Here is a 57,671-nt window from a genome sequence, read left to right as displayed (position 1 = left end):
CGATGTAATGAAAAACATCCAAGAAATGCCTCCATTCGAACTAAAGGCTGAGGCAGTTGAACTGGCAGCTGACTTTAAAGGCTGGATGGCAGCGCACTTTGAACTGACTGCTAAACAGTTAGTATTCTTGAATGGTATCGATGAGACCACTACAACCCTTACTGCGCAGGCATGTAGTTTTGCTTTGGCGAATGGGCTTCCCATTTACCTTGAAAAAGGTGTGAAATCGATGATCGAAGAAGAGAAGCCACAGATGAAGATCATTAGGGCATTGAGTAACCTTAACGCGAACTCAGGAAGCGATGGCAACTTTTCTGTCGGTGGTTATGTAACTATCCAGATTAGCTACGTTTCACAGTAAAATTTAATCGGTTGCGGAAGTCACATCCGTAACCGGTATTTCTATCGGCTATGTTGGAACAGGAAGCAGCTCATCTTTGCTGTTTTTTTTGTAATTTTCCATATTAAATTACTTCCCACCAAATTTAGACCGGCATGAAGACGTATCCCCTCCCAAATAATGAGCAAGCGCGTTTAGCTGCACTTAAAGATTACGAGATACTGGATTCAGAAACTGAAGCTAAATTTGATCGCATTACAGAATTGGCTTCAATAATTTGCGAAGTACCCATTTCCATGATAACACTCATTGATGGAAATCGCCAATGGTTTAAGTCGAAATTTGGTCTTGATATAAAGGAAACACCTAGAGCGATATCTTTTTGTCAGTATGCTATTATGGATGACAAATATTTCGAAGTAGCGGATGCGACTAAGGACAATCGTTTCGAAGACAATGAATTGGTAACGGCTGATCCAAACATTCGTTTTTATGGGGGATATCCATTGATTGACCCAAGTGGTTATGCGCTAGGAACATTGTGTGTAATTGATCGTACCGCAAACCAATTGAACGCAAAGCAAAAACGGGCACTTGAATTGCTGGCTCAGGAGGCTACAGCATTGATTGTGGATCACAGACATAAGAAAGAGCTGGACAACTTCGACAAACTTTTTGACATTTCTAATGATGTGATATGCATTGTAGGCACTGATGGTTTTTTCAAAAAAGTAAACCCCATGTTTGGGCAACTACTGGGTTGGAACGCAAAGGACTTAGAAACGAAATCACTTTATGACTTGGTTCACCCGGATGACCTGAAGCGATCTAAACGTGAGATCTCAAAACTCGGCAGAGGTGCCAATACGATTGCTCTAGACCATAGAATTGAGACCAAAGAAGGTGATTATCGCATTTTGCAATGGGTTGCTACCCAGGAGCCGAACACGCAAAATGTTTTCGGAATAGCCAGGGATATTACGGAGGAGCGGCAAAACGAGATCGAACTTGCCGAAAAAGAAGAACGGCTTAGAATATTTTTTGAGAATTCCCAAGGATTGATGTGCACACATGATCTGGATGGTAAATTTCTTTCTGTAAACTATGCAGGGGCTGCTTTGCTCGGGTATTCGACAAAAGAAGTGCTAGAATTTAGCTTGTACGACATTACTCCGGAACCACGTCATCCCCATGTGACTGCCTATTTAAAGCAAATTAGAGAAACGGGTGCTGCTGAAGGTCAGATGCTAACTTGTCATAAAGATGGCTCTCCCCGGATATGGATGTTTAAGAATGTTGTAGAGATTGCCAAAGATGGCGTTCCATATGTTATCGGCAATGCCATCGATATTTCTGAAAGACATCGTTTGGAACGTGATCTAGACCACACAAAGCAATTTTTAGATGATGTTTTATGCGCTGCCAGTGAAGTGAGCATCATTGCCACGGATGAATATGGCTTAATCACAGTGTTTAATACGGGTGCGGAGAAAATGCTTGGCTACGAAGCGGAAGAAATGATTGGTAAAGAAACTCCTTTAAAAATTCATCGCCCCGAGGAAGTGGCCGAGCGGGGTAGGCAATTATCCGCAGAATTTGGGAAAGAGGTTTCTGATTTACAAACATTGATAAAAAAAGCCGTCAAATATGGTTCGGAACAAAGCGAATGGGATTATGTTGGAAAAGATGGATTTATTAAGCATACCTCTGTAGCGGTAACGCCAATTAAGAATAAAGCTGAAAAAGTAACGGGCTATCTTGAAATTGCCTTGGATATCACCGCTCAGAATAAACAGCGTGAAGAGTTAGAAATCGCCAAAGTTAAAGCGGAGGAAGCAAATGTTGCTAAATCGGAGTTTCTTGCAAACATGAGTCACGAGATTCGTACGCCGCTTAATGGCGTGATAGGATTCACTGATCTTGTGTTGAAGACCCATTTGAACGAAACACAACAACAGTATTTATCAATAGTAAACCAGTCTGCAAATGCGCTATTAAGCATTATCAACGACATTCTAGACTTTTCGAAGATTGAAGCGGGTAAATTGGAGTTATCCATTGAAAAGTGTGACCTGTATGAGATGAGTGCACAGGCGACAGATATCATTACCTATCAGATACAGACAAAAGGATTGGAAATGTTGCTAAACATTCCGTACGACCTCCCAAGATTTATCTGGGCAGATTCGGTTCGTCTTAAGCAGATTATGATCAACCTGCTAAGTAATGCTTCCAAGTTTACAGAAAAAGGAGAGATAGAACTGAAGATTGAGGTGGTTGATACAGTTGACGATTTGACACATTTCAGGTTTAGTGTTAGAGATACCGGTATTGGTATCAAACTGGACAAGCAGCAAAAAATTTTTGAAGCTTTTTCTCAGGAAGATGGCACCACGACGAAAAAGTACGGTGGGACTGGTCTGGGATTAACCATTTCTAACAAACTACTTGGCTTAATGAAGAGCAAATTGGAGCTACTTAGTGCGCCTGGTAAAGGAAGCACCTTTTATTTCGACCTTCTGCTGAAATCGGAACAGGGTAAAGCAATTGAGTGGAAAGATATTGATCACATCAGAAAAGTCCTTGTGGTTGATGACAATGAGAACAACAGAATCATTCTAAACCAGATGTTGCTACTGAAACAAATCAGGTGCGATGAGGCAAAGAACGGCTTTGAGGCGTTACAGTTCTTAGCCAAAGGTATTGAATATGATGCAATTATAATGGATTATCATATGCCCTATATGGATGGCCTTGAAACGATCCGCAAGATTAGATCGAACTTTGAAACAAAGGGAAAAGAGCAGCAGATTATCTTGCTCCACAGTTCATCAGACGATGAGATGCTCCAGAATGCCTGTAACGAGTTGAATGTGGTGCATCGAATGGTTAAGCCTATTAAGACAGAGGATATTTACAACGTTCTTTCCCAACTATATAAAGAAGAAGATTTGTTGGCACCGACTAAAGGTGTGACAAAAATTGAGGCTACTACTACTGCTGATAAGGTAAATATATTGATAGCAGAAGACAATGCAATAAACATGCTTTTAGCGAAAACGATTATTCGACGAATTGCTCCGAATGCTGTAATTTATGAAGCAAAAAACGGCTTGGAAGCGCTTGAATATTGCCGAATGAAAAAGCCTGACCTTATTCTAATGGATGTTCAGATGCCAGAGATGAATGGCTATGAAGCTACTTTAAGCATAAGACAACTGGAACCTCCTGTCATTGCTCCTATTATTGCGCTAACGGCAGGAAACGTTAAGAGTGAGAAAGAAAAATGTATAGAGGCAGGTATGGATGATTTCTTGTTGAAGCCAATTATTGAAAGCACCTTGGCTCTTGCATTTGAGAAGTGGCTTCATTTTTACGACGTTAAACAGGCCGCGCATTTGCATTTTGACAAGGATCAAGTAGTGGCAAACATCGGCGAAGACGAGGATCTTTTAAAACAAGTGCTTCAGCTAACCAGAAATGAATTGATAGATTCTGAGCATGAGATTGAACGTGCATCTGCAGCTGGTGACTTAGGTAGCTTGAATGCAGTTGGACATAAATTATATGGAACAGCTATTACTTCAGGCCTAAAACTCTTAGCTGTGGCAGCAAACGAAATGGCCAGCCTGGAAGCTTTTGATCAGGAACAAGTTGAAGGTATTCGTGAAAAGATCAATACTGAAATTAGGACTTGTTTGAAGCTCATTTCTTAAAGTCTGGCGTCTGCAAACTTACGGTCGATAAAAGATTTGATATCGAATATTATGGCACCTTGGTCTTTGTAGGCTTGGTAATCAATCTTTAGGAACTCATTGTGCGCTACTGCAACAATGATAGCTTTGTAGCTTTTCAGCTTAAGTTCTTGTTCCAGTTTTATTCCATATTCTTTATAAGCCTCTTCTGGATTCGCCCAGGGATCATAAATATCAAGGTCCAATCCGAATTGCGTTAACTCTTTATAGATATCTATTACCCTTGTATTTCTAATATCGGGACAATTTTCTTTAAACGCGAAGCCTAGAATTAAGACTTTTTCACCTTTTACCTTGTCGCCCTTGGCAAGTATAAGTTTAACTACTTTATTGGCGATGAAGATCCCCATATCTTCGTTAACTTTCCTGCCAGAGAGGATAACTTGAGGAACATAGCCAACTGCATTTGATTTATAGGCGAGGTAATAAGGATCAACACCAATGCAGTGCCCGCCTACCAATCCTGGTTTATATTTAAGGAAATTCCATTTGGTAGCCGCTGCTTCCAGTACGTCTGAAGTATCGATGTCTAGCCTGTCGAATATAAGTGCCAGTTCATTCACGAAGGATATATTAATGTCTCTTTGTGCATTTTCTATGGCTTTAGAGGCCTCGGCGACTTTTATACTGGGTGCAAGATGAGTACCTGCTGTGATGATTTCTGAGTATAAATTATTGATAAACTTAGCAACTTCAGGTGTTGAGCCGGAAGTTACTTTTTTGATCTTAGTTAGTGTATTGATCTTATCGCCGGGGTTTATTCGTTCTGGGGAGTAGCCACAATAAAAATCTTGATTAAACTTTAAACCCGAATGCTTTTCGAGTATGGGAATGCAAACTTCTTCCGTGCAACCTGGATATACTGTAGATTCGTAAATAACGATATCACCTTTCTTTAACACGATGGATAGCATTCCTGTTGCCTTGATTAATGGATTAAGGTCTGGGTTCTTAAAAGCATCGACGGGGGTTGGAACAGTGACGATATAAATATTGTAGTTTGATAAAATTGATTTATCAGAGGAAAGTGTAAGCCCTGTGTTTTCTTTATTGAGAACATGCTTGAGGGCCTCAAGATCTGCTTCCCTAGTGATATCTGTGTCCTCTAGAAGCTCTACTACCCTTTGTTCATTAATATCAAACCCTAAGACAATATGTCTTTTCGCAAATTCAATAGCCAATGGTAGTCCGACATAGCCCAGGCCAATAACGGCTATCTTTTGAATTGATAATGACATGATGGTAATTTAGCCTAAAAATCCTGATAGAGATTCCTAAAGGTACTTCTTAATCCGAAAGTGATGAGTTGGGTGTTTTTAGCACCTATATCTTCTCTACTTTCTCTTCTGTAGACACCTCCAACTTCTAATCTCAAATTGTATTTGGGATTGAGCAGGTACGACGCTTTAAGCTCTGCAAAGTATAGGTTGGTTTTAACTCCTTGTCCAACTTTGTTACCATAATCGTTAGGATGCGCGTAATTGTCGAGAAACACACTTTTACCATAATTTAGGTTGTCCTTATCCAGACCATACCTTGCATAAGTACCTTGTCCTTGGAAATCAAACCGTCGATAACTATAGTTAAGGATACCCAAAAACTCTCTGAAATTTGCACCTAATGGGTGAGCAAGTGGTTGATTCATTCCGGAATAACCAGAGATGCGCTGATAATGAGCATAGGTATAAGGCCTGGCTGTATTAAATTCGAGTAAGTAATTCAGGCTTTCAACTTTGAACAAGTCTGATCCTCTTACACCTATCTGAGCCGCCCATTTATTAGCCCAATAACCATTTCCAGCAAATATTTCTTTTGCAGTGAACTCATCAAACATAAACTGTCCATAGATTGTCGTCTTCTCTAGAAGCTCATATTTAGTATTTAGACCAATACGTAATTTATCTGGAGATTCACCATTTGAACCTTCAATAGGTCTTAAGAAAACAAATGGATGTACATAGTTGAAATCAAAGCCTCTTTTCCCTTCAGGCTCAGCATCTGCCCAGGTTACCGCTTGGAAGAAACCAAGGGACAGCCTATTGTTCACATTCCAGTCCAGGTATTGTATGGCGTTCCATTTCGCACGATCACCTAATCTTCTATCTGAAGTCAGCTTGGGGGCGCCGGGATCAAGCATATAAGCAAAAATGGTCTGGTATTGCACATTGCCCAGACTTGCTCTTAATCTTAAAAAAGAATAGTTCGCAGCAACGTCTGACAATAGCATAGATCGGTATCCATCTCCAATAAAGTTTTTATCGTAGCCGAGTGCGATGTTAATGTACTTGCTGGGTGTAAACGAAAGTAGTGCAGTCACATAAGCCCAATCCTTAGTTTTGCCGGTGAACTTGCCAGACATTTCACTAGGAACTACCTTATTGCTATCTATAAATTCAGTGATATAATTGGCAAATACACCTTGATTTTCATACGCGTTGGTATAAAAAGAGAACTTCTTTCCCATTGTACCACCAACCTGATAGCCTCTAGTATTTTTCCAAGTAGTCTTTGACTCGTTGAACTCTTTCCCTATTTGAAAATCTGGCAGGAAGTCAGCGTAAACCGTATATTCTGGAGTTCTTACTTGAAATAGATGTTCTTCTGTGACCTTCCTTCTTAGCCAGCTCCTTTTATTCAGGCTATCTGTGCCTAACCTCATCAAACTTTGATATCTATTAACAAGCATGCTATCATCTGAATAAAAACCTTTGATGGCACTATGGAATCGGGAATTGCGATCGTAAACTTGACTATTTAATTTCTGATAAAACGAATAAGAATAAGGAATAACGTTATTAGCAGTAGAATCTTGAGCCTTAGATGCAGTATATAAAAACTGAAGGCTACAAATTAAGAAAGTAAGTTTTCTCATTTAATATTTTTTTATTTACAATTGCGACTCCGCAGAATCCAATTCTTCGAACTTTGAGTTCTGGCTTTTATACTCCTGAACTAAAGCTTTCATCTTAGTAACAACCTGACGATCCTCACTGTTTTTAGCAGACGCTATTAAAGAGTAAATGGCAATTTCAACTTCTGAAAACACATACTCCCTGACCTTTCCTATCATAATTTTCTCATGATGTGTAGGCATTGTATTCTCATTATCATTCAAGAGCTCTTCAAATAGTTTCTCCCCCGGACGTAAGCCCGAGTATTCAATTTTAATATCCTGATTGGGAATCAATCCAGCAAGGCGAATCATTTTATGTGCTAAATCAACGATCTTTACAGATTTACCCATATCGAAGACAAAGATCTCGCCGCCTTTACCCATGCACCCAGCTTCAAGAACCAAACGACAAGCCTCTGGTATAGTCATGAAGTACCTCGTGATATTCGGGTGTGTAACAGTTACAGGTCCTCCTTTTTCAATTTGCTGCTTAAACCTCGGAATTACTGATCCATTAGAACCTAGTACGTTTCCAAATCTTGTGGTTATGAAACGAGTGATTGGTTTAACATTCATTTCATTAATGTAACTCAATCCATTTTGAAAGATATGACTGTCGGCACTTAAGGAGTTATTCAATGATTGGACGTAAATTTCTGCGATACGTTTGGACGCACCCATAACATTTGTCGGGTTGACCGCCTTATCTGTTGAGATCATCACAAATTTACTAGCTCCGTGCTTCACCGCTTTATCAGCGATTGTCTTAGTTCCGAAAACGTTTGTCTTAATAGCTTCACAAGGATTGTCTTCCATCATAGGAACATGCTTGTAGGCTGCCGCATGATAAACATAGTGTGGTTTATAAGATTCGAATAGATTCTCCATTCGCTTTTCGTCACGAACATCGCCTATGTAAGATAAGAAGTTTTGATTTTTATACGTTTCCGAAAGTTCTAAGTAAAGATCGTGAAGCGCCGTTTCAGATTGGTCATTAAGAATAATAAGACCAACTTCAAAAGTCAACAATTGACGAACAATTTCACTTCCAATTGACCCAGCAGCTCCAGTGATAAGTATTCTTTTATTTTTAAGTTGCTTTCCAATTCCGTTTATGTCGATATCTATAGATTTTCTATTCAGCAGATCCTCAATGTTTATGTTTTGTATCTGCGCTGTATTGAGTTGACCATTGATCCAAACATCAGGCGGTGGAATATTTAACACCTTAATATTATTCTCAAGGCAAACATCAACGATTTGGTTTTTTCTTTCCAAAGGAATCGTGTAGGACGCAAAAATAATTTCATCCAATTGATGCTCGACAATTAAATTTATCAAATCTTTAGCACTTAGGATTCTGACACCATCAATGCTTTTACCCACTTTTCTTTCATCATCGTCAACATAGGCAATAATATGCTTGTTTACCTTGTTATCATGATCAAAAGTGCGTTTGGTGGCAACACCTGCCTCACCAGCGCCATAAATCATCACCCTAACCTTGTCGAGTTTTAGATTTTTAATGTAAATAAAAAAGAATTTAACTAGGACACGGTAGGTAATAAGTAAAAGAAAACTTGCTAAACCGTTCACAACCAGCATGCTACTTGATATGTATTGAGGTGAGCTAAAAGCCACAATAATCATATTGACAAAGAAAAAAATACCGTTGCTAATTAAAACAGAAAACAAAATTCTGATGCTATCCTGCGCACTTGTATACCGAATTATTCCAGAATAGGTCTTTACATTGAAGAATACGAAACTGTTAATTAAAGTGAGAATCAGAATATTCCTACTGAACTCGACATAGTCCATATCAGATAAGTCGAAATTATATCTTATCAGGTAAGCAACTGACAGCGATAGCATGCAGATTATTAGATCAAGAATAAAGATGATCCAACGAGGAACTATGTTGACTTGAGTAAACAATTTATTAGTTATGATTAAATAAGGTTATATAAATTTCCTGTGAATTCATTAATAGCGAAACTCTCTGTTCTACACATTACATCTTGATCTAAAAATTACAATACCAAGGTACAAAATATTTGAGTATCAAATTTGCTCATCTGCTTTTGAATTGAGAAGTACTTCTTTTCCCTCTAGCGCAAATCTAACACTAATAAATAAAATAGCAATTAAAACTATTCCTGCACAAATGCCTAATAAGGAGATTGTCCCGATATTTAATATGGATATGATAACCAGCAATTGGGTAAGCCCATATCCTGTAGCAACCAGCAAATGAGAAATACTCTTTTCATTAACAAGAAACTGATAAAAATGACTTCTATGAGCCTCAAAAATATTTTCTTTTCGAATCAGCCTGAAGAGAATGGTCGTAAAAGTATCCAAACCGTAGATTAAAAGAAACAAAATATACAACATATTCCCAGTTTGAACTATTAGTTTTAGCAAAAGAAATGAAATCCAAAATGACAAAGTAATACTTCCCACATCACCTGCAAACCACCGTGCATTTTTTCTAAAATTGTAATAAAGGAATACCAAACAAGCTATAATTGGTAGCCATATAAGATCGGGATCAACATAGTTTATAATTGAGTAATTTACATATTGAAGTCCACCAAGGACAACAAGGCTATATGCTCCCGTAATTCCGTTAATCCCATCCATAAAGTTGTAAGCATTAATTGTACCTATAATTACAACATATAGTAAAGCGATTATCCAAAGAGGTGTAGTAGAAAACATCTCCAGAGCCAAGAACAGTAATGTGACCGATATAACGTGAAAGAGAACCCTGATTTTGTTTGAAAGAGTTAGGATATCGTCTATAAAACTGATAATTCCAACAACAATAACCCCTATTACAAAAATCCAGTATTTCGCATTTAAACAAAACAAGATGAAGGCGGCAAAAATAAAAATGATCCCACCTCCTCTGATTATTTGTGTGTGATGTGAGCTACGGTGATTTGGCTTATCAACAATGTTGCAATATAATGCAACTCTAAAATAGATGATAGCGATAGCAAAGAATAAAGCCAAGACCAAAAAAAGTGAAATTGTTGTCATAACGAATTATTTGCTAAATGATTTAGCAGTTTTTATCATCCCCGCTTTAGCATTAACTGGTAATTCTTTTATCAAAACATCTCGTATTTTTCTGTTATCAACTAAGAAATTTTCAGTGAGTTTAGAAAGCCTTTCAGTAGTAATAGGAAGCTTCAAAAAATCACCAATTCTCGCAAGAATTTCCAAAATCTGTTTAGGGATGAACCAAAGTTTCACTTTTCTCCCTACAGCCTCAGATAAAATAGTAACAACATCGTTAATTAAAAGAGCTTCATTATCTGCTATATTGTAAGTTCCAGAAGGTATTTTGTTATTTATAATGAGTTCTTTGAGTATAAAGCAGAGGTTGTCTATACTCAAAAAAGAGCGTTTGTTTTTATAAGAAGCTAAGGGATAGGGAAAGCCCTTTGATATAAGCTTATACAACATATTTAAATTACCTTTATTTTCAGGACCATGGATCATGCAAGGCCTCAAGATGTAAAAAGATTTGTCAGGCGGCAGAGTCTGCGCTATTATATAATTTTCAGCCATTAACTTTGACCTTCCATAGTGAGTTTTCGGATCCGGAACTGTCGCTTCGTCTAAAATCCCTACCGCAGAATCTGCAACAGCTTTTATAGAACTAACAAAAACAAATTTACGCAAATTTGACTTTAGAAAACTGTCATACAAACTTTTAGTCAATTCATAATTAACTTCATAATACTCTTCGGAATTCGTAGTTGATTTCAAATCGTGAGCTTTTCCAGCGAGATGGATTAATGTATCTGCCTCAAGGTCAAATATTGATTCCAAATCATTGGATAGGAGTTCTCTGTTCAATTCTTGGTAATATATTTTTTCTTTGGAAAGATACTTACAAAAATTAGTCCCAACAAAGCCTGAAGCCCCTGTTATTATTACTTTATTTCTCATAGAATTCAAAAGTTTGTCGAACAACCAAACTTAAACACATTTCATTTACCATTTTTTCTCTGGACTTTTTGCCCATTTTTATGCGCAGTTGTTCATCTGAAGCCAGTAATAGGATTTTTTCAGAGAGTTTGATATGATCCTTAACAGGGACTAAAAATCCATTTACTCCATGATCGACACATTCTCTACAACCGACGGCATCGGTTGTAATTACCGGCCTTCCTATAGCCATTGCTTCGACTAAAGATTTTGGTAATCCCTCTCGGTAAGAAGGTAAACACACAATATCGCTCTGAGAGTAAACTGACATCACATCGGAAGATGAACCTTTCCATGATAAATATTCCCCGTCACACATAGATTCTAATTCATTTTTCGTAATATGTGCAGGATTTTCAACATCAATGCCACCAACAAGCATAAATTGCAATTGATTCTGAGATCCCTTTTTCAATAATTTCGCTGCTTCGATGAATTCTTGGACGCCCTTATCCTTTAACATTCTGCAGAGTAAAGTAACGATTACTTTCGCTTTAGATTCAGGTTGTGTATAGTTAAACACGTTTTCATCAACGCCTGAACCCTTTATTATTGTTGAATTATCTGTTGTAACAAACTTCAAGTGAGCATAAAATGCTAAATCGTCTGGATTTTGAAATATAAATTTTGATGACTTTCGTTTAAAAGCAAATTTTAATAATCTTACCAAAATAGATTTACTCCATGAATTACGGTTATCAGTAAAAGAGTATCCAAGGCCACTAATTGCATTTATGATTTTGACACCTTTAAAATTTCTAAGCGCAATGGTTCCATAGATACATGGTTTTAGAGTAACATGGTGTACTATGTCAGGTTGAATTTTATTATATATATTCTTCAAAGCTCTAATAAGTAAAAATTCTTTTAAAAAATTTTTACTAGATCGGTCTATATGAAGTGGAATGCATTTCAAACCCAGTCTCTCGAGCTGTCCGAACTTCCCTGTATCTTTTGCAATCAAAAATACTCTCCATCCCCTACTAAGTGCTTCTTCGGCTAAAGGAAGACGGTGAGATACAAAAAACCAATCGACATTAACGACAAAAACAATAGTTTTTATGCACTGCATTATTGATGGTACTTATTATACCAACTTTGAAACATCAAAACGTCCCAAAGTAAATGTTGCCAGTTTCTTTTTCCAGATATATGTTCCTTTAGCTTTTTTTGCACATTCTGTGTGTTAAGAAACTGATGCTTATTTAGGCTATCTTCGGAAAGAAGATCCGTCGCCCACTCTTTTAATGGGCCTCTCAACCAATTATCAAGTGGTATGCCAAAGCCCATTTTTGGCCTTTCAATCAATTCTTTTGGAACGTGCCGATACAAGACTTCACGAAGTATCCATTTGCCTTTCCCATCTTTGATTTTAAGATTCATAGGTAGGTTCCACGCAAACTCTACAACTCTATGATCCAAAAAAGGTACCCTTGTCTCTAAGGAGTTAGCCATTGAAGCTCTATCAACTTTAACAAGGATATCATCAGGCAAATAATTTTTTGCATCTGCATACATCATTTTTTCGATAAACGACATATCTTGCAGTTCATCGAGACTAAAAATAATAGATTTTGATGGCACAGCCATTATTTCCCGAGTATCCCAGTGACTAATGAATGAATCATACAGTTCGGAGTCGGTGGTCGCATCAATTTTACTAGCAATCTTATGCATTTTATCACCAAAATTATTCAATCTGTATTTCTTAGGTATTGCAGGATCAATCATCTTATAAATGAAATCCAAAGTTTCTACATTTTGACTTAAAAGGATTTTGCCCAATCCTTTTCTTATTCCATTTGGCACTTTTGAAAGTTTTGCCCAAATATTGTTGATCATCAAATACCTGTTGTACCCGGAAAACAACTCATCCCCAGCATCTCCAGATAACGAAACAGTAACATTAGCTCTCGCAAGCTTTGAAACTAGGTATGTAGGTATTTGTGAAGAGTCAGCAAAAGGCTCGTCATAAATATCTGCAAGATTAGGAATTACTCCCATTGCCTCTTCAGCACTTACATACATCTCTGTATGATCTGTACCTAAATAATTGGCGACTTTTTTCGCATAGACAGCTTCATCATATCCAAGTTCATTAAAGCCCATTGAAAACGTTTTGACTGGCTTACTACTGACCGTTTGCATAAGTGCTACTATTGCAGAACTGTCAACACCTCCTGATAAAAACGCTCCTAAAGGAACATCTGCTAACATTTGGTTTGATATTGCGCTCTTTAATAACGTTTCAAGATTATTAATATTCTCTTCGACACTAATCAGGTTTATATCTCTATTTTGAATTTTACTTTTTAAATCCCAATAAGTGAAGTGTTTAACTTCCTTGTTTTTTAAAGACACCTTACAAAAGGTTCCGGGAGTCAACTTTTGTATTCCTTTATAAATACTAGTGCCTGAGGGAACATAATTATACTTAAAAAAGTCGGAAAGTGCCTCCATACAGATTTCTTTTTTAAATTCAGGATGGGGATGAAGTGCCTTTAATTCAGATGCAAAAAGAAAAGATGATCCTTGCCATCCGAAATACAAAGGCTTTTCTCCCATCCTATCACGAATGAGATACAATTCTTTTTCCGCTGTGTCCCATAATGCGATTGCAAACATCCCGGTCATTTTTTCAAGCGTAGCCTCTATACCCCAAAGCTCAAATCCTGCTAGAAAAATTTCTGTATCAGAATGTCCGTCCCAGTTGCTAACCCCTTGTTTTTCGAGTTCCGCTTTTATAGTCTTATAGTTGTAAATTTCCCCATTGAAAGCAACAATATACCGCCCAGTCTTTGATTCCATTGGTTGAGTTCCAGCTTCTGACAAGTCAATTATAGACAACCTTCTATGGCAGAAGGATAAGCCCGAATTTGACGAGTGCCAATAACCTGCCCCATCAGGTCCTCTATGAGCAATAGCTTCACCCATTTGCCTAATAAGGCCTTCATCAAAATTTTCGTCGGATAAAAACCCTACAAACCCACACATAACTATTTTTTTAGTTTCTTATATAATAAAAGGTAAGAATTAACAGTTTTAATTAAACTGAATTTTTCTAAGATTCTAGATCTTGCTTTAATACCAATAGCTTTTCGCTCTTCAGAAGACAAATTTAATAATTTAATAATTGCTGCAGATAACCGAAAAGAATCATTCACTTTGACCAATACTCCACAGTCGCCTATTATTTGCTCCGCATCACCACATTCGGTAGAAACACAAGGTCTTTCCATGAGCATTGCCTCACCTAAAACATTAGGGAAGCCCTCAGATAAACTACTTAAACAAAAAACGTCCATTAGGGCTAACAAGGATGAGATATCAGTTTGCTCACCCAATAGAATATATCGGTCTTCTAATCCTACAGATTTGATCCATCCCATTAAAACATCATTCTCAGTGTCTAAATTTCTGCCTACCATTAAAAACTTCGAATTTTCAATTGATCTAGCAACCAACATCGATGAATTCACAAAATTGAGATGATCTTTATCAGGATGAAAACGACCCACAATGCCTACAATTAGATCAGTATCATGTATAGAATAACGCTCTTTTAATAATCTTGTTGACTGTAGATCATAATTAGCAAACTTATCATCAAAACCGTTTGGAATAACTAAAATTTTTTTCTTGTCATATCCGAATCTCACATGGCTTTTAGCCGAAGCATAAGCCGCACAAATGATTTTTTTGGGAACAAAATACGAGATAATCACACATAGCCTCATAATAACTAATGTACTCAAGGGCGAGGTTTTCGCAAATTTGGTCTGACGTATATTCCACACAACTGGAATTCGATTGTAAAGACCTAGGATTGCCCCTATGAAGTCGGAATGATATAGCCACGTCTGTATTAAATTAGGCTTATACTTCTTAATTACATTATTGATATCTTTTACGCATCTTGGAAAATCAGATATTCCATCCAAATGCATAGGTTGTACCTGTATGCCCTTAGAAAGCAATCGATCACCAATCTTGCCAACAGATGTAAGTGAAATTACTAAATGCTCCTCATCGCTAACAGAATTCGTAATTAACTTTTCAAGCATCATCTCAGTGCCGCCTACGTCCGTCGTTGTTATAATGTGTAATATCATTAGTTATAATCAATGGATATGTAATAGTATCTTAATTCCATTTTAGCCGTAACCTAGAGAAATATTGTGTAAGCAAGGTCAATATTATAAAAGCAAAAATGGCGTAGATAAAGGCTATAAATTGAATTAGCCATCCTGCTAATAAATAAACTAGCCATGCTAGCCACAATGCATCCAATCCCCCTTCTTTTCGGTCAAGTTGCTTTAACAATACGACAGATATAATGCATAAGAAAAAAGTATACATTATGTACAATAGAGCGAAGTTTGGTGCTATGAAAAACCATCCCATATATCCAATACTAATATTGTAAGAGCCCAAATCAAATAATGAATCTGGAAAAAGATAGGTTGTTATTCCAACTCCAATACTAGGTGGTGCGGTGGTACCTAAAGCTCTGCGAAATATTATTTGAGGTAATCCATCACTCCAAAAGGGCAAGATCATCCCTTTTGTGAATTCATCTTGCAATAATGCCTTGTAGTGTATTATCTCTACTAAAATAGCCGTTTGCTGCAATCTTCCAGAAAGTTGAGCTATTCCCTTATAAAACATTTCAACATAGCTCACATTACCAACAAGATCAAGAAACACCGAGCTCACGCTTAACAGATTTTGCTGACTCGCTGATGCAGCTCTGATCACCCATTTTAAATTCAAGAGAAAAGGATAAAGCATTCCTCCAATTACAGCTAAAATTGTTATTTTCAAATAATTAAGTTTATTTCTTCTGAAAGCTCTGCACCACTCGAAGAATACGATGAATAGAAAAACTCCGGACCATCCTCTCATCAGGTTTGATAAAACAAAAATTAATAGGTTATACTTGAATAGTTTATCTTCCCTATGAAAGCCGTAATACAAATAGAAAAGTCCATCCACAGGAACTAAAACCCAAAAATATGCCCATATGGAGTCAGTCTTGACATTTACTGCCCCCGCTGTATTAGTACCTTCTTTTAAATTAAATATTATATATAATATTTGCAAGGCAAATAAAGTGTATCCCAAAATTTTTTCGCCGGTTCCATTTAATTTTCTTATGTCAAAGATTCGAGGAATTCTAATCCTTGTTAAAATATTAAAAATCCATCTTAAAATAAAATAGTAACTAAAAATTACCATGGCAAGCGCAGCCAAAAGCGTCGCATTATTATAAACATCCACGCTTTCCAAGTCTCCCAGTAAGAGTCCTGATTCATACATAACGACTGTAGCAATTACATTCACTATAATGAAGCTAAATAACCAAAGGTTATACTCTTTTTTATAACCAACCATTTCCGATGGTTTCTTATTATTGAACATCTTTTTTAACATATCGGGCAGGAATGCCAACAACAACGGAGTTTGGTTCAACGGATGTAAGCACTACGCTGTTAGCACCTACAACAGAGTTATCTCCAATAAAAATATCACCTAGTATCTTCGCTCCTGTCGAAAGAATAATATTGTTTCCGACAGAAGGTTGGGGTGCATCCTCAATTTCGGTATATTTTCCACCTAATGTAACTCCATTAAAAATTTTGCAATTTTCTCCGATCTTTACTTTCGACCCAATTACAATGTCATGGCCATGAACAATAAATAATCCTCCTCCAATTTTGGCACGACAACTAATATCGCTAGCAAAAAAGATTCTGATGAAATATTCAGTGATGATTCCTAAAAAACTTCCAATAATGGGGATTGTTCTGAAAAAAAAACCAAGCCTGAAAAAGAATACCAAGTGAAAAGAGTGTTCAAATAGTATTGTTCTAATAATCGGAAAAGGCTTAAAGACTTTCGAATACCGCTTTAAATCTCTCTTAAGTAAATTCAACATATTTAGTTAATAGCTTAGCATTTTTATTAGTTTATAGTTTTTTAAGAAATGAAAGAAACATTTAACGTGAAAAGTTCTTACCCATACACCAAAATACATAAAAAAAGTAAACCGGAAGTTTTTCAAATCTACTAACATCAGCATAAGACAAGCACTATTTATGAAAGCTTTCTTCTTGGGATATTTCGAAGCGAGATAAAGAAAAGTCTTACCCAGAGTAATTTTTGTAAAGTCCGATGTCGTCGCTATTCCTATTCCGAGCCTATACACACCATAAATATTATTATTAGTAAAAGCACCATAACTATTTTTTACTTGCTCTATATTCGCTAGGTAATCTAATACAGGGAATTTCGGCATTTCGAAGTTTAAGGACCCATTCCTATAAAATTTTGAGCTATTTGCACCTACAGTAATCAATGAAGCAATCATATCTGCCGTAATTTTGTCTGGAAATCGATCTGCGTCTATCCGATCTTCCTTCAATACACCATTTGGACTTAAAGACATCATTCTATGCCAGACAAGGTTACAATCAGGATGCTTTTCCATGAATGCATATTGGGCTTCTAATTTTCCGGGTAATGCATAATCATCACCATCCAAATGAGAAACGTATTTTCCTGCAGCCCTTTTATGTACATACAATAGATTTTCCCATGGACCTATATTTTTTTTATGAAGGAACACTTTTATATAAGAGTACCTTTTTGCATACTCCAGAAGAATTTCACGAGTTCTATCAGTTGAGCAATCATCACCGACGAGGATCTCAATTGGAAATTCTATTTGTTGATCAACGATACTTTGCAAGCATTGTCCGATAAAATTCTCCTGATTATAGCTCACTATACAAACAGATACTACTGGAACAGTCATGATTTTTTTAACGATTTTATATTAATATAACCTCTTAGTTTGTCAGATGATAGCATGCAAACGCATAAAACTGATAGTGCAATTAGGGAAAGCTCGAAAAAAGCTACAAACCTGTTCCCACTTATTGGAATAAAAAAATAGGCTAATAATGCAATCAAGATTCCAGGTACTAAAGGCTTTAATAAGTCATTCAGGTACCACAGCTTATTCAGATGAGGGTCAAATTTGTGATTAATAAAAGGGACGTAGATGAATAAATATGAAGCATTGACAAAGATCCATACATAGCCGGCTCCAAGTCCCCCGAACTTATTTACAACGAATATTAACGATGGAACTAAAAAGATAATAAAGCCGAGATTTCCATAAAGATGTAATGTTAAATTGCCTTTCGCATATTGTAAATAATAAGGAAAAGCAGCAAAGGCTAGAAATAAATTCCCAACAGCATATAATCTTAAGTAAGGAGCAACGTGTGCAACTAGGTCTGAACTTCCAGTCCAAGCATAAAGAAGTTGATTAGAGAAAAAAATCAATATGAGCGCAAGAGTACCGCAGATAATGGTTACCATTTGTGTGCATTGTCTATAAAGAGCAATCAATTCATTATGCTTACTTTCCGCCTCAAATCTCGTTAGTCTAGGCAGTATAGCAGAACTTATTGGACTTGCAATTAAGGAAATTCCACTTGCTAATTGAACCGCCAGTGCATAGTATCCAAATTCTGAAAGGGTAAGAAGCTTAGATAAAATTAGTTTGTCAGTCTGCGTGACTATCACCCAAACTGCACTCGTAAATGCTATTGTCATAGAAAAGCCCAACAATGCCTTAAGCGGAGTAGATTTAATATCTGCAGTTTGACTTTTAAGCGGTAGTAATTTGTGTGCGTATCTTATAATAAGTACAATTTCGATAATCCCTACTATCAGCTGATAACTAAAGAAGAACATAGGAGACTTATCCACATAAAGCAATACGATAAAGACCCCTAAAAATCTTAAAGCAGCTATTCCACTATTGAAAATACTTAACCAAACAAGTTTTTCGAACCCGGTCACAACTGCTTTATAAATGCTAGTTACCCACCTGATAGCCAAGATTGCCGCCATTAAAACCACGCAATAAACCAAGGTTCGGTGATCAATTAATTGAGTTTTCAACCATGATGAAGCAATAACATCAGATAGTCCAGCAATTACAATAAAAATTAAAAGTGATAACCCGATGAATATTTTTTTTAAGAAATGAAAAAAACGAAGTAAATCTGAACCACTTAACGCACCGCCATTATATCTCGAAATCTCGCGCGTAAGTGTAGGAGACATTCCAAGATCTAGCAACATTAGCCAAGATTGCATTAACATAAAAAAGGCAACTAACCCATAAGCTTCTGCTCCCATGATAGCTATTAACTTTGGCAGGGTTAAAATGCTTACAGTAATGGTAAAAATTTGACTTGAATAATTCGCGACAATATTTCGCTTAAGTGACGGAGTAGGCATTTCGGTTACTTATCTCTAAATTAGGAATGAAAGTATCAATGTGGTAAACGGCGCGCTCAACGAGTACAGTGTTATTGTCGGAAACAACTATTCGATTATCACTAAACCAGTAAAACAGCTGAATTAGCATTGGAATCTGTAAATCCAATACCTGATTATAATGTGTAAAATGAGCCGATGGAAAAATCGATTGCATAATTACAGGGCCGGTATCAATTCCAGCGTCTACGAAATGTGCCGTGTTCCCAAGAAGAAACGTCTTGTCTTTTAAAGCCTGGTCGATTGCTAATAATCCTTTATGGGAGGGAAGAAGTGAAGGATGAAAGTTAACAATTCGATTTGGAAACTTTTTAAGAATATCCCCCTTAATTATCGAGTCACAGTAGATGAAAAGGTAGTTAGTTGTTCGCTGCTCCATTATTGAGCATACGAAATCAGAACTATAAAGGTTTTTGGACTTAATGTTCGATAAACTTAAATAGATGAACTTAATTGATAAAGAATTACATAAGTGCTCTAATTCTCCATCATCTAAATTATCTGTTACTACAAAATCAATTTTTTCTACAATTTCCAGGTGTTGCAGTTCTACAACTTTTAAAAACTTTTTAAGTCGTGTAGCAGTTCTTGAAACATAAAACCCAATTTTCATATTTTTAACTAAAAAAATCACTTATTAAATCACAGATGATTTGTATATCCTCCCTTTCTGTGTCTTGATGAACCGGTAGATTTAAGATATCGGAAGCTATTTCATGAGAAATAGGAAATTCTCTAGACTGAATTTCAGCAATCATTCTATAATACAAAGCTGTAGTTGGCGCACCACGCTCCATAAGGAAAAAATAAAGGCCCTCACGGTCACCGTTTTTAATTCTAATTGGAAACGATTGAGGTATATCGCTTTCTAATAAGTGATATAATACTGTAATGTGTGAGTTATTTTTTATCAAATTATAATAAGTGACGTAATTCAACCTTCGCTTTTCTGATATTGCCTCCAGATCTGACTTTGCAAAATGTTCCAAATCATCATAGGACATCTTATTTGAGTCCAAAAGTGGTGCAAGGGTAACAACTTTTGAGTGATTAACTAAAATTCCTCCTGCCTTAGTCGATAAATATTTGTGCAATGAATAAAAGCTAAAATCACAATAATTACCTACTGATGGTTCCCTTCTGTATAATTGGAAAGCGTGTGCACAATCTTCTATCAACAATGCATTATTCTCATGGCAAAGAGCGCTTATCTCAAACATGTTATTTCTGCAAAATCCAAAATAATGAATGACCAGCACACACGAAAATTTTCGAGTCTTTAATAATCGCAAAAAATCTTCCCTATCTATAGTAAGATCTTCATTTAATTTATAAAATTCCGCAGCAACATTTTGAGACTTAACGGGATCGAACACTCCAGATCCCTCACGATCTGTATGGCCAATATAGGAAGGCATGAGTACACATGACATCGGATTAAGCTTTTTAAAGCTAAATAGAACATGCTCCCATGCCGCCCTAGCATTTTTCGTGAACAACATGTCTTTTACAAACAACGTTTTGTTTTCCGCAGATTTTAAAATCATATTATTTCGTTAAAGTAATATCGTCTATTATCAAGTTAATATTATCTACATTATTAAACATCATCAAATCGATTATAGATAGACCGTTCTCAAACGACGTCCTCATTTGACTATATTTTTGCATGTTGTTTGATAGAAAAATCAAATCTACTCCGTGATCATGGTATTTTTCTCTATTAAAAAAGTCCATGCCTCCTGGGGGGTTTATATATGTCTCGAATCCCATGGCTAAAGAGATATTTAAAGCCCACTCGTCAGGCGCCTGCACGTCTTCAATTTGCAAGTCCAGGTTGGAGAAAGTTGCTATGTCAAGGTCTATATTCAGATATTTACAAGTAGTTTTTAAAATATGTTCATTTAATTCAACAATACTTTCTGTCTGTATAGATAAGGCAGAGTCAATCACTTCCATACACTGAGAATAGTATGGCGAACGTTTCTTGTAGTGTGTCAGTTGTGCTTTTAACTTGTCTCGCCAAGGCTCTGAATTTCGAATTTCAATGTCCTTTATTTGAGCCTCGCGAGGATGCTTAAGCAAAGGTACCTGAATATATTGCCAACCTTCAATAGGTTTAAGTATTCTATTTCGGTCAATCCATCCGTGTCTGATAAATTGCACTTTATCAAAAATTAGAAATTTTTGGGAATGTTTTATTAAACTGTAATATCCCACGTATGGAAAAAAATAGGGTTGCATAATTGCTATCTTCAAAACTCAGTAATTAAGTGATCTTAATAGAATTCGACAAATAAAATCAACATCTTCTTTCCTTAGGCCATAGAAAAGTGGTAGGCACAAAACTTTCTTAGCGATCGCTTCGCTATTACTGCATACCTGATAATCAATATACTTGAGTGTATTAAGCGAGGGATAAAAGTAACGCCTTGGATATATGTAATTTTTATTCAACGCAGATACACATTTCAGTAGTACTTCTTCTGATTCAAAGACCACAGGATAATAAGCGTAATTAAAATCCGCTCCAGTAGTGATACAAACTGTTTGGAGCCGATTCTTTAAGTAATTATTATAAAACGATGTTAGTTCCTTTCGGCTTGCTAAAATCTCAGTAACCATTCGGAGGTTGCAAATACCCATAGCAGCATGAAATTCTGAATTTTTTCCATTGATCCCTATGCACTCGAAATCTTCAGGTCCATCATGACCAAAATTTCTCATGTGAGCCATTTTTTTTAGCAAAGCAGGATTAGTGGTAAAAACAGCCCCCCCCTCTATGGTATGAAATAGCTTTGTTGCATGGAAACTTGTCGTACTCACATCACCGTAAGAAAACACTGATTTGCCATCGTATTTAGTGCCAAAACAATGTGCGGCATCATAGATTACTTTCAGATTATATTTTTCAGCAATTTTAGCGATTGCTTCAATATCACATGGGTTACCAAATACATGCGTAGCGAGGATAGCGGTTGTTTTATCAGTAATAGCCTCCTCAATAATCTTAGGATTAATATTGAAGGTTGATGCGTCAACATCTACAAATACTGGCTTATATCCTTCCCAAACGATACTTGAAGTTGTAGCAACATAAGAAAACGGCGTTGTTATAATCTCGGACCCTACATTTAATTCAAGTGCTTTAAGAGCGATTTGAATTGCGATTGTTCCATTATTTAAATACAGCAAATGATCTAAATTAAGATAACCTTTTAAGTTCATCTCCAGCTCATTAACTAATGGGCCGTTATTCGTAAGCCAGTTTCGTTCCCAAATCCCCTTTAGAATATCGATATATTCATCAATGTTAGGGAGATTTGGTTTAGTCACATTAATCATATTATCTCTTTATAAATGATTGATTATTTTTATACCAGTTGTATGTCTCAATTAGACCCTGTTCAAACCTTACTTTCGGACAATATCCGATCAAATTTTTTGCTTTAGAAATATCTGCTAAACTATCTCTTACATCACCTTGTCTACTAGCTTTATAAATAGGTTGCAGTGTTTTATTCTCAATCTTCTTTAAGATTTCAAACATCACATTTAATGAAGTCCTATCTCCTACTGCGACATTAAAAACTTGGTTTGATGCACCGCTATTATCTGTAAGCATTGCTTTAACGTTAGCTTGTACTGCGTTATCAACATATGTAAAATCTCTGGTTTGCTCACCATCTCCATTTATAAATGGAGATTTATCATCTAAAAGGGCTTGGACAAACAATGGTATTACCGCTGCATATGCTCCATTAGGATCTTGTTTTGGCCCAAATACGTTAAAGTACCTTAAACCAATTGTATCTATTCCATAGTTTAAAGCGAAAACATGTGCATATAATTCATTAACATACTTAGTGACAGCATATGGTGACATGGGGTTACCGATTACATTTTCAACTTTTGGCATTATTTTGCTGTCTCCGTAAGTGGAAGAAGACGCAGCGTATACCATTCGTTTTACATTGCTATTCTTCACCGCAAGCAACATATTTAAGAACCCTGTAATATTTACTTCATTAGTTGCTAATGGATCATTGATGGAGCGTGGAACTGAGCCCAATGCCGCCTGATGTGAAACAAAGTCAATATCAATACAAGCGCTTTCGCAGATATTTTTATCTCTAATATCTCCCTCTAACAATTCAAATGCTGGATTTGAACTAAATTCCTCAATGTTTTTTCTATGACCATTGCTGAAATTGTCCAGAACTCTAACCTTTTTAGCTCCGTTATTGAGCAGAAATTTTACCAAATTAGAGCCAATAAATCCAGCTCCACCAGTTATTAAGAATGAGTTCTCCCCAATTTTTCTTTCATCAGTTGTCATGTTATAATCTTTTATCAATTAAAGTCTTAGGTAGTACTCCCTTTACGTCGAAAATTACACAATTTTCCTTCTTAAGATTCTCTATATTCATCGTCATGAATTCTTGATGAGCGACAGCTAGAATAATTCCGTCATAGTCTGTGTGACTAGATTCGACTAAGTGATTAATTATTTCTAAACCATATTCGTGTTTTACGCTATCCTTACTCGCCCATGGGTCAAAAATAGTTATATCCAAATGGTATTTTTGAAGCTCTTTTACAATGTCAACAACTTTAGTATTTCTCACATCAGGACAATTCTCTTTAAATGTGAATCCCATAATTAAAATATTAGCTTTCGCAACATTTATCTGTTTTTTAACGAGCAATTTAACAGTTTCGTCAGCTACATATGCTCCAATACTATCATTCAGCCTTCTACCTGCCAAAATAATTTCAGGGTGATATCCAACCTCCTGAGCTTTCTGCGCTAAATAATAGGGATCAACACCAATACAATGCCCTCCAACCAACCCAGGACTGAATTTCAAAAAGTTCCATTTTGTTCCGGCAGCCTCCAAAACTTCCTTTGTGTCTATACCTAATAGATTAAAGATTTTGGATAGTTCGTTGACAAATGCAATGTTGATATCCCTTTGAGAATTCTCGATTACTTTAGCAGCCTCAGCAACTTTAATACATGAAGCCTTGAACGTTCCAGCAGTTATAATCGAAGCATATAAATCGTTAACAATTTCAGCTATCTCTGGCGTAGACCCCGACGTAACCTTAAGAATTTTCGACACAGTATGCTCCTTATCTCCAGGGTTGATCCGCTCTGGTGAATAACCGCAGAAGAAATCAATGTTATATTTTAAATTTGATACTTCTTCTAAAACTGGAACGCACTCCTCTTCTGTAGCACCAGGATAGACCGTTGATTCGTAAATAACGATATCACCTTTCTTCAAAACACGGGCGACGGTTTCGCTGGCTTTTCTTAAGGGGGTCAGATCAGGTTTATTATACTTATCTACAGGAGTCGGAACAGTTATGATAAATACATTACACTTCTCCAACTGGGATTCCAAATAACTGAAACTAAGATTGAATGAATCCCGAATGTTAAAAGCTGTTATTTCCAACGTTCGATCCTCATGGTTTTTTAATTCAGCGATCCTATTTCTATCAATATCAAAGCCTAATGTTTCATATTTTTTTCCAAATTCTACAGCTAAAGGTAAGCCAACGTAACCTAAGCCAATAATTCCAATTTTATGATCAATCATTTAATGAATATTTTTTATAAAGTTTTCTTGCGGTTAAAAAAATAATTGAAATCATTGTCATCAGAAAGCCGCCAAGCACTAGCCCTTTCATTCTTCCTATTTTTTCAATTGTCAATGGATAAATTGGCTGGTCAACAACCTGTATCAAAGGTGCTTCCTTAAGAAGTGAAATTTTACTCATTTCTAGATTTTTCACTAGTTCACCTACTACCGCTTTATTAGTCTCTGCCGAGTATTGGGATCTTTGAGCTGGCGCAAGTCGCTTAATTTGCTTCGTAGGATTTAGATTTGGTGTAGCGTCTGCAATAGCAACGGCGAAATATATTGCGTCATTCATTACATTTCGTACTGAATCAGTTTTTTTTTGTAAAATGCTTATATTTTCTAATGATTTTTTGGTTTTAGTCTGAACATAAAATTCATTTACATTTCGAACTAAGATATCATTGAATGCCTTAGAAAAAAGTTCATCACTTGATCTTACATCAACTCTTATGATGCTTACTTTCTTGTCCGGCTTACTTACCAAAAGATAGTTTCTCCTAATATTATCAACAATTTCACTCAAGACGCTATCTCTGGTTCTTTGAAAAATATTACCGAATTCAGATGTCCGAAAGTTAAGGCCGTCATCTGAGAATTTAAGTTTTGACAATTGAGGATTATTATTCCAACTTTCTCTTAGCCCATATACGTTAATGTAACGATTGACAAGCAATTCTCCTTTTTCTCCGTCTAACTTGCTTAGTAGAGTCTTCTCAATCATGCTTCTTGATTTATATAGCTCTAGAATATTATCTCCTTGGAAAATTCCACCCCCTCTAGCTCCTAAATCAAGGCCCGCAAACGAAGCCAAACCAGCTATTGAACCTAACCCACCTCCTTCTTTATCATCTTCTAATACAAAAGTTGTTGTAGCAATATAAATCGGCTTCTTAATATACGAGTAAGTAAAGCCAAGACCAGCTCCAAGTATCCCAAATCCAAAGACAAACACCCAATGTGAAAGTATATAACGCCTCCATCTACGAATCCTAAGGATCAAATCTTTTACAGAAATTTCATCAGGATTTTCCGGATTCCTTTCTTCCACTTTCAAATTAATTTCCATATTATAATCCAGCCTATCGGAGTAAAGAAACAACTATCGCCGCCAAAGAAGCAACAGCAGTACCGATTCCAATCCAGCCCTGCACTGTCAAAGGTTCTCTCTCAGCCTTTTTAGGCACCAAAATTTCTGCACCTGGCAGCACTTTTGGATAGTTATTAAAAAACAGAAATTTACTTGCTGCCTGTACAGAACCATTGGCATATCTTATATGCGCCCCCTTTTTATAAGCGTTGAAAGTAAATCCTCCAGCTCCGTTTACATATTGCTTGAATGTTTTACGTGGAGAAAAAACTATACTATTTGGGCTTAATACTTCCCCTGTAACTTTCACAGTCTGCAATTGTTTTGGCACTCTTAGCACATCACCTTCTTCAACTAATAGATCGTAACGACTTCCTGGTTTCTTTAGTATTCGTTCCAAATCAATTCCAACTAAATCTGAAGTAATTATCTTCTGGTTAATCTCAGAGGTCAGTGTATCCTTGGCGCCACTTTGTTGTAGCCTCTTAAGATTAAGTAATTTCCTTTCCTCCTCTTCCTTAATGTCAATAGCATTCTTATCAGTTACATTCGTGACCGCAGGTCCAGGCCTTTTCAACGAAGCACCTTCAGTATAAGCAGAAGGTGTCAAACCACCCGCTCTCTTAACCAAATCAGACAGCCTCTCGTTTTTCGAAGTAATAGTATAAACACCCGGGTACAATACTTCACCCTCAACCTTAACCTGGCGTTGAACTTCATATCCGGTAGCATTCCTAATAGATACAATATCGAAAGGTCGAAGCTTAAAGGTATCTCCTTGCAACTTTAAGTTTTGATCAACATTCACAGTAAATAACTCAGCTGTTTTTGCTGACTTAGATAAGGCATCACTATTTCGAATCCTTCTTGAAATCTCAATACGGTTTGGAGTAGCTCCTTCTTTAAATCCACCAGCCATCTGAATCAAATCTTCCAGGCTCATACTCTCACCGTATTCAAAAGTTCCAGGCTGGCGAACTTCGCCCTGGATACTAACTTTATACTCATCCCTCAAATCAAATAACGAAGAGATAGTAACTCTGTCCTCTCGCTGCAAAGCAATATCTGCATCAGTGCCAGCAATAATCTTCGCAACATCGAATGAAATTAACGACGGTGTATTATCCGCATTTAATCTATTTATATAACCTCTATTAAGGAACGCATCTTCAGTTAATCCCTCAGCCTTTGAAATCAGTCCCTTAAGTGTTAGGCCTTTCTCCAATTCAAACTCACCTGGTCTAAATAATGCTCCCGATATAGATACACGATTCGCAAATCTATCTAAGATTTTTTCTACAACGTATTTATCACCATTTAATGGACCATAAATATTAAAGCTTTCCGCAGGCACATCTGTTATACTTCTTTCTTTATTGGTATTCTGTAAAACTTTGATTTGTGCAGTATAAGCCTGATTGCTAAAACCACCCCCGAAGCGAATAACATCAGCCAGATTCTCGCCAGCGACAACCTCAAACAAAGCAGGTCTTTTAACTTCTCCAGCTATTTCAACTCTACTTTGATACACAGGAATGTTAATTACATCTTGATCTTGCAAGCGGATATTTCCTCGTTGAATTCCATTCAATAACAAGTCGTATACATCAATTGTAGATACTACCTTATTATTTCTGATCACCTGAATCTTACGAAATGAACCATTCGAGTTTGGTCCCCCCGAAGCATCCAAAGCATTGAAAACACTTGACAGTGAAGATAAAGTATAAGAACCTGGCTTAATCACCTCTCCCAATATGGTCACTTTAATACTTCTTATATTACCTAAATTAACAGAAATACTTGTTCTTCCATTACCAACTGAGGGATAAGTGGAAGCTAAACTTGTTTTAATCTTCGAAGTTGCTTGTTCAATGGACAAGCCGCTTACGGAGACCGGACCAACATATTGTAAACGTATTGTTCCATCTGGACTAACCTTCAAGTCATAATTAACATCATTATCACCACTTAAGTCAATTAGAAGCTGATCATCAGGGCCAATTATATATCCTCTTGGCGTTGCCATTCTAAGATTAGGCTCAAACGAAAGGTTACCTTTAGAGAAAAGTTCCGACCCAAATATCTTGGGTCTCAAATCGCCCAGAACATCAACCTTAATAGTCGAATCCCTTTGTATATTTCTCGCAGCCGAAGTTCTACCATTTGATTGCACTTCAGTATCCTTAGAGTTAATTGTTCCTGATCCGGCCCGAATTTTTGCTACCCTCGCTCTCAGTTTAGTAATCTCCTCCGCCTTCATCCCTTGAGCCGCAGCCATCTGCTCCAACTGAGCATCATTATAGCCAACAGATTCAGCACGTTGCATCATTTCTCTGATTTTAGCATCAGAAAGTTCATCAACCTTAACATCTGCGTAATTGGTTTGAGAAAATGCAACCTGAGTAGACAAAAGGAAAATAAAAAACAGAAAGCCTGTTAATGCTTTTTTAAGTTTCATAAGAAGGTTTAGAGGCATAAAGTTATTCAAAATAATTGAGTGTTTTAAAACCACTTAACTTTAGATGCTCATCCTTCTTCATCAAATTCAAATCTGCAGTAACCATATCCTGAACTAACGCAGCTAAATCATATTTTGGTATCCAGCCAAGTTTAGTATTTGCCTTAGTAGGATCTCCTAAAAGTAACTCAACTTCCGTCGGACGAAAATATTTCTCGTCGACCTGAACTACTACAGTCCCGGGCTTCAAATGTTCATCGTTGAGACCCAAACTCAAAACAAGTTCCTGATCTACATCTATAATCACACCGCGCTCATACTGGTCTTTGCCACTAAATTCTACTTCAATCCCTAATAACGAAAAACTCATCTTCACAAATTCGCGCACTGTCGTCGTAACACCAGTTGCAATCACAAAGTCTTCAGGTACATCTTGCTGCAAGATCAGCCACATCGCTTCAATGTAATCTTTTGCATGTCCCCAATCCCGCTGTGCGGAAAGATTTCCCAAATAAAGGCAATTTTGTAAACCCAAAACAATCTTACAAGCTGCACGAGTGATCTTACGGGTAACAAATGTTTCCCCTCTTAATGGACTCTCATGATTAAATAAGATACCATTACACGCAAACATACCGTAAGCCTCCCGATAATTCACAGTGATCCAATAGGCATACATTTTAGCAACCGCGTAGGGTGATCGAGGATAAAAAGGAGTAGTTTCACTTTGAGGGACTTCCTGTACTAATCCGTAGAGTTCTGAAGTCGAAGCCTGGTAAATTCTGGTCTTTTTCTCCAAGCCCAATATTCTTAATGCTTCTAATAATCTTAGGGTACCAATACCGTCTGCATTCGCAGTATATTCTGGCATTTCAAAACTTACCTGCACATGGCTCATCGCGGCAAGATTATAAATTTCGTCTGGCTGAGTTTCCTGAATAATACGGATTAGATTAGTTGAGTCGGTCAGGTCTCCAAAATGAAGTTTAAAATTCACACCGTTCTCATGCTGATCCTGATAAAGGTGATCGATCCGATCAGTATTGAAAAGTGAGGAGCGTCTTTTCAAACCATGAACAAAATAACCCTTTTTCAATAAGAACTCAGCTAAATAGGCCCCGTCTTGCCCGGTAACTCCAGTTATTAATGCAACTTTCATTTGGTATGATTAAAAATCTATGGCCGCAAACATACGAATTTTACAATTAATGAATGGGAAATGCCAGAACTAGTTACTTCCTAAATGAATTTGAAGTCCAACGGAAACAGGATTAAAAAGAAACTCTGATTTATAAAATTTATTTAATGTCCTTGTATTATTAACATCTTGAGTGACCATTTCCTGTCTTTCATAAGAATAAAAGTAATCTAAATTGGCCTCAGCAAAAAACGAAAGTTGATTAATAATATTTACTTTAAAACCTAAAAATGGCGCTAAAATCATTCCTGTTTTTGTAGCTTCTATATCTGAGGCAGGACCACTAACTGTTCCCTTCGACACCATAGCTTTGAGTTCATTATTATTTTGTATTACCCCGCTAAATCTATTAGAACGGTAACCAAGATCTATCCCAAAGTAAGGCTGAACTCTCGAGTAATTAAAATTCTTTTCAAAACCAATTTTAAAAGAGTAGTCAATAAGCTCCCCGTCGGCAGCCTCACAAGTTTCACAGTTGTTATAAAAGCTTTTAGATTTATTGTAATAGGTCCCGTTTAAACGGTAACTAATCTGATTGTCGTTAAATTTAAACATCACCCCATTAAAAGGAGCTTCCACTAAATTATAAGAATCTGATTCATTTAACACCTTCGGCATTTGCATCAAGGTATAACCCCTTGCTGCAATGGAATAATTATTATTACCGCTCATTTGAGAAAATGCCGTAGATGTTATTGCACAAAAAAATGCGAGAAATAAAGATCTCTTCATAAATTTATATTGGTAAGAATTACTTTGAAAGCGTTATCCCTGTGCAAATATATATATATGTAAACTTTTCAATATCTACTTTTCTCTTTTTTTCCAATCCAGACATAGCGATTCGTAGTGCATTTAGGGCACCAGTAAATTCTTATCGGCAAGAAACCTAATAAATGCTTAAGAACAAATCCCCTTGGCACTTGATAATGAAAATCGGTATTGCACTTACCACATTTATAATCTTGGTAACTCATTAATTTCTTAGGCCCTAGTTTAAAATCGCAAATTTTGTATAATGTACTAAACGGAAACTGATATTCTGTAAAGTTGTACCTACGTCAAAAAATAAGCCATGGATTCTAATAAAATGAAAATCAACAAAATAAACTAGCAAATATTTATGGCTCAGCATATTAAACTGAAAATAGCTGACTTCACATGTTCAAAGTCGCGCCAGATTATTTTCAAGATTCATATTGAGAAATAATACAAAACTATGATGACTATACGTTTAGGAGGAAAGTAGTTTGGCTTACATACTAGTCTGAAAGAAAGCAATGCAAAAGTGGAACAAATGAGTAGCAAGTCCAATTTTAAAGCGGCCAGATTGGACTTGCATTGCTTTTACATTGGACTTGTATTGGACTTGCCCAAATTACAACCTTAACTCTGTCCTATCCTAAATTGGTTATACAGGTTGTCCGATAGCTTTTTTAGGAACCGACTTAGCACCTTATCTTAAGCAACATTTTTCCTAGCTTTGCTTATCGCTCCAGAACTTAATTCTACTATCATGACTTATTCTGAAAAACTAGAACAGATCCGCAAGCAAATGAAAGCTGACCATGTTTCAGCATACATCATTCCGTCTGCGGATCCACACATGAGTGAATATCTTCCTCAACATTATAAATGCATTCCTTTCCTATCTGGATTTACAGGCTCTGCCGGCACCTTGGTAATAACTGAAAATTCCGCTGGTCTATGGACCGACTTCAGGTATTTTGAACAGGCTACAGAACAGTTGCAAAACAGCGGTTTCGAATTAGTTAAACAACAAGTACAACATGCTCCTGAATATATTCAATGGCTAACACACAAGTTTCCTGCGGGTGCAACTATCGGAAGCAATGAAAAGCTGGTATCAGTATTATTAGGAGAGCAGTTTACTCTTGAGTTTTCATTAAAAGGAATCAACTTAATTGATAAAGATTATATAAATCCAATCTGGAAGGATCGCCCTGCCCTTCCTCAAGAGAAAGCTTTCTTAATAGCAGAAGAATTTACGGGTCAATCTGTTGCAGAAAAGATTGCGGCAGTTAGGACTCACTTGGAAAAATCAGGCACCACAACGCACCTCGTTTCCTCTTTAGACGATATTGCCTGGCTATTTAACATCCGCGGTAAGGATGTAAATTATAATCCTGTCGTATTGGGTTTTGCTCTAATAGATCAGGATCATGCAAAGTTATTTATAGACGAAGAAAAGCTTAACAGCGAAGAAAAAGAGCAGCTTTTACATAGTGGTGTTGAGGTTTTAGACTATTCAGAAATCGAAGCTGCCATTGCAAGCACAAATAAAAACAGCATCATACTGATTGACCCTAAAAGGACCTGCTTTGCCTACGCTAAATTGCTCCCAGTGACTGCAAGAATCGCTAAAGAGACAAATCCTTCTACAAATTTTAAATCAGTAAAAAACGAAACTGAGCTCAATAATACCAGAGCAGCCATGCTTAAGGATGGGTTGGCAATTACCCGCTTTCTTAAATGGCTTTCAGAAAATATTGGGAAAATACTTATCACAGAGCTTTCAGCGGCAGAGCAGCTTAGAAAATACAGATCTGAACAGGAAGGCTTCATCGGAGATAGTTTTACAACCATCAGTGCTTATAAAGCACATGGCGCATTGCCACACTATGGTGCATCTGAGGAAAGCAATTCGGAAGTCAAAGCAGAAGGCTTATTTCTAGTCGACTCAGGAGGCCAGTATTTTTATGGCACCACGGATATCACCAGGACAATTCCAATGGGTGAAAATTCAGAAGAAGAATCAATTGATTATACCCTGGTTCTAAAAGGAATGATTGATGGTTGTAAATTGCGTTTCCCCAAAGGAACCTGCGGTTATCAAATCGATGCCATTACAAGAAAGCCCTTATGGGATCATGCTTTGAACTATGGTCATGGAACAGGTCATGGAGTAGGTTACTTCTTAAATGTTCATGAAGGTCCGCAGGTTTTCAATCCAACCCCTACTCTTGTTGCTATCGAAGTCGGGATGATCACCTCAGTGGAACCAGGCATTTACCGCCCGGGAAAACATGGAATCAGAATAGAAAATCTAGTCAATACGGTGAGAGACGTAAATAACGAATTTAATGAGTTTTACGCTTTTGAATGTTTAACCATTGCACCTATCAGCACTAAAATAGTTAAAAAAGAGCTTCTGGAAAACGGACAGGTCAGCTGGCTTAATGAATATAACCAATTGGTTTTTGATAAGCTGAGCCCATTGCTTTCCTTAGATGAACAAGAGTGGTTAAGTGCAGAGACAAAGGCTATTTAATAGCCCTGTCCAAGTGCACATAACCGCCGTCAATGTAAACAAACTGACCTGTTGTATGGCTTGACTTTTCTGATAATAGGAATACCACTGCATTTGCAATTTCTTCTGCAGTAGTCATTCTTTTACCCAAAGGAATTTTTGAAATGATGTCTGCCAGCTTTTCTTTTGAATTTGGAATGGAGTTAATCCAGGTCTGGTACAGCGGAGTAAAACATTCTGCAACAATTACTGCATTTACGCGGATTCCATGGGGTAATAGCTCGACTGCCCATTCCCTGGTAAGCGCATTTCTTGCACCATTTGATGCCGCATAAGCAGATGTTCCACCTTGCCCAGTATCTGCAACCTTAGATCCAATGTTTACAATTGAGCCCTTTGACTTAATAAGTTCGGGTAACGCCTTCTGAGCCATAAGGTAATAATGAATGACGTTTTTATGCAGACTGGAAACAAAACCCTCGTAAGTCCCATTTTTCAGCCCCACACCATCATTTACTCCAGCATTATTCACTAAGCCGTCAATTCTTCCAAACTTCGCTAGAACCGCTACGATTGCTTGCTCTGAAGCGTTGGGGTCAGATAATTCTGCCACGACCTGGTAAGCCTGTCCCCCTTCAGCAACAATTTTATCCACTACTTTTAAATTGTCGGCTTTATTTCTTCCAATCACAACAGGTATTGCTCCTTCTCTGGCTAGGACATTAACAATCCCTTCTCCAATACCTTTAGCACCACCGGTAACGATGATCACCTTATCTTTTAATTGCAAATCCATAGACTGCTTAGTTTAAATTGTAAAAATCTATTGCGTTATCAGCCCAAAAAAGGGATTGTTCATCTGCTGTTAGCTTAGATACATAGTTTTGGGCGATAGAAACTACATCCTTGTATTCCCCTGCAACCATGCAAACTGGCCAGTCTGAACCGAACATGAGTTTTTTTGCACCAAAGGTTTCATATATAACGTCAAGATAAGGATCAAAATCTTCGGGCTTCCAGCTCGTCCAATTGGCTTCAGTAACCATTCCCGAAACTTTGCAGAATAAATTGTCGAAACTTTTTAGGCCTCTGACACCCGCCGCCCACTCGTTAATATTTCTTGCTTTAATGTCCGGTTTAGCAATATGATCAATCACGAATCGCTGATCAGGGAATTGACCTAGAAAGTCCGGAATATATTCCAGCTGATCAGGGTAAATCAAAATGTCGTAACTAAAATTGTGTTTTGCTAATGCTTGAACCCCACTTAAAAAAGCAGGCTTTAGCATTAATGCGCGATCCTGTTCTCCTTGGAGAATGTGTCTGAAGCCTTTGAGTTTATGATGACGGCTTAGTTCCATTAATTGTTCTTCAATATTGGTAGCCTGTAAATCTACCCAACCAACAACACCTTTAATGAAATCATGATTGCCAGCATTGTCCAATTGGAAAATGTTTTCTTCGAGACTTTGATTCACCTGTACGACAACACATCCATCGATTGTAGATTCCTTTAAAATCGGGGCAAGGTCATCTGGCATGAAATCACGACGAAGGATAGACATGTCTTCCGTAATCCAGTCAGACATGCCATCATTGTATTTCCAGAAGTGTTGATGTGAATCAATCTTTAACATAACTCTTAACGTATTGTTTAGAGGTCCCAAGTCCATCAATGCCCAGTTCTACCACATCACCTTCTTTAAGATAGATGGGAGGTTTGAAACCTAATCCAACTCCCGCAGGAGTCCCCGTGGAAATGACATCACCAGGAAGCAAAGTCATAAATTGACTAACATAAGCGATTACGAATGGCACATTAAATATGAAGTTGGATGTATTTCCATCCTGCATTGTTTTTCCATTCAAGGTTAACCATAAACGCAGGTTATCTACCTCTCCAATCTCATCGGGAGTAGCTAGAAATGGGCCTAGTGGCGCAAAAGTATCACAACCCTTTCCTTTGTCCCAAGTTCCATTTCTTTCCATCTGGAATTCACGTTCTGAAACATCATTGTGCAATACATACCCGGCCACATAGTCGAGGGCATCTGCTTCTTCTATGTAACTTGCCTTTTTTCCAATAACTACTGCTAACTCCACTTCCCAGTCTGTTTTTACAGAATTTTTTGGAATAACAATATTGTCAAACGGGCCTGTTAAGGCTGTTGTAGACTTCATGAATACTACTGGCTCAGGGGGCATTGCTGCACCTGTTTCTTTAGCATGATCAGCATAATTTAATCCGATACAAACGATTTTTGAAGGTCTTGCAATTGGCGAACCTAATCTTGTGTCTGCCGAAATCGTTGGTAACGTACCCTCATTGTTTTTTAAAAAGCTTTCCAGGCGATTTAAGCCATCATTCTGAAAGAACTGCTCATTGTAATCCTCGCCGAATGCGGAGGTGTCATACCAGAGATCGTTAATAATTACCCCTGTCTTTTCCTGATCTGCCGATCCCCATCTTATTAATTTCATTGCCTTAGTTATTTATTTTTACAAATCCTCCGTCTACCGGATAATCATTACCTGTGATAAAACTAGCTTCTTCAGAACATAAATACAAAGCCATAGTAGCCACTTCATTCGGCTCGCCCATGCGGCCGATTGGCTGACTCTTTGAAAGCTTTTCAAAAATTTCCGCTTCTTGTCCAGCGTAGTTTTTTGCGATAAACCCATCTACGAAAGGCGTATGCACCCTTGCAGGAGAAATGCTGTTACACCGGATATTGTCTGCCATATAATCTCTAGCCACTGACAAGGTCATGGCCGCGATAGCTCCTTTGCTCATGGAATAAGCAAAACGATCAGTAATGCCCACCAATGAAGCTATAGATGCCATGTTCAAAACTACCCCTCCGCCCTTTTTTTTCATCAATGGAATTGCAGCGAATAAACAATTGTAAGCGCCTTTGACATTTACATCAAAAACTCTGATGAAATCAGCTTCGCTGGTTGTGTGGGCTTTTCCAATATGAGCGATACCTGCATTATTCACAAGGATATCAATATTATCAATCGCATTAAACACGCTCAAGACTTTTTCCTGACTAGTAACATCGCAAGCATGGATATTTGCGGTTCCGTCCAGGCTATTAATTTCTAAAATGGTTCCCTGGGCTGCGGCTTCGTTAACTTCTATTACATGTACGTGAGCGCCTTGCTTTGCAAAAAGTACGGCAATTGCTCTACCTATTCCACTTCCGGCGCCAGTGATAACGGCAGATTTTCCTTTTAAACTAAACATATATCTGAATTATAATGAAACTCCTCTTTTCCATGGAATAAAATCATCTTGGTTTAACTGAACCGCTTTAGGAATTACTTCTCCGCTCGCGGCAAGAATGCAATATTCTAAAATCTCTGCACCCATTTCTTCAATGGTTTTTTCTCCACGGATGATCGCTCCTGCATCGATGTCAATAATGTCACCCATTCTATTGGCCAACGAAGTGTTAGTAGCAATTTTAATTACCGGACAAACGGGATTACCCGTGGGTGTGCCCAGTCCTGTAGTGAAAAGGATCAATGTGGCACCACTCGCAGCTTTCCCTGTGGTAGCTTCCACATCATTACCGGGCGTACAAACCAGGCTCAAACCAGCTTTAGTAACGGGTTCCGTATAATCAAGCACATCGACTACCGGTGAAGTGCCTGCCTTTTTAGCGGCACCAGTACTTTTGATGGCGTCCGTAATCAGGCCATCTTTAATATTTCCCGGTGAGGGGTTCATGTGAAATCCTGAACCTACTGCATGCGCCTGGGCATCATATTCCCGCATCAAACGGATAAATTTCTCCGCTGTAGGCTGGTCAACGCATCTGTCTATGATATTTTGTTCCGCACCACACAATTCTGGAAACTCAGCCAGCAGCACTTTAGCGCCTAGCGCTACCAATAGGTCTGAGGTATAGCCAACAGCGGGATTTGCAGATATTCCACTGAAGCCATCGCTACCCCCACATTTCACTCCAACACACAGTTTGCTCAGGGGTGCGGGACTGCGCTCGATCTTATTGATCTCTTTTAGTTCGACAAAAGTTTTCAGTATCGCATCTTTTATGAGCTGATCTTCACTCTGACTCTGTTGTTGCTCAAAAACCAATACCTTCTTTTTGAATAGTGGGTTTCTTGCGAAAATATCATTTAGAAAACTACCTGTCTGTAGATGCTGACAACCGAGACTGAGTACAGTAATTCCTGCAACATTAGGATGATCCGCATAAGCGGCAAGCAAGTTACTTAACAAAGACGAATCCTGCCTGGTTCCACCACACCCACCCTGATGGTTTAGAAACTTGATACCATCAACGTTTTTAAACACCCTTTTCGTAGGTTTGCCCGCAAAAGCGATCTCATCAATCTCAAAGGTAGAAATGTCCTTCCCCTGTAAACTCGCATCCAACAATTGCTCCGTAAATTGCTTGTATTTATCCGTTACATTGTAGCCCAGTGTATTGTGTAACGCTTCCCTGATAACATCCAAGTTTCTGTTCTCGCAGAAAACGGTAGGTACAAAAAGCCAATAGTTTGCTGTGCCCACTCTGCCGTCTTCTCGGTGATAGCCATTGAAGGTCCGACTTTCATAAGCAGATACATCGGGCTTCTGCCATTTGTAGTCCACTTTACGGTAACCATATTCCTCGGCGGCATGGTGTACGTTTTCTGTCGTCATTAATCCACCTTTTAGGATCGGCAAAGTCGCCTTACCTACCAACAATCCATACATTAGCACTTCATCGCCAATGGCCATTGCATTGATAAAAAACTTATGCTTTGCATGGATGTCATCTTGCAATAGAATATTTTGACCATTAAAAACGATCACATCTCCTTTAAAAAGATCCTGCAAAGCAACCAATACATTGTCCTCCGGATGAATCTGTAAAAAACTTTTTCTTATATTATCTGACATCAGGTCGTTAATTCAAATATCTTATTCATAAGCACCCATTTCTCTCCGGGTTGGGAACCAGGTACTGCTTGCTGGTATTTCCACATCAGTTCCTCCCATTGCTGTACTTTTTCGTTCGCCTCGTCCATGGCAGACTTTCTTTCAAAAGAAAAAGTGTCATTAACTTCCATGATCATAAAGAGCCGGGTTCCAAAACGGTAAATTTCCATCAGGTCTACGCCTGCAGAAGTAATGCTATCCTGGATTTCTGGCCAAACTGCGGCATGCATTTCTTCATACCCCTCAATTAGCGCAGTGTCGTTAACCAGGTCAAGCGCCAAACAATATCTTTTCATCGTCAACTAATTTAAACTTTTTTTGATATTCTATGTCCACGGAGTCCAAATAAGAACACAACCGCAAAACACACCAATGGTACGATATAACCGACTTGTATATCAGACTGGTCGGCTATATACCCCATAATAGGCGGCAGCACTGCACCACCAACTATCGACATGATGATGAGGCTACTCCCAAATTTTGTATCCGACCCCAGGTCTTTAATTCCCAATGAAAATATAGTGGGAAACATGATGGACATGAAGAAGGCAATTCCAATAACAGTGTAAACCGCCAGCATTCCAGAGACGGTCATCGCTACCAGACAAAGCAGCACACATATAATAGAGTAGATCGCCAATAAGTTTGATGGCTTGTAAAATTTCATCAGGAAAGTACCCACGAAACGTCCAATCATAAAGGCAAGACCTACACCGAAACCAGCATACCACTTTGCGGTTTGCCCATCCATTCCTGCAACTTTTTCTGCATAAAGGATAAACAAGCTAAACACGCAAACTTGTGCCCCAACATAAAAGAATTGAGCAACAATGGCCCAGTTTAGGTGCGTGTGTTTGAAAGCCCTCACGAACGGATTACCAGATAATTCCCTTTCAACGGCACTTTCTTCTTCTACAATTTCAGGCAATTTAATTAAGGCGAAAATCACAGTAATCACCAAAATGATTAATCCCAAAATAAGGTAAGGAGTTTTAACAGAAGAGGCTTCAGAAGCCAATGCCAGTTGCTGAGCAGAAGCAGACATCGTACTGAGTTGTTCATCCGAGATTCCCTCTACCAATATAATTTGCCCGCCAATAATGGGAGCCAGCGTTGCTGCCAAACCATTAAAAGACTGTGCGAAGTTTAGTCTAAATGTGGAGGTCTCAGGTGGGCCTAATAACGACGCGTATGGATTGGCTGCGGTCTCCAAAATAGTAAGGCCACAGGCTATAATAAATAACGCGCCTAAAAAGAACTCATAAAGCTGTGTATTTGCGGCAGGGATAAACAAAAAAGATCCAACAGCAAACAAAACAAGACCAATGATAATCCCGGCTTTATATCCGTATTTCCTCATGATGATCCCAGCAGGTAAGGCCATTACAAAATAGGCAATGAATACCGCAGAGTCCACTAGTGAAGCTTGCAAAGTAGTTAAGCTGAATGACCGCTTCAAATGCGGAATCAAAATCGGGTCTAAATTGTGGACAAATCCCCACATGAAAAACAGCGAGGTGATCATTATGAAAGGGAACAGGTAATTCTTTTTAGTCATGGCTTATTTGGTTGTCGTGGTTAACTCCATCCAGGCATTATACATGCCCATGGTGGTATGCGGAGAATATGGTTTGTGTAACTGCCAGCTGAAGCCGTAATAATTACCTTTTTGAATAGTTAATGCTTTTAGTGCTTTCTTGAAATATACCTGATTAATATTATTGTCAATACTTAATACCGTAGTTTTTTGAAAACCATTGTAGTATTTCACCATTAATTTATTGACACCTTGTTTTAAGGGGAGTAAGATCACATCTTTCAGAGATTTCTCTTTGAAAGGATTATTGTGTTCTGCTAATACTACCCCGTTCAACGAAACGGTAACAGCATCACCACTGGTCACACCAATTAGGTAGGGCTGGTCTGTACCTGAAGTGATTTCCTGGAGCAGGTAAGTAGCTGAATTCAACTCTGCCGGCAATTCATAAATACCATTGTTTTTCCAGTTTGCTTTCTTTTCCCAAGCAGGAGATTTTGTATTAGGCCATGGTTTGTCGATCGAAACTTCTGCAAGATTCCCATGAACGCCGCCCGGACCAGAGTAAAAGAACCCGGACTGGTAAAGCGGACCAAATCTTATAGTTGATGGATCATTGTTGAGTTTCTCTTCGTCGCCTCCGGTTAAGTTTATTACTGTTGTTTTTCCTCCGATTTCAACATCAAGTGCCTTACCTTTTTCTTCATTCGTATAGTAGATGGTAGGGCTTAGCACGCCGCTTTGCACTGGATTAATGTTCCAGGATTCTTTTACTATGCTTTGGTACCTGTTACTGTAATCAATACCCGAATTGCTGTAGTGCTTAAAAGAATTTTGGCCGCTTAGTTTTAGCACGGTATTGTCTTTAACGATGACGTTAGCTGGTGGCACCTGGAAGCCGTTTGCAAATTCCAGTACGATCACTTTAAATTCCTTAGCTAGATCCAACCCGGTTGGCACTAAAACTTTAACACCAACTGCTGTTTGTGAGAATTTAACCTTCTTGTTTTCTCCAAGTACATAAGCAGATTTAATTTTACCTGTTAGTCCGGGTAAAATCACTTGTCCGTTTTCTGGCTGATGTAATAAATGCAGGTAAATTTTGTTCGTTCTGCTGGTTAAGCTTCCCCATTTGAAGGCAACATGGAAAGGGTCAGGGTTAGTGCCATAGATCGCTTCCTGGTTTTTTGCTAACCATTGTCCGATCGTTAGCAATACATCTTTCTCGAACTCTACTACCGAACCATCGCCCTTGGGACCGATATTCAACAGGAAGTTACCTCCCCTGCTCGCCACCCTAATCAAGCTGGTTAATTTTTCCTTTACTTTATCTTCTTCCTTACCTCTTTTCTGAAAAGAACGATACCCCCATGTTTCATCGAAAAATGAAGCTGGGGATTGCCATGGTACACCAATCACATAATCAGGCTCCTGATTGTCTCCCATAACTGTGAAGTCTCCCATGTCATTTCCAATGCGACTGCCAATCATACAATCTGGCTGCAACTTATGAACGAGATCAGCAAGTTCTTTACTTTCCTTCGCGCTTTGAGATCCCATATCGAACCACAACTCCGAAATAGATCCGTAATTGCTCAATAACTCCGTGATTTGTTTCTTATTGTATTCTACATGCTCCGGCGTAATGTAATCCGAATTGCTGCTAGAGATCGGTGATGCCTGAGGGAAGTGCCAATCAATTAACGAAAAGTACAAACCGAACCTCAGCCCACCATTCTTACACGCTTCAGATAACTCTTTGATAATGTCTCTTTTATACGGACTCGCATCCACAACGTTGAAGTCTGTTGTATTGGTCTTAAACATACAAAACCCGTCATGGTGCTTTGCGGTAATTACGATAGACCTCATGCCTGCTTTTTTTGCAAGGTTAACTATAGAATCCGCATTCCAGCTTTTAGGGTTGAAGCGCTTGGCAATTTTCGCATATTCATCCGTGTAAATACCTGCATGCGCCTGAATTTGTTCACTTACATTTCTAGTTGCCGGTTTCCCATCCCAAACGCCGCCCAAGACTGAGTAGATTCCAAAATGAATAAACATGGAATATTTCTGGTCTTGCCAATCTTTTAGCACTTTTGGATCGTGCTGGCCGAAAGCTATGAAATTGAAAAATAAAAGTCCTAAAAGTATAACGCATCTCAGATTCATGAATAGGCCTATATTTGGTGTCTATCAAAGGAAAGCGAATTCAGGGGTTCGTTATTTCTGAAAATTGTCAAAACAATAAGCAATTTTGGCAAACGGAATACTACAATTTACGGTCTTACGCTTTCTTCCAATTCAGCATACCACTCTGCGCCATACTTTCTAATCAGAGGGCCCTTCAAAAACTGGTAAACCGGCACCTTCAATTCTCTTCCAAACGTGCAGGCATCATGACAAATATGCCACCTATCATAATTAAGCACTTCAAATTCTGGGTATTGCGTAACTCTAATCGGATAAAGATGGCAGGAGATTGGCTTTTGCCAATCCACTATTCCTTGTTCATAACCTTTTTCAATTCCACATTTGGTGATGCCATTCTCAAAAGTAACATAGGCACATTCTTTATTACCATCTACACAGGGCGTGGTCAAGTCGCCATCTGAGTCAACTACTGAAGTCCCTTGCTCCTCTATAGCCTTGATACCCTTGGGTTCTAGAAGATGTTTAATCTTTGGGTAGATCTCTTTAAGAATGGCTGTCTCTGCTACTTCAAGTGGAGCTCCTGCATCACCTTCTACACAGCAGATACCCTTGCATTTATTCAGGTTACACACAAAGCTCTCTGTAATAAGATCTTCATGTATTAATGTATTTTGTACTTCTATCATTTCTATTTTACTAAGGTCAAGGGGTATTTTAATCCCTCGGCTGACTTTATTTCCATCACCACAGACCCCACGAGAATTTCTACTTCTGCTTTTACAGGTACACGATTACCATCGTCGGTAATCCAAAGATACAGACGACTGTCCTTTCTGAAGATTCTCCCTGGTTTAATGGAGGGGCTGAACTTTAGGCACCGAATCTTTCCGAGCTTTGTTTTAATTACTTCCTTACCAACATACTGAATCTCCAGCTGGCTCACTTCATCTCCTAAAAAGTAATTCAATTTAACAAAATCACCAGTTTTCATTTTGGAGATGTCCAGACTCCTAGCAAAGTAATAGGACGATACCAAATCAAATGTTTGAGTAGTTGGGGTATTGAATGTCCCTTTATTGGCTATCACCTTTTTAGCGTCCTGGTTAAACCTTGCCTTATCTTGCCTCCGGTAATTACCTTCTCTTATATTCTCTTGATAGAAATAAGGTTTAAGCACCTTCTTGTCAATATAGGAATCATAATGGTCTCTGATTTTATAAAACACATCAAAAGTACCTGAAGTTACCCCATCAACGCTAAGTCGGTATGTAGGTTGTCCATCGAACTTAAGATCTCCTTCCAATACTTTCAACGTGCCTTCCGCTGCAGTAATAAAGCCATATTTAAGCTTGTACTGTAGCACCTCACCGGGTTGAAATACCGGTTGTTTAACAAACGGAAGCTCCTGGGCATAAGAATTGAAGCTTACAAATGCGATGAAAATCAACAACAAAAATTTTCTCATACTCTTGCTAAACAAAAAACAATCCAAACTAATCTTTACGCTTATAGATTGGCACTGTGGAGCATGGCTCTCCATACATTATGCTCTTTACAACGGGAGTTAGTAAGCTTGTAATTTCTACATATGCAGCAATGGGAACTTCAATATCAGCACATCCTTTTATGACCACGCGTTCATTAGCAAATGAATTAACATCAATTTTTGAAAGCGCGCGAACGAATAACATCGCTTCAAGTGTATGAAGACTTCCAAATATTACCTCATTGGCGTATGGCTTCATTTTACTGGCTAACAACATATAGGCCCAAGTTGGGACAATAGCGTCAGCACTACAAATTATAGCGATGTTTTTATCCGTGTAAACAGACCAGTCATGTGATTTTATAAATTCCCTGAAATCTTTTTCCCTTAGCATAAGACCATGAAAAAGATTGTCCTTAATATCATATACGATACGCTCCCCCTGGTGAAAATACTCTTCGAGATTAAGCGTAATCAACCCACTTGCTGCTACTTTGTTTACAAAGTTCTCCTGAATTTCCATAAGTCTTATAGTAATAAAAAAGCCGGAAGCAAACTGCTTCCGGCTACAAAATTACATAAAATAAGGTTAATAGAATTTCACCCTATTGTCTTTTATCTCACTTTTATCCTGTAAAGCCTGGAATGCAGACCCTAAAGAACGTTGAGCTATTGATTGCATCATCGCTTCTTTTTGCTTGTAAGTGTTCGCTAATGGCGCAGGATTGATAAATCCATCAACAACAAATGAATAAACGCCCGCTTCACCAATGATGGCTTTAGATACTTTACCTGGTTGAGAACCGAAAACATTTCCAACTATTTTATTTTCCTGTGCTGCTCCAGGGATTACAGGATTGGCAAGAACCATATTTTGAATTGGCATGACAGGTTTTCCTAATTTCTGACCAACCTGATTAAGATTGCCAGCGCCTGCTAAGGCCTTGTCCATCTTTTCCTTAAGCATTTTCCCTTTGGCAACAATGCGAACCATTGGTTCAATATCTTTTTTAACTGTTTCTAATGGCAAAGTGCCTTTAGGCCTAATGTCAGTCAAACGAGCAACCACAAAAGCGTTGTCCATCTGATATACCTGGTCTAATACTTCACCCTTATCAGCATCGTAAGAATCACGGATTAACTGACGTGGATTATCCAGACCAGCCGCATAACCTTGTGAGGGGCCAACTTTATCTGCAACACCTACAGTATATCCGCTCTTTTGAGCTACTGTGGCAAAGTTACCATCCTTAACCTCGTTCAAGAAAGTACTAGCTTTTTTATAGGCAGCATCCTTGGTTTTGGTACTCGACATTAGATTTTTTTCTATGTAAGCAAGTTTCACCACTTTAGAATTTCCAATTTGCTTGTCAATTTTCAACAAATGAACACCAAACTGACTAGTTATCACTTTTAAATCTCCGACAGCTCCATTGAATGCAGCATTCTCAAATTCGGGAACCATTTGGCCGCGAGTGAAGGTACCAACGTTACCACCTTTATCTTTAGAACCATCAACACTATACTGTAAAGCTAGGGAAGCTAAACTTGCACCGTTTTGGATCAGCGCTTTTAGAGAATCAGCCATTTTAATAGCTTTATCAACGCCACCTAATTGAGCTGGGTTCAATAAAATATGACTCGCTTTAACCGAATCCGGAGAAAAACGTGTGTCCACAACTTTAGCAAGCTTGTAAGAGTTACCCGAGAACGTAGGTCCGTAGAAGGAACCTGCGGGCAAATTGAATACTACTGAATCAACTGCAGGATCAAGCTTACCCTTCGTTATATAGGTATAAGGGATTTTGACGTCTGAGTTCACTGCTGAAAAAAGTGAGTCGTTTGCCGCTGACTTAAAATCGGCAACAAGCTTATCAACCTGAGTTTTTACAGCCGCACTATCCTCTTTAGTAGGATTTACACTAAAAGAAACGTACTCCAAAGAGCGAGTTTCAGTTGGATTTTCAAAACGTTTTTTATTGTTGTCATAATATTCAGAATAGTCTGCATCTGTAAGTTTTACACTTCCGTCTGGTATAGAAGCGTAATCAAGGGTTACATACTTGAAGTTAGCGATCTTATTGCGGTTCAAATACTCATCATTAGCTTCTAATGTAGAGACATAAACAGAATTATTAATTAGTTTGGAGTATTTCTGCTGCAGCGCTTGTCTTTCAATTTCAGCTTCAAGGGCTAGTATTTGCGGTCTAACTTTAGGATCTTTCATGCCTTTTTTAAAAGTGTTCAATACTTGAACACGGTCAACCTGACCTGTTTGTGGATTGCCGAAATACTGAACTATAAGTGGACTTGGATTTGCCCCCTGAATTAGATCAGACATTTCATCCGAAGAAACAGTAATCCCTAACTTTGCATATTCTTTTCCTAACAACACATTAGCAACTTCCCCCTGCCAAACATTGTCGACAGCCATTGCCTGCATCTGTGAATTTCCAGATCCACCGTATTGTTGTTTGAATTGAGCTAGACTCTGCTCTACTTTCGGACCAAATTCTTCTATACTTATATCTTCACCATCAATCGTTCCCACCACTTTTTGAGAGGCAGCCCAAAAAGGCTTACCAGCGCTAATCGCATCACCAACCAAAAACGCAACAATTGCAAAACCGATGGCTCCAATTATAATGTAGCCTGCACGATTGCGCAAAAATGTCATTAACCCCATAATATTCTTATTTATAAAATTTTTTTAAGAGGGCGCAAGATACAACTTTTGAGAAAAAAAGAAAATATATTACACAACATAATTACTGACCGTAATTATCAGGAACATAGACCTCTCCAGTCCCATTCTCCCAGGTGACAGTTGAAAAATCTTCCGTCGCAGTAAAGTTAACCGCAGATAAAACAGTGCCGTCTGGTTTAGTGATTACCCCTTTTGGAGAAGTGAATAATTTCTTCGTCTGATCCCACACCAATTCTTCAGTATTATAGGTAAGTTTTTCGTTAACCACAACAACATTTCTCAGGAAGGTTGCAGTCTTTTCCAAATCCTTCATAATGGCATAATCAGAGGTGATAGATCCCTTGACATTGGCCAATGGATCGAGGAAGTTTATCTTAATTCCCTTTGGCATCTCCTGAAAGCTTCCTCCATTTGCAGGAACAACCTTCACAAGCACCGGAGCAAAACCTTGTGCCTTTACCTTGGCAGAATCACTATAAGTAATATCTACACTTCGGGTAGTATCTGAACTCATGCTAACCCGCCCTTTGAGTTTAGCTGCAGTTTTTAAATCGTCTTCTCCGCAAGAGGAAAGCGAAACTTGTAGAAAGCACAGTATAATAAGCGAATATATTATACTTCTAGGTTCCATTAATTTAACTTGTATCTCCTAAACCAGCTATCGTTCAATGTGAAGCCAAGGTGTAACTTAATATAATTTTCCTGAACGTTACCATTATTAATGGCGCCCATTTTACCGAGCTCCGCAGTAACATTCATTTTATAAAATGAGGTTCTCGCTATGTTTGGCGCCAATGGCAAGCCTAAGCCAAATGAAATCCCCATCTTCTTTACGTCGTCGCCGCTGGCAAGTTTAATGTATGTTTTATCATAGCTTAGCCCAAAACGGTAATCAACCCTTTTAAAATAGCTACCAACAGAAGTAAAATCTGGGGTTATCTGTCCGCCAAGGGAAGCACCCCAACTATCCTGCAAGTTTTGTTGATTTGGTGTGGCTCCTTCAAGACTGTAATTAGACCATTTCCCCGTTCTGAAATCGGCACCAATCATCCAGACGTTATCTTTTTGAATTGAAACTCCAAAATTATGAATCAATGGAAGCTTCAGCTTGGCTGAATTATTCTCTATAAAGGCAACTGTATCGAAGGCTGCCTCATCCTCACCTGTTGCGCTTTTCAGGTATTGTGTAACTACGAAAGTTCTTTTAGAATTTATAGTAGAAGAAGAAGATCCTGAGTAACCTAGCGTAATCCTGCTTTTGGTGGTTAATTGAATTTCATATTGAGCACCGTAGGAGAAACTAATTCCACCTATACTATTTTTGTTTTGAACCTTCGAATTGACAGTTGGAAATGAATTTATTTCTGTAGACACCGTTTCCAACAAGTTACCGAATAGGTATTCAACATTTCCGCCAATTCTGAAATGATCTCCTATTTGCTGTCCCAAGCCGATGTATGCTTTCGTAAGTCCCCCTTCTCCCGAGTGTGGATAATTGACACTATTGGTATCAATATTTTGCTTGCTCGTAAATTTATAGCCCAGTTCTGAATATGGGAGTATACCGAAACTAAGGCCGGTTTTATTTTTTAGAATAGGGAAAGCAACAGCCACATGACTGAGTGTGGAATTGAAGCTTTTCTCTTTTGCAGTAGCTTGCTTCAGTTGAGTAAAACCTCCTGTTACAGCAATATCAACTGTTGTAAAGTTTATTCCGGAAAACGTTGCCGGGTTCTGAATATTTATAGTGTTATCTATTCCCGGTCTGAATACACCTGTTGAAATTCCGCCCATCGCTCTGAACTGAGGAAGTAGTGATCCTTTGAAATTTCCTAAACCATATCCAGAGTATGGAGATTGAGTAGTTACCTGGGCACTAACAGAAATACTGGTAAGCAATAACAATACTGCTGCTATATAATTAATCTTTTTGTACATATTCAAATGCAATGACTTCATTTAATCCTTTTAATACTAAGTATGGATCGTGTATAATTTGAGGCGCAAAGATGCTGTTTTTTAATTGCTCTAACAAAAATGTCGCATCGCCACCTGTAAATAGTACATTTAATCCTTTATTTATTTTATCTAGACGAGCGATATTGCCTTCTACTTCATTAACAATCCCTTGTAGAACACCATTTCTTATTCCAGTTGCGGTATCAATACCTTCAGGAATATCTACTTCATTTGTGTTCCACTCCAGTAATGGCAATCGTTTGGTATAGTGATTTAAGGCAGCAAATCGCATCCCGATACCTGGACTTATACTCCCTCCGAAATACGTGGAATCACTCTTGAGCAGATCATAAGTAATGCAAGTCCCAGCGTCAATTATGAAACAAGGCGTCCCTGAGTATTGGTGATTCGCAGCAACAATTTTTGCCCAACGATCCAAACCAAGTGTTTGAGGCGTGGCGTAAAAATTCTTTACGCCGAGCTCGAGAATTGTGGAAAAGGGGTAAAATTTAGTCTTCAGTTTTAGTAACTCTACTTCAGCCTGATGCTCTTTCCCAACACTGGAGATGGTCGATGCAGTAACTCCATACTGCGAGATCAAATCCTTTATAACAGCGGCACTAATTTGCTTTGTAGACTGATAATGAATCAAATCTCTGCCTCTAAAAATAGCCAGTTTATGATTTGTGTTACCAATATCTATTACAAGGTTATGCATTCAAAACTGCTAAGTTCATGATCACAAAGCTATTAATCTTTAACTAGTTTCGAGGCTGTGAATTGTTAAAAAGAGTTAAACAAACAAAAAGTACTGGATGGCAAATACAAGTATTAGAAACAGACTTTCATAAAACCAGCGCTTACGGGCATTCGAAAAATAATAGGCTAACAATACTGCCCCCGGTGGGACACACATCAGGAAATGGTAAATCCTAAAATCTGACTTTGTGTAAAAACTTAAGACACTGATAATAAACATAAAAAAAAGCATCTGGAAAGCTTTTCTTGTACTAATAAAGCTCCTGAAAAAGTTTTCCCGCAGCTGAAGCGAAGCCAAAACCATCATCAGGATAACCGGTACTAGCACGAGGTAGTCATTGTAATTGATCTTAAATGCAGAGGGAAATTTGTTGCCTAAGGGGAGCCAAATTTTATAAAATTGAGATAGGCTGTCATTCCAGTAATAATAAACCCCAACGAAAAAAAAAATAGTCAAAAAGCCAACTAAACCTGAAACCCACTCTCTCCAGTTAAAAGACCTGTACAAGAGAAGGGTTAGCCAAAGCATAATAAGCATTACTATAAAGGGGAAATAAATCAAAGTGCCAATTGCAATGATCATCCCCGCGTCAAACATAATCATTACTGCATTGGCCGACTTCCCGATCTTAAGAAACTTATCCATTATCCAGATTAAAAGAAAATTACAGATCAGTGTTGGACTTAAAATAAGGAATGGCATAAAAAGACTCGCTGCTGTCACATAAAGTAGTGCTGGAAGATAGCCCGGTTTACTTAATAAGGTATGATTGTTAATGACCCTATTGAACAGAATCGCCTGGAAGAATACGATTAGCCCTGCAAGAAGAACATTGCCTGTGGGGGAGAAGCTTTTAAATGGAATTGCGATGAGGAATTTTGCGTAAGACTCCAGTAGCTCAAATTGAAGATCAGTAGGGAGATCTGAAAAAATCGCCATGCGCATAAAAAATGTAAACGCAAAGAGGAGAAGTAGGTTTACAGGATTTAAACTTCTGAATTGATTGATCATGCCATTTTATGAAAGGCAAAGTAAAGCAAATTATCTGGCAAACTTATTTACTACACGATCAATTACGGCAGCTGTTTCATCAGGAAAATGAAACTTATGCTCTTGTGGATTATTCACCCAAGTTCTGATAATAGGCTCCCAATTTCTGTTGCTACCCCAGATTACAGGGAGACCAAATTGTTTCAAAGCGTATGCATTGCACTGTTGCTCATACTGAAACCTCATCGGTGCAACCAGTAATTTTTTACCCATATGCAACGCCTCAGCAGGACCCTCAAAACCCCCACCTGTAAAAAGTCCTTCAGACGAGGCAAGGCTTTTGTTAAACAATTCATTATTGATGCGACAAACTTTTACATTACCATTCTCGTAATCGGCTTCACAATGCTTGGAAAAAACTTGCCAACTTACGTTGGAGATTTTATTTAGGGTAGGAACAAGATGCTTGTCATCAACTGCAGGTAAGTAAACAGTATAGTGGCCGAGATTAGTTAGCAACATTTCTCTTATTTCACGGCGAATAACCGGAGTGTGAATGAAATCATCATAATTGTCAAAATGGAACCCAACATAATGACTTGCGGGAGCATAATATTTCATTACCAATTGTGCCCAGTCAATACTCTTTGGCTTTGGAACCTTGGCCGATTGAAAAGAAGCCTGGTGGCTTAAACCAACGCTTTCTATTTTCTGCGTTTTACAGGCCCAGGCTGTGACTGGCTCGAAGTCGTTCAAAATTAAATTGTAGGACTTAAGAGGCACGGCCCTCATATCCTTTACAAATCGGGGCAGATTCATTGATTTCCAAGTCTCATAATGATTAACCCCCCCTTTTTTACCAAAGACGAAGCTGAATCCGTGAAGCTGGTAGCGCACATCCTGGCTCAGCTTAACATCTGCCTGTGTGCCACTAATCAAAAGATCAACATCCCCATATTGTTGAAGCAATGGAACAATTTCTCGGGCGCGACTGATGTGACCATTTCCAGTGCCTTGTATGGCATATAAAATCTTCATGCGGATCGAATATCTGTAAATTTTGGGCTTTACACAATTTCTAATTTGATTTTCTGAAGTAGGGTATTGATATCAAGCTTGCTATGAAGATCTTCTCCATCGGACAACTGTCCTTCTTCTGCCTCATCTTGCTCAAAATCCCGGGCATCATATTTAAAGATTTTCCAGGCATTATTCTGATATTCAAGTGCTGTGAGGTTTTCTACCCAATCCCCACTATTCAAATAGCTTACAGACCCTTCTTCTGTAGTTACTTTTCGTATCTCGGGCTGATGAATGTGGCCACAAATTACAAAGTCATAACCATTTTGCACAGCAAGCTCTGCAGCTGTGTGCTCGAACTTATTGATGAATTTTACAGCATCCTTAAACCTAGCCTTTATTTTTTTTGAGAAGCTCATTTTCTCCCGACCGAATAACGATAGGCACCAGTTAACTACACTATTTATCAAAATTAAAGTATCGTAACCCACGGCACCCAGTTTGGCTAGCCATTTGGAATGCTGCATGGTGACATCGAAAATATCTCCATGAAAGAACCATGCTTTTTTCCCATCAAGCTCAAGAATAAGCTTGTTTTGAAGGTGAAAAGCGCCCATATGAATATCAGCAAACTTCCTTAAAAGCTCATCATGATTACCTGTCAGGTAGTGAACAGGCACACCTTCCACTACAAACTTCATAAGCTTCCTTAGTACTTTCATATGGGTCTCGGGCCAATACCTCTTACTGAACTGCCAAATATCTATAATATCACCGTTAAGGACAATCATTTTGGGCTTAACACTCTTTAGATACTTGAGCAGCTCTCTGGCATGGCATCCGTAGGTTCCCAGATGAACGTCTGATATGACAACTATTTCAACTTCGCGTTTAGACATCGTCTTCCTCAACTTTCAAGTCAAAGGGCCCGAAGAATAAAACAAGAAGTCCTAATAAACAGAATACGAAAAACAGCTCAACCATATGATACAGTTTATTTACAAAACTGCAAAACATAGATTAATAAGAAGTTAAAGGCGTGTTATCAATTTATACAGCCATTTTTGTTTTTCTGTCTGAATAAATCGCGAAGCCCAGTGCCGCTAATAAAAGTATTGAACCAACGAGTGAAATCTTCTCTCCCAGATAATAGGAAGTTGGTTCAAACTTGAATTCTACTTTATGATTTCCAGACTCTAACTGTGCGGCGCGGAGTACATAGTCGGCCCTGAAATAAGGCTTTTTAGCCCCATCTACATACATATTCCAGCCTTTATCATAATAGATTTCAGAGAAGACCGCTATCACATCACGTGGTGCACTATACGAATATTCCAGGTGATCTGGATGGTAACTATCTAATTTGATGGAAGCGGTTGGATCTGCGCCGACATTTTTACTATTGATCATCGACTTAAACCTTTCATCAATTATGGCTTCATTCTTTGGATCAAAACTGCTGATCGCTTTCATTTCTTCATCTGCATCTTTAACGAATTGAACGCTTTGAACGATCCATGCATTCCCTGCCGCTGTACTATTGCGGTTCATGCTATAAGATCCCGTCTGTGGGTTTTGCGAAATGATGTACTTGGTATTTAGCATATCCAAAACATCCTGATTAACGCTTTTTGTTAGCTGATTGTCTATAAGCTCCTGGTAGCGCTTCAATTTTGCGGCATGATAACCTCCAATGGTTTTATGAAACTGAGAGGTACTTGCATCCTGAAAGGTGTTAATGCTTAAGTCCATAACTCTAAAGTTAGGATCTTTGTCTGACAGGATCAGATTATCAACGTCACGCTGCTGGAAGTGGTTAGTAAGGTCTGTTTTACTAGCGAAGTTGCTGTTGTTAAGGTACCTTCTATCTACCTGCCACATGTCAACAAGTACCGCAAGACCTAAAATGATTACTGCGAACTGCATATTCATTTTTTTGGTGATCATTGCCCAAACTACTCCATACCCAATGGCGATAAACAATAAAGTACGTAACGCATCGGCACGGGCCAGATCTGAACGATCCAAAACCAGGGCAGCCAGAATGCTCTGCGCTGCACCGACATTATTCTGCAGCATCTGTGTCAATGCCTGAAGCATTTGCTGATGATTCGCAGTTTGAAAGCTGAAAAGTGCAGTCGGCATAAGGGCGACAAGTAAAGCAAAGCCACCAGTTATTCCTGCAGCGATTGTCAGCTTCTTTACTAAAACCTTTTGTTCAAAACCTCCATCCTGCGTCTCTTTGACTGCAAGAAATGCAAGAAGTGGAAACATCAAACCAACGATAGCAAGGATAGACTCTACAGCTCTAAACTTGTTGTACATTGGGAAGTAGGCAAAAAAGAAATCAGATACAATTGGGAAGTTTTTTCCGAAAGAAAGAAGCAAGAATAGAATGGTTGTTCCTAGGATCCACCATTTCAATCGACTTCTAACGACAAGCAAGCCAAATACAAATAAGAAACATACAATCGCACCAAAATAATATGGTCCCGATGTTCCAGGTTTTTCACCCCAGTATTGCTGTAGCCCTATTTGCTGAGCCAATTGTGAAATGGCTCCTGTCGGATCTCCACCTGTAATACCTTGTAAAGTTTTATAAGTATGACTCTCAGGGTTAACCAGTGCTTCAATGCTCGTCGCACCACCATAGAGATTGGGAATCAAGAATGTAAAACTCTCGCCAACGCCCTGGCTCCAGCCATATGCATACTCTTTCGATAGCCCATTTTGAGCTTCGGCAGCATCTGTTGTAAGATTGGAAGCTCCTCTATTGGATTCCTTTCCATACTCATAAGTAGTCCAAAGCTTTCCTGCATTTACCATGAAGGACAATAGCATTGCAACAAAGAGAAAGGCAAGTGCTTTACCGAATTGCTGTGTTCTCTTTTCCTTTACAGCATGATAAACTTCAATTCCTATGAAGATTAATAAGGCAATCATCAGGTAATAGGTCATCTGTATGTGATTGGCTCTTATTTCAAGCGCCAAAAATAGTGCGGTCAAACTCGCACCCATCCAAAGTTTACCTCTTAAGGTCAGAATAACCCCAGCGATGATAGGGGCACAAAAAGCAATGGCAAATGCTTTGTTGCTATGTCCCGCAGCAATAATTATAAAATTATATGAAGTAAATGCAAAAGCTACAGCACCCGCAGCAGCAAGCCAGGGATTTATTTTGAGTACACAGAATAGCAAGTAAGCTCCTAAAAGATAAAGGAAAACTACGCCCACCGGATCAGGAAAAACAGCGGTAATTAGATTTATAACATAGGTGGCGCCATTGTAAGGGTGTTGCACCCATATCTGATAAGCTGGCATCCCCCCAAACATCTGGTTGGTCCAAAGTGGTCCTTTACCATCTTTTTCTTTATACTCAATGATCTCTTTAGCTGTTGCTTTTGCTTGTAGCACGTCACTTTGAGCTGGAGCTTTTCCTTGCAGAACGGGACTAAAATATACGAAACAGATAACGATGAAAAATCCAATGATGGCCAGGTGAGTGCCATTCGCTTTTAACCAGTTGTTCATTAAGGTTTGTTTAAAAGTAAAATAGCCCCAAACTTAGATAAAAATGATTTAATAAAAAAGCCGTAATTTTGAGATCAGTATGGACGGAAAAAGCAGAAAAGACATTTATCCAGGACTTGAAGTTGAGGTCATTTTGAAGAAAGACCAAAGAACTGGAAAACTCACTTATGGGATGGTTCAAACCTTACTAACATCGGCACCCTTTCACTCAAGAGGGATAAAAGTTAGGTTGGAAGATGGCCAGGTTGGTCGGGTTGCCAATGTAATTGAACTGCAATAAAAGCCTGATATCTGTAATAATAAAAATCTGAGGCCGTCTATATTTGTATTAAATGTAAAGTCATCATTATGGCACTATTAAAATTTATATTAGTTACTTTCCTAGTTATCTATATCATTAGACTCATTCTGCGTCTGATTTTCCCTGTTGTTTTGAAAAACCTGTTTAGCAAAGCACAACAACAAGCTTCACAACAGCAACAAAGTCGCCAAGCCAATGAACGCCAGGAAGGAGATATATCCATTGAATATATGCCTCCCCAGCCTAAACAAGGTAATGCTGATAAGTTAGGCGATTTTGTAGATTACGAGGAAATCAAATAAATCTTATTTAAAGCGCTCTTCAAAAACCTTCTCCATCGCAAACATTTCATCTCTTAGCCTTGCTGCCAACAGGAAGTCCATGTCCTTTGCTGCCTTGGCCATCTCTTTTCTTGTCTTGTCAATAGACTTCTGCATCTCTGGCTTGGTCATGTACTGCACAATCGGATCGGCTGCCATGCTTACCTCATCGACTTCGATATAAGGCTTAGCGCGTTTATTCTCCCCTGAAGAAAAGTCCAGCACAGATGTCTGTTCGATGATAGCCTCTCTGCTTTTACCTACAGTTTTAGGCGTAATACCGTGCTCTAAATTGTAGCTAATCTGCCTTTCTCTCCTTCGATTGGTTTCATCCATAGTTTTCGCCATCGAATCCGTAATACTGTCGGCGTACATAATTACCCTTCCCCTATCGTTCCGGGCAGCACGTCCAATGGTTTGAATCAGGGATCGTTCCGAACGAAGAAAACCTTCCTTGTCAGCATCGAGAATTGCAACTAGGGATACTTCAGGTAAATCTAAACCCTCTCGCAGGAGGTTAATACCTATCAATACGTCAAACTCACCCAATCGCAAGCCCCGTAAAATTTCTACTCGCTCCAGCGTTTTAACTTCTGAGTGAATATAACGGCATTTGATATTAAGCCTGTCCATATATTTAGTGAGCTCCTCTGCCATTCGCTTGGTTAGCGTAGTGACCAGCACCCGGTCACCTAACTTTATGGTCTTGTCTATCTCATCTAGTAGGTCATCGACCTGATTGATCGCCGGTTTTACTTCAATTATAGGATCTAGTAACCCTGTAGGTCTGATTACCTGTTCAATAACAATCCCTTCTGATTTTTGTAACTCATAGTCGGCTGGAGTAGCGCTTAAATAAATAGTTTGCGGAGCGAGGCGCTCAAACTCCTCGAAATTTAACGGTCGGTTATCCAGCGCTGAGGGTAATCTAAAACCATATTCTACTAAAGACATCTTACGGGATCTGTCTCCTCCATACATGGCACGTATTTGCGGAACAGTAACATGGCTTTCATCGATCACCATCAGGTAATCGTCAGGGAAATAGTCTAACAAACAGAAAGGCCTCATTCCAGGTTGCCTGCCGTCGAAAAATCTAGAATAGTTTTCGATCCCAGAGCAGTATCCAAGCTCTTTCATCATTTCGATATCGAAGTTGACGCGTTCTTCCAGGCGTTTTGCCTCAAGTAATTGTCGGTCGTCGATCAATTGATTCTTTCTGATTTCCAGTTCTTCCTGGATGCCCCAGATGGAAGAATTAAACCGATCTTTCGGTGTAACGAAGAGATTGGCCGGATAAATAGCCATGTCTTCCAGTTTTTCCAGTGTCTTACCAGTGATAGGATCTATTACGCTCAACTCTTCTACATCGTCCCCAAAAAAAGACACGCGGTAAGCGCTATCAAGGTATGCAGGGAAAATATCTACCGTATCACCCTTCACACGGAATGTACCCCGTTTAAAATCGTTGGTTGTGCGGGCATAAAGTATTTCGACAAGGCTATGCAAAAATGAGTTTCTTGAAATTCGGGTTCCCACTGCGAAGCGAAAGACCGATCGGGAGAAGTCTTCCGGGTTTCCCATACCGTAGATGCAAGAAATGGAGGAAACAACAATTACATCCCTCCGACCAGACATCAATGACGAAGTTGTGCGTAACCTAAGTTTTTCGATCTCCTCATTGATACTTAAATCTTTCTCTATATAAGTATTTGTACTGGGCATGAAAGCTTCAGGCTGATAGTAATCATAGTAAGAAACGAAATAGTTCACTGCATTTTCAGGGAAGAATTGCTTAAACTCTCCATAGAGCTGCGCAGCAAGCGTTTTGTTATGACTAAGAATTAACGTTGGCTTTTGCGTTTGCTCGATTACATTTGCTATCGTAAACGTTTTCCCTGAACCAGTTACACCTAACAATGTCTGGTAATGTTCTTCTCCATTTACACCTTCCACCAACTGTTTTATAGCGTTCGGCTGATCTCCGGTAGGTTTATAGTCTGAAACAATTTTGAATTTCATAGATATCAAATTTAGGCAAAAAACAAGATTATATTACATAACCTATGCCAGTAAAACTTATATTTAGGTATGATATTCGACCTCAGTAAAACTTCATCCATAGCAAATACTTTTGTTGCCGAACTTCGGGACGAAACGATACAAAAAGATACCATGCGCTTTCGTAGAAATCTGGAAAGACTTGGTGAATTTTTCGCCTATGAAATAAGCAAGGTTCTGGAGTATACCGAAGCAGAAACGCAAACACCTCTTGGAATAGCAGCATCTTTTAAGCTTACCCAGCAACCTGTTTTAGCAACTATCTTAAGAGCTGGGCTGCCCTTACACCAAGGACTGTTAAATGTTTTTGACAAAGCAGATGCTGCATTTATCGCCGCATATAGAGCCAACCATAAGAGTGGTCGTTTTGAGATAAAGTTGGAATACATCTCTACCCCCGACCTCAGCAATAGGATTGTGATTATGGCGGATCCCATGTTGGCGACTGGCTTAAGCATGGTTATGTGCTGCAAAGAACTTATCGCTCAATATCAAATTAAAGAACTACATATTGTTTCAGCTATTGCAAGTGCCGAAGGCATCAAACACGTTCGGGCCAATTTACCAAAGGCCAAACTTTGGTTTGGTGCAATTGATGAAGAAATGACAAGTAAGGCTTATATTGTGCCAGGGTTAGGTGACGTTGGGGACCTTGCCTATGGAACTAAGCTATGATTAAACACATTTTCTTCGACCTCGATCATACCATATGGGATTTCGACAAGAACGCACAGGAAACGTTGAATGAGCTTTACCTGCTACATGAGCTCGACTGCCTGGGCTGCGGCAGCGTGGAGGAATTCATTACCCGATATACGGAAAACAACCATGAATTATGGAGGCAATATCATTTGGGTCAAATT

Annotated in this window: 49 protein-coding genes (2 of these 49 cut by a window edge); 7 read left to right on the top strand and 42 right to left on the bottom strand. The window is 38.4% G+C overall.

The genetic code is table 11. The features are described from left to right. A protein-coding gene (locus ACHFIZ_RS10845; RefSeq protein ID WP_410885690.1) for a hypothetical protein crosses the window boundary here: on the top strand, positions 1 to 361 show its 3' portion. Its footprint begins 56 nt before the window's first position; only the last 361 of its 417 coding nucleotides appear in the window; its start codon lies off the left edge, out of view; its stop codon occupies positions 359 to 361. Between the two features lie 134 nt (positions 362 to 495). Then, on the top strand, positions 496 to 4,056 hold the full coding sequence (locus tag ACHFIZ_RS10840; RefSeq protein WP_410885688.1) for a PAS domain S-box protein: 3,561 nt from the start codon (positions 496 to 498) through the stop codon (positions 4,054 to 4,056). Here the strand turns inward: ACHFIZ_RS10840 and ACHFIZ_RS10835 are convergent. From ACHFIZ_RS10835 to ACHFIZ_RS10730, 22 genes are all read right to left on the bottom strand, one after another. Further along, a complete protein-coding gene (locus ACHFIZ_RS10835; protein WP_410885686.1) occupies positions 4,053 to 5,333 on the bottom strand; it encodes a nucleotide sugar dehydrogenase in 1,281 nt (426 codons plus the stop codon). The two genes, ACHFIZ_RS10840 and ACHFIZ_RS10835, sit on opposite strands and share 4 nt — an antisense overlap. A gap of 14 nt (positions 5,334 to 5,347) precedes the next feature. Further along, positions 5,348 to 6,967 carry a gliding motility protein RemB gene (locus ACHFIZ_RS10830; protein WP_410885684.1) on the bottom strand — a complete coding sequence of 540 codons (1,620 nt, stop codon included), beginning with the start codon at positions 6,965 to 6,967 and terminating at the stop codon, positions 5,348 to 5,350. A 15-nt stretch (positions 6,968 to 6,982) separates the two neighbouring features. Then, the gene (locus ACHFIZ_RS10825; protein WP_410885682.1) at positions 6,983 to 8,863 is read right to left on the bottom strand and encodes a polysaccharide biosynthesis protein; all 1,881 of its coding nucleotides are present in this window, start codon (positions 8,861 to 8,863) and stop codon (positions 6,983 to 6,985) included. 189 nt (positions 8,864 to 9,052) lie between these two features. Further along, positions 9,053 to 10,036: a UDP-GlcNAc--UDP-phosphate GlcNAc-1-phosphate transferase gene (locus ACHFIZ_RS10820; protein WP_410885680.1), complete on the bottom strand. Its 984-nt coding sequence runs from the start codon at positions 10,034 to 10,036 to the stop codon at positions 9,053 to 9,055. Between the two features lie 6 nt (positions 10,037 to 10,042). Next, positions 10,043 to 10,954 (bottom strand): NAD-dependent epimerase/dehydratase family protein, encoded by a 912-nt coding sequence (locus ACHFIZ_RS10815; RefSeq protein WP_410885679.1) that lies wholly within the window; start codon positions 10,952 to 10,954, stop codon positions 10,043 to 10,045. After that, positions 10,944 to 12,065: a glycosyltransferase family 4 protein gene (locus ACHFIZ_RS10810; RefSeq protein ID WP_410885677.1), complete on the bottom strand. Its 1,122-nt coding sequence runs from the start codon at positions 12,063 to 12,065 to the stop codon at positions 10,944 to 10,946. Before ACHFIZ_RS10810 ends, ACHFIZ_RS10815 begins: the two co-directional genes overlap by 11 nt. Further along, positions 12,065 to 13,987 (bottom strand): asparagine synthase (glutamine-hydrolyzing), encoded by a 1,923-nt coding sequence (asnB, locus tag ACHFIZ_RS10805; RefSeq protein ID WP_410885675.1) that lies wholly within the window; start codon positions 13,985 to 13,987, stop codon positions 12,065 to 12,067. The genes ACHFIZ_RS10810 and asnB overlap by 1 nt, the downstream gene beginning before the upstream one ends. Positions 13,988 to 13,989: 2 nt before the next feature. Then, a complete protein-coding gene (locus ACHFIZ_RS10800; RefSeq protein ID WP_410885673.1) occupies positions 13,990 to 15,105 on the bottom strand; it encodes a glycosyltransferase in 1,116 nt (371 codons plus the stop codon). 31 nt (positions 15,106 to 15,136) lie between these two features. After that, positions 15,137 to 16,414 carry an oligosaccharide repeat unit polymerase gene (wzy, locus tag ACHFIZ_RS10795; RefSeq protein WP_410885672.1) on the bottom strand — a complete coding sequence of 426 codons (1,278 nt, stop codon included), beginning with the start codon at positions 16,412 to 16,414 and terminating at the stop codon, positions 15,137 to 15,139. Next, positions 16,404 to 16,931, bottom strand: a complete 528-nt coding sequence (locus tag ACHFIZ_RS10790; RefSeq protein ID WP_410885670.1) for a serine O-acetyltransferase — start codon at positions 16,929 to 16,931, stop codon at positions 16,404 to 16,406. Before ACHFIZ_RS10790 ends, wzy begins: the two co-directional genes overlap by 11 nt. Positions 16,932 to 16,937: 6 nt before the next feature. Next, positions 16,938 to 17,810, bottom strand: a complete 873-nt coding sequence (locus ACHFIZ_RS10785; RefSeq protein WP_410885668.1) for a glycosyltransferase family 2 protein — start codon at positions 17,808 to 17,810, stop codon at positions 16,938 to 16,940. Continuing rightward, positions 17,807 to 19,312: an oligosaccharide flippase family protein gene (locus ACHFIZ_RS10780; RefSeq protein ID WP_410885666.1), complete on the bottom strand. Its 1,506-nt coding sequence runs from the start codon at positions 19,310 to 19,312 to the stop codon at positions 17,807 to 17,809. The genes ACHFIZ_RS10785 and ACHFIZ_RS10780 overlap by 4 nt, the downstream gene beginning before the upstream one ends. Beyond that, complete coding sequence (locus ACHFIZ_RS10775; protein ID WP_410885664.1) at positions 19,293 to 19,964, bottom strand: formyltransferase family protein; 672 nt, start codon at positions 19,962 to 19,964, stop codon at positions 19,293 to 19,295. The genes ACHFIZ_RS10780 and ACHFIZ_RS10775 overlap by 20 nt, the downstream gene beginning before the upstream one ends. A 4-nt stretch (positions 19,965 to 19,968) precedes the next feature. After that, positions 19,969 to 20,898, bottom strand: coding sequence for a DegT/DnrJ/EryC1/StrS family aminotransferase (locus tag ACHFIZ_RS10770; protein WP_410885663.1), 930 nt, complete (start codon positions 20,896 to 20,898; stop codon positions 19,969 to 19,971). Position 20,899: 1 nt separating this feature from the next. Continuing rightward, entirely contained in the window at positions 20,900 to 21,610 is a 711-nt protein-coding gene (locus ACHFIZ_RS10765) for a WbqC family protein (RefSeq protein WP_410885661.1), read from the bottom strand. A 3-nt stretch (positions 21,611 to 21,613) separates the two neighbouring features. Continuing rightward, on the bottom strand, positions 21,614 to 22,696 hold the full coding sequence (locus tag ACHFIZ_RS10760; RefSeq protein WP_410885659.1) for a DegT/DnrJ/EryC1/StrS family aminotransferase: 1,083 nt from the start codon (positions 22,694 to 22,696) through the stop codon (positions 21,614 to 21,616). 1 nt (position 22,697) lies between these two features. After that, a complete protein-coding gene (locus ACHFIZ_RS10755; protein ID WP_410885657.1) occupies positions 22,698 to 23,708 on the bottom strand; it encodes an SDR family oxidoreductase in 1,011 nt (336 codons plus the stop codon). Continuing rightward, positions 23,692 to 24,960, bottom strand: coding sequence for a nucleotide sugar dehydrogenase (locus ACHFIZ_RS10750; RefSeq protein WP_410885655.1), 1,269 nt, complete (start codon positions 24,958 to 24,960; stop codon positions 23,692 to 23,694). The genes ACHFIZ_RS10755 and ACHFIZ_RS10750 overlap by 17 nt, the downstream gene beginning before the upstream one ends. Continuing rightward, on the bottom strand, positions 24,953 to 26,071 hold the full coding sequence (locus tag ACHFIZ_RS10745; RefSeq protein WP_410885653.1) for a lipopolysaccharide biosynthesis protein: 1,119 nt from the start codon (positions 26,069 to 26,071) through the stop codon (positions 24,953 to 24,955). Before ACHFIZ_RS10745 ends, ACHFIZ_RS10750 begins: the two co-directional genes overlap by 8 nt. A gap of 13 nt (positions 26,072 to 26,084) precedes the next feature. Beyond that, positions 26,085 to 28,553: an SLBB domain-containing protein gene (locus tag ACHFIZ_RS10740; RefSeq protein WP_410885651.1), complete on the bottom strand. Its 2,469-nt coding sequence runs from the start codon at positions 28,551 to 28,553 to the stop codon at positions 26,085 to 26,087. 22 nt (positions 28,554 to 28,575) lie between these two features. Then, positions 28,576 to 29,712, bottom strand: coding sequence for a GDP-mannose 4,6-dehydratase (gmd, locus tag ACHFIZ_RS10735; protein ID WP_410885649.1), 1,137 nt, complete (start codon positions 29,710 to 29,712; stop codon positions 28,576 to 28,578). A 69-nt stretch (positions 29,713 to 29,781) separates the two neighbouring features. Continuing rightward, on the bottom strand, positions 29,782 to 30,483 hold the full coding sequence (locus ACHFIZ_RS10730; protein WP_410885647.1) for a hypothetical protein: 702 nt from the start codon (positions 30,481 to 30,483) through the stop codon (positions 29,782 to 29,784). A gap of 784 nt (positions 30,484 to 31,267) precedes the next feature. Here ACHFIZ_RS10730 and ACHFIZ_RS10725 point away from each other — a divergent pair. Then, on the top strand, positions 31,268 to 33,043 hold the full coding sequence (locus ACHFIZ_RS10725; RefSeq protein ID WP_410885645.1) for an aminopeptidase P family N-terminal domain-containing protein: 1,776 nt from the start codon (positions 31,268 to 31,270) through the stop codon (positions 33,041 to 33,043). Here ACHFIZ_RS10725 and ACHFIZ_RS10720 read toward each other — a convergent pair. The 19 genes from ACHFIZ_RS10720 to ACHFIZ_RS10630 form a co-directional block, all read right to left on the bottom strand. Then, on the bottom strand, positions 33,036 to 33,818 hold the full coding sequence (locus tag ACHFIZ_RS10720) for an SDR family oxidoreductase (RefSeq protein WP_410885643.1): 783 nt from the start codon (positions 33,816 to 33,818) through the stop codon (positions 33,036 to 33,038). The genes ACHFIZ_RS10725 and ACHFIZ_RS10720 overlap by 8 nt on opposite strands. A 7-nt stretch (positions 33,819 to 33,825) precedes the next feature. After that, entirely contained in the window at positions 33,826 to 34,659 is an 834-nt protein-coding gene (locus ACHFIZ_RS10715; protein ID WP_410885641.1) for an amidohydrolase family protein, read from the bottom strand. Further along, positions 34,646 to 35,503, bottom strand: a complete 858-nt coding sequence (locus ACHFIZ_RS10710; RefSeq protein WP_410885640.1) for a fumarylacetoacetate hydrolase family protein — start codon at positions 35,501 to 35,503, stop codon at positions 34,646 to 34,648. The genes ACHFIZ_RS10715 and ACHFIZ_RS10710 overlap by 14 nt, the downstream gene beginning before the upstream one ends. A 4-nt stretch (positions 35,504 to 35,507) precedes the next feature. Continuing rightward, positions 35,508 to 36,272, bottom strand: a complete 765-nt coding sequence (locus ACHFIZ_RS10705; RefSeq protein ID WP_410885638.1) for an SDR family NAD(P)-dependent oxidoreductase — start codon at positions 36,270 to 36,272, stop codon at positions 35,508 to 35,510. Between the two features lie 9 nt (positions 36,273 to 36,281). Further along, positions 36,282 to 37,940, bottom strand: a complete 1,659-nt coding sequence (locus tag ACHFIZ_RS10700) for a UxaA family hydrolase (protein WP_410885636.1) — start codon at positions 37,938 to 37,940, stop codon at positions 36,282 to 36,284. Further along, positions 37,940 to 38,275: an L-rhamnose mutarotase gene (locus ACHFIZ_RS10695; RefSeq protein ID WP_410885634.1), complete on the bottom strand. Its 336-nt coding sequence runs from the start codon at positions 38,273 to 38,275 to the stop codon at positions 37,940 to 37,942. The genes ACHFIZ_RS10700 and ACHFIZ_RS10695 overlap by 1 nt, the downstream gene beginning before the upstream one ends. 11 nt (positions 38,276 to 38,286) lie before the next feature. After that, positions 38,287 to 39,540: an L-fucose:H+ symporter permease gene (fucP, locus tag ACHFIZ_RS10690; RefSeq protein WP_410885632.1), complete on the bottom strand. Its 1,254-nt coding sequence runs from the start codon at positions 39,538 to 39,540 to the stop codon at positions 38,287 to 38,289. Between the two features lie 3 nt (positions 39,541 to 39,543). After that, positions 39,544 to 41,691: an alpha-L-fucosidase gene (locus tag ACHFIZ_RS10685; RefSeq protein ID WP_410885630.1), complete on the bottom strand. Its 2,148-nt coding sequence runs from the start codon at positions 41,689 to 41,691 to the stop codon at positions 39,544 to 39,546. Positions 41,692 to 41,798: 107 nt separating this feature from the next. After that, a complete protein-coding gene (locus ACHFIZ_RS10680) occupies positions 41,799 to 42,359 on the bottom strand; it encodes a DUF3109 family protein (protein ID WP_410885628.1) in 561 nt (186 codons plus the stop codon). A 2-nt stretch (positions 42,360 to 42,361) separates the two neighbouring features. Then, the gene (locus ACHFIZ_RS10675) at positions 42,362 to 43,138 is read right to left on the bottom strand and encodes a DUF3108 domain-containing protein (RefSeq protein ID WP_410885626.1); all 777 of its coding nucleotides are present in this window, start codon (positions 43,136 to 43,138) and stop codon (positions 42,362 to 42,364) included. Between the two features lie 28 nt (positions 43,139 to 43,166). After that, entirely contained in the window at positions 43,167 to 43,682 is a 516-nt protein-coding gene (locus tag ACHFIZ_RS10670; RefSeq protein WP_410885624.1) for a DUF2480 family protein, read from the bottom strand. Between the two features lie 66 nt (positions 43,683 to 43,748). Continuing rightward, positions 43,749 to 45,845: a SurA N-terminal domain-containing protein gene (locus ACHFIZ_RS10665; RefSeq protein ID WP_410885622.1), complete on the bottom strand. Its 2,097-nt coding sequence runs from the start codon at positions 45,843 to 45,845 to the stop codon at positions 43,749 to 43,751. Positions 45,846 to 45,927: 82 nt separating this feature from the next. Then, positions 45,928 to 46,497 (bottom strand): hypothetical protein, encoded by a 570-nt coding sequence (locus ACHFIZ_RS10660; protein WP_410885620.1) that lies wholly within the window; start codon positions 46,495 to 46,497, stop codon positions 45,928 to 45,930. Next, entirely contained in the window at positions 46,497 to 47,825 is a 1,329-nt protein-coding gene (locus ACHFIZ_RS10655) for a hypothetical protein (RefSeq protein WP_410885618.1), read from the bottom strand. Before ACHFIZ_RS10655 ends, ACHFIZ_RS10660 begins: the two co-directional genes overlap by 1 nt. Further along, the gene (locus tag ACHFIZ_RS10650) at positions 47,788 to 48,543 is read right to left on the bottom strand and encodes a type III pantothenate kinase (protein WP_410885616.1); all 756 of its coding nucleotides are present in this window, start codon (positions 48,541 to 48,543) and stop codon (positions 47,788 to 47,790) included. The genes ACHFIZ_RS10655 and ACHFIZ_RS10650 overlap by 38 nt, the downstream gene beginning before the upstream one ends. Positions 48,544 to 48,618: 75 nt before the next feature. Next, positions 48,619 to 49,596: a DUF6427 family protein gene (locus ACHFIZ_RS10645; RefSeq protein WP_410885614.1), complete on the bottom strand. Its 978-nt coding sequence runs from the start codon at positions 49,594 to 49,596 to the stop codon at positions 48,619 to 48,621. 30 nt (positions 49,597 to 49,626) lie between these two features. Continuing rightward, on the bottom strand, positions 49,627 to 50,613 hold the full coding sequence (locus tag ACHFIZ_RS10640) for a glycosyltransferase family protein (protein WP_410885612.1): 987 nt from the start codon (positions 50,611 to 50,613) through the stop codon (positions 49,627 to 49,629). 29 nt (positions 50,614 to 50,642) lie between these two features. After that, positions 50,643 to 51,494, bottom strand: a complete 852-nt coding sequence (locus ACHFIZ_RS10635) for a UDP-2,3-diacylglucosamine diphosphatase (RefSeq protein WP_410885610.1) — start codon at positions 51,492 to 51,494, stop codon at positions 50,643 to 50,645. 151 nt (positions 51,495 to 51,645) lie between these two features. Next, the gene (locus tag ACHFIZ_RS10630; protein ID WP_410885608.1) at positions 51,646 to 54,126 is read right to left on the bottom strand and encodes a YfhO family protein; all 2,481 of its coding nucleotides are present in this window, start codon (positions 54,124 to 54,126) and stop codon (positions 51,646 to 51,648) included. A 79-nt stretch (positions 54,127 to 54,205) separates the two neighbouring features. On the opposite strand from ACHFIZ_RS10630, the gene ACHFIZ_RS10625 reads away from it, so the two are divergent. Continuing rightward, entirely contained in the window at positions 54,206 to 54,406 is a 201-nt protein-coding gene (locus tag ACHFIZ_RS10625; protein ID WP_410885606.1) for a YwbE family protein, read from the top strand. A gap of 68 nt (positions 54,407 to 54,474) precedes the next feature. Further along, positions 54,475 to 54,729: a DUF4834 family protein gene (locus tag ACHFIZ_RS10620; protein WP_410885604.1), complete on the top strand. Its 255-nt coding sequence runs from the start codon at positions 54,475 to 54,477 to the stop codon at positions 54,727 to 54,729. A 3-nt stretch (positions 54,730 to 54,732) separates the two neighbouring features. On the opposite strand, the gene uvrB is transcribed toward ACHFIZ_RS10620, so the two are convergent. After that, positions 54,733 to 56,769 (bottom strand): excinuclease ABC subunit UvrB, encoded by a 2,037-nt coding sequence (gene uvrB, locus ACHFIZ_RS10615; RefSeq protein WP_410885602.1) that lies wholly within the window; start codon positions 56,767 to 56,769, stop codon positions 54,733 to 54,735. Between the two features lie 69 nt (positions 56,770 to 56,838). Here uvrB and upp point away from each other — a divergent pair, with 69 nt between their 5' ends. Together upp and ACHFIZ_RS10605 are read left to right on the top strand one after the other, a co-directional pair. Continuing rightward, positions 56,839 to 57,483 (top strand): uracil phosphoribosyltransferase, encoded by a 645-nt coding sequence (gene upp, locus ACHFIZ_RS10610; protein WP_410885600.1) that lies wholly within the window; start codon positions 56,839 to 56,841, stop codon positions 57,481 to 57,483. Then, a protein-coding gene (locus ACHFIZ_RS10605) for a YjjG family noncanonical pyrimidine nucleotidase (protein ID WP_410885598.1) crosses the window boundary here: on the top strand, positions 57,480 to 57,671 show its start. Its footprint extends 498 nt past the window's final position; the window shows 192 of its 690 coding nt (coding positions 1–192); its start codon is at positions 57,480 to 57,482; its stop codon lies beyond the right edge, outside the window. Before upp ends, ACHFIZ_RS10605 begins: the two co-directional genes overlap by 4 nt.

It is taken from the genome of Pedobacter sp. JCM 36344, from assembly GCF_046546555.1.
Classification (GTDB): domain Bacteria; phylum Bacteroidota; class Bacteroidia; order Sphingobacteriales; family Sphingobacteriaceae; genus Pedobacter.
This window is presented reverse-complemented; position numbering and strand designations above follow the sequence as displayed.

Excerpts from the sequence above, each read along its gene's own strand:
- ACHFIZ_RS10625 (WP_410885606.1), top strand. The coding sequence starts at position 54,206 with ATGGACGGAAAAAGCAGAAAAGACATTTATCCAGGACTTGAAGTTGAG.
- ACHFIZ_RS10685 (WP_410885630.1), bottom strand. The coding sequence starts at position 41,691 with ATGAATCTGAGATGCGTTATACTTTTAGGACTTTTATTTTTCAATTTC.
- ACHFIZ_RS10785 (WP_410885668.1), bottom strand. The coding sequence starts at position 17,810 with ATGACTGTTCCAGTAGTATCTGTTTGTATAGTGAGCTATAATCAGGAG.
- ACHFIZ_RS10645 (WP_410885614.1), bottom strand. The coding sequence starts at position 49,596 with ATGATCAATCAATTCAGAAGTTTAAATCCTGTAAACCTACTTCTCCTC.
- ACHFIZ_RS10655 (WP_410885618.1), bottom strand. The coding sequence starts at position 47,825 with ATGAAGTCATTGCATTTGAATATGTACAAAAAGATTAATTATATAGCA.
- ACHFIZ_RS10675 (WP_410885626.1), bottom strand. The coding sequence starts at position 43,138 with ATGAGAAAATTTTTGTTGTTGATTTTCATCGCATTTGTAAGCTTCAAT.
- ACHFIZ_RS10760 (WP_410885659.1), bottom strand. The coding sequence starts at position 22,696 with ATGATTAATGTGACTAAACCAAATCTCCCTAACATTGATGAATATATC.
- ACHFIZ_RS10715 (WP_410885641.1), bottom strand. The coding sequence starts at position 34,659 with ATGTTAAAGATTGATTCACATCAACACTTCTGGAAATACAATGATGGC.
- ACHFIZ_RS10680 (WP_410885628.1), bottom strand. The coding sequence starts at position 42,359 with ATGATAGAAGTACAAAATACATTAATACATGAAGATCTTATTACAGAG.
- ACHFIZ_RS10635 (WP_410885610.1), bottom strand. The coding sequence starts at position 51,494 with ATGTCTAAACGCGAAGTTGAAATAGTTGTCATATCAGACGTTCATCTG.
- ACHFIZ_RS10825 (WP_410885682.1), bottom strand. The coding sequence starts at position 8,863 with ATGCTATCGCTGTCAGTTGCTTACCTGATAAGATATAATTTCGACTTA.
- ACHFIZ_RS10780 (WP_410885666.1), bottom strand. The coding sequence starts at position 19,312 with ATGCCTACTCCGTCACTTAAGCGAAATATTGTCGCGAATTATTCAAGT.
- fucP (WP_410885632.1), bottom strand. The coding sequence starts at position 39,540 with ATGACTAAAAAGAATTACCTGTTCCCTTTCATAATGATCACCTCGCTG.
- uvrB (WP_410885602.1), bottom strand. The coding sequence starts at position 56,769 with ATGAAATTCAAAATTGTTTCAGACTATAAACCTACCGGAGATCAGCCG.
- ACHFIZ_RS10810 (WP_410885677.1), bottom strand. The coding sequence starts at position 12,065 with ATGCAGTGCATAAAAACTATTGTTTTTGTCGTTAATGTCGATTGGTTT.
- ACHFIZ_RS10775 (WP_410885664.1), bottom strand. The coding sequence starts at position 19,964 with ATGAAAATTGGGTTTTATGTTTCAAGAACTGCTACACGACTTAAAAAG.
- ACHFIZ_RS10720 (WP_410885643.1), bottom strand. The coding sequence starts at position 33,818 with ATGGATTTGCAATTAAAAGATAAGGTGATCATCGTTACCGGTGGTGCT.
- ACHFIZ_RS10665 (WP_410885622.1), bottom strand. The coding sequence starts at position 45,845 with ATGGGGTTAATGACATTTTTGCGCAATCGTGCAGGCTACATTATAATT.
- wzy (WP_410885672.1), bottom strand. The coding sequence starts at position 16,414 with ATGTTCAATAATAAGAAACCATCGGAAATGGTTGGTTATAAAAAAGAG.
- ACHFIZ_RS10700 (WP_410885636.1), bottom strand. The coding sequence starts at position 37,940 with ATGTCAGATAATATAAGAAAAAGTTTTTTACAGATTCATCCGGAGGAC.
- ACHFIZ_RS10770 (WP_410885663.1), bottom strand. The coding sequence starts at position 20,898 with ATGATTTTAAAATCTGCGGAAAACAAAACGTTGTTTGTAAAAGACATG.
- ACHFIZ_RS10745 (WP_410885653.1), bottom strand. The coding sequence starts at position 26,071 with ATGGAAATTAATTTGAAAGTGGAAGAAAGGAATCCGGAAAATCCTGAT.
- ACHFIZ_RS10660 (WP_410885620.1), bottom strand. The coding sequence starts at position 46,497 with ATGGAACCTAGAAGTATAATATATTCGCTTATTATACTGTGCTTTCTA.
- upp (WP_410885600.1), top strand. The coding sequence starts at position 56,839 with ATGATATTCGACCTCAGTAAAACTTCATCCATAGCAAATACTTTTGTT.
- ACHFIZ_RS10725 (WP_410885645.1), top strand. The coding sequence starts at position 31,268 with ATGACTTATTCTGAAAAACTAGAACAGATCCGCAAGCAAATGAAAGCT.
- ACHFIZ_RS10815 (WP_410885679.1), bottom strand. The coding sequence starts at position 10,954 with ATGAGAAATAAAGTAATAATAACAGGGGCTTCAGGCTTTGTTGGGACT.
- ACHFIZ_RS10835 (WP_410885686.1), bottom strand. The coding sequence starts at position 5,333 with ATGTCATTATCAATTCAAAAGATAGCCGTTATTGGCCTGGGCTATGTC.
- ACHFIZ_RS10830 (WP_410885684.1), bottom strand. The coding sequence starts at position 6,967 with ATGAGAAAACTTACTTTCTTAATTTGTAGCCTTCAGTTTTTATATACT.
- ACHFIZ_RS10650 (WP_410885616.1), bottom strand. The coding sequence starts at position 48,543 with ATGCATAACCTTGTAATAGATATTGGTAACACAAATCATAAACTGGCT.
- gmd (WP_410885649.1), bottom strand. The coding sequence starts at position 29,712 with ATGAAAGTTGCATTAATAACTGGAGTTACCGGGCAAGACGGGGCCTAT.
- ACHFIZ_RS10740 (WP_410885651.1), bottom strand. The coding sequence starts at position 28,553 with ATGAAACTTAAAAAAGCATTAACAGGCTTTCTGTTTTTTATTTTCCTT.
- ACHFIZ_RS10840 (WP_410885688.1), top strand. The coding sequence starts at position 496 with ATGAAGACGTATCCCCTCCCAAATAATGAGCAAGCGCGTTTAGCTGCA.
- ACHFIZ_RS10790 (WP_410885670.1), bottom strand. The coding sequence starts at position 16,931 with ATGTTGAATTTACTTAAGAGAGATTTAAAGCGGTATTCGAAAGTCTTT.
- ACHFIZ_RS10750 (WP_410885655.1), bottom strand. The coding sequence starts at position 24,960 with ATGATTGATCATAAAATTGGAATTATTGGCTTAGGTTACGTTGGCTTA.
- ACHFIZ_RS10710 (WP_410885640.1), bottom strand. The coding sequence starts at position 35,503 with ATGAAATTAATAAGATGGGGATCGGCAGATCAGGAAAAGACAGGGGTA.
- ACHFIZ_RS10630 (WP_410885608.1), bottom strand. The coding sequence starts at position 54,126 with ATGAACAACTGGTTAAAAGCGAATGGCACTCACCTGGCCATCATTGGA.
- ACHFIZ_RS10620 (WP_410885604.1), top strand. The coding sequence starts at position 54,475 with ATGGCACTATTAAAATTTATATTAGTTACTTTCCTAGTTATCTATATC.
- ACHFIZ_RS10730 (WP_410885647.1), bottom strand. The coding sequence starts at position 30,483 with ATGAAGAGATCTTTATTTCTCGCATTTTTTTGTGCAATAACATCTACG.
- ACHFIZ_RS10695 (WP_410885634.1), bottom strand. The coding sequence starts at position 38,275 with ATGAAAAGATATTGTTTGGCGCTTGACCTGGTTAACGACACTGCGCTA.
- asnB (WP_410885675.1), bottom strand. The coding sequence starts at position 13,987 with ATGTGTGGGTTTGTAGGGTTTTTATCCGACGAAAATTTTGATGAAGGC.
- ACHFIZ_RS10640 (WP_410885612.1), bottom strand. The coding sequence starts at position 50,613 with ATGAAGATTTTATATGCCATACAAGGCACTGGAAATGGTCACATCAGT.
- ACHFIZ_RS10800 (WP_410885673.1), bottom strand. The coding sequence starts at position 15,105 with ATGATATTACACATTATAACAACGACGGACGTAGGCGGCACTGAGATG.
- ACHFIZ_RS10705 (WP_410885638.1), bottom strand. The coding sequence starts at position 36,272 with ATGTTTAGTTTAAAAGGAAAATCTGCCGTTATCACTGGCGCCGGAAGT.
- ACHFIZ_RS10670 (WP_410885624.1), bottom strand. The coding sequence starts at position 43,682 with ATGGAAATTCAGGAGAACTTTGTAAACAAAGTAGCAGCAAGTGGGTTG.
- ACHFIZ_RS10820 (WP_410885680.1), bottom strand. The coding sequence starts at position 10,036 with ATGACAACAATTTCACTTTTTTTGGTCTTGGCTTTATTCTTTGCTATC.